The organism is Veillonella tobetsuensis (assembly GCF_002959935.1).
In the GTDB taxonomy this organism is placed as follows: Bacteria; Bacillota; Negativicutes; order Veillonellales; family Veillonellaceae; genus Veillonella; species Veillonella tobetsuensis.
Genome location: NZ_PPDF01000008.1, coordinates 229,361 through 287,031, shown reverse-complemented (window position 1 = coordinate 287,031; position 57,671 = coordinate 229,361). Strand labels below are relative to the sequence as shown.

The following is a 57,671-nucleotide window of genomic DNA, read 5'->3' as shown; positions in this document are numbered from 1 at the left end:
CCTTTAATGAGGCTTTTGGTTGTTCATATATGCCATTCTTATTGAGTGTGCTTGGTGTAGGTGTATCATCTGAAGTTATCGTTGGTAAAGCAATAGCAAATGGAATACGACGTTCTTTGATGATTTGACGAAATAGTGCGTCAAGCATGGAGGTATAGGATAGGCCTTGGGCTTTCAATATGCTAGATACCTCTTGTTTTAGATCTTCGTTGATGCGGACTTGTAGGTTTACGGTTTTCATAATATCTCTCCTATGATTCTTTAAGTTGTGACTGTAATACTTTGGTTATTTTATTGCTCTTATAGAAAAAGGTGTTTAAGCTTCTTGAATTCTAATTGTAATTACATTGTAATTGCAAATATGGATTTTTACAAATACATATAAAACATAGAGAATATAAAAAAGCAGTATTTATCTTAGGGATAAATACTGCTTTTGGTGCTATATCTATGAAGTTAAGATATGAGTTTTAGTTTTATCTAGAAATACAGATGTAAATCTTCTTACAATAAGTTTGCTTCAAAATCTTCTAGGATAGCTGACACTGTTTCTGGTGCATTACGGTTATGTTCTACGATGCATTGAGCGAAGCTTTCATACATTGGTGTACGCGTTGCTTCTAGTTCACGTAAGCGTTCGATGCCACCACTAGAGAGAACACGACCAAAGGTAGATAGGTTTTCTACTGGTTGTGTTAATTGGTAGATACGACCGTTTTGGCGTAAGTGTGCGAAGTTTTTAGGAACTGTTACACAGCCGCCGCCGGTGGAGATAATAAGACCCGTTTGGGTACCGAATTTTGCAATCATTTCCGCTTCTTTTTCACGGAAGGCTGGTTCCCCTTGTTCTGTAATGTATGTGGAAATGTCTCCAATTTCTTTTTCTAACTCATGATCTACATCAACGCAGGTACGGCCCATTTCTTCACCGAGCACTTTACCGACTGTAGTTTTTCCTACGCCAGGCATACCGATGAGGATGATATTTTCCTTTTCACGGCGCATATCTCGTAAAATTTGCTCAATTTCCTTTGTGCCAAAGCTTTCATCTTGGAAATGTTTAGCTGCCTCAACGCCTTGAGCTACGAGGAATGGCAAGCCATCACAATGAGGAATTTCCATCATTTCTGCTTGTAACAACAAAATCGTACGGCGTGGATTGTAGATGAGGTCTACAACGCCTTCTAGCTTGGAGAATTGCGTAATATCGATGAGGTTAGCTGGATTATGAGGATACATACCGATAGGTGTGCAGTTAATAATAATCTGTGCTGTTTCGTAGTAATTAGGCGCATCACCATAGAATGGTGCCGTCTTACGAGAGAGGTGAACTATGTTCTTAGCTCCTAAGTCTTCAAGAGCTACGTGAACGGTAGCGGAGGAAGCGCCATCGCCAAGGATAATACATTCCTTGCCAGATACATCAATGCCAGCATGTTGTAGAGTAAACACGAAACCATTGTAGTCAGTATTATAGCCGTGCCATTTACCATCTTTGCGAACCATCGTATTCACACAACCGATGCGTTCTGCGCGAGGGTCTACTACATCACAAGCTTCAAGGGCATTTACCTTGTAAGGGATAGTGATATTGATACCTTGTAATTCTGGATCAGCGAAGAACTCTTGTAGTTGGCTCGGTTCGCGCTCAAATAATTCGTAATTTGTATTCCCTAGTGCACTGTGAATGCGAGGGGAAAAGCTATGGCCCAACGTACGGCCAAGTAAACCAAATTTCATAGGACCTCCTAGGTCAATATACATAGAATGGCTAATAGGCTGGTACCTATTAGCCATTGGAGTTTTATAACTATATTCATTGTACTATATATGCCCTGATAGGGACTAGTAGGGATGAATATATTAGTTTTCAGGATAATTACCGAGTAAGCGGAACTTATCTTGTGATGTATGAAGCTCTGCTAGAACAGATAATACCTTTGGATCTGCTAAGGATGCTTCTAAATCGAGGTAGAACAAAAACTCAAAGTTATGGCCTACGATAGGGCGAGACTCGAGTTTGGTAAGATTTACGCCGATGTTTGCAAACTTGGTAAGTAATGTACCAAGACCACCTGGAGCATGGCTTGCTGTAGTTACCACAGAGATTTTATTAGCCCCTGGGTACACATGGAAGTCCTTGCTGATGCAGATAAAGCGCGTATAGTTGTTATCGCTATTTTGGATATTGCGCATCAATGGAGACAAATTATACAAGTCTGCACATTGCGGTGCTGCAATAGCTGCTACGCCAGGGTCATCACTAGCCGCTACGAGCTGTGCTGCACGAGCCGTGTTATCGAAGGAGCGCAATTCTACACCATCTAATTTCTCTAGGAAGTGGCTGCATTGGCCCAACGCTTGAGGGTGGGAGATGATAGTGTGAATATCCTCTAGTTTTGTGCCTTTTTTTACGAGTAAATCGTGAGAAATCCATAGGCGAGTACCGCGTACGATATAGCATTTACGATCTTCTAGAAGGTCATACACTTCTTTTACAGAACCATTGGAGCTGTTTTCGATAGGTAATACGCCGAATTGACATTCTCCAGACTCAACAGCGTCGAACACGGCACGGAATCCTGTTACATAGTGAATTTGGCTGAGGGGCAATAATTTATCACATGCCACTTGCGCATTGCTGCCGAATACGCCAGCACAAGCTACGCTGCCACGTTGTGGAGGCAAAGTAGGGGACTGCTCAATGGCTTTTTTCATTTTTACTGTGAACTCATTATCTTGGAATAATTGTTCAGACTGGTACGTACGGCTCAAGCTAAATAATGCTTCGAAGAAACGACGCGCGTATAGGTCGAGGTCTGGGCCTGCATCTCGAGTTACTTTGTCGAGGATATCTCGTTCCCGTTTGGCATCGTAAATAGCCTTGTTCATTTCTTTCTTTGCCGCCGCAACGTCCTTGGAGAGTTCCATGCGCTCTTTGAAGAGGGCGAGCATTTGGTCGTTTATATCGTTAATCTTAACGCGTACTTCATCTAAGTTCATGGTCAATATCTCCTAAGAAATCAAGAATAACGAGGGCTGTTACAGCTTCGATAACAGGTACTGCACGAAGCGCTACACATGGGTCGTGACGACCTTGGATTGTGAGCAATGTGTCCTCTTTTTGTGAAAGTGATACAGAATGTTGTTCTTTATAAATGGATGGTGTTGGCTTGATGCCCACTTGCATAACGAGTGGTAAACCATTGGTAATACCACCTTGAATACCACCGCTATTATTCGTTGTCGTTGTAATCTTGTCGCCGTCCATGGTGAAAGCATCATTCACTTCGGAACCAAGTTGTGCACACATATCAAAGCCACCGCCAAAGGATACGCCTTTAATGGCGGGTACCCCAAAGATTACGCGAACTAATCGGTTTTCGATACCGTCAAAGTTTGGGTTGCCAAGGCCAATTGGTAGACCTGTAGCAACGACTTCAACGATACCACCTGTAGAGTCCCCATCTTTTTTGAGGTTCATAACAAGGGTTTCTACTTCGTTACGTTTTTGTGGATCAACCATAGCAATTGGCTCTGTCGCGATGCTAGCTAATGCTTTCATATCTGGGTGAACCATGTTGATAGGAGCATCTTGAATCGTTCCCACTTGTTTTAAATGGCCGTGGATTTCAATGCCTTTTTCACGTAATAGTTGTAGAGCGATGCCACCAGCTACGCAAAGCGGAGCTGTAAGGCGCGCTGAAAAATGGCCGCCACCACGCATATCTACCTTGTCGCCGTAGCGCATACGGGCTGTAAAATCCGCATGAGAGGGGCGAGGGATATCACGTAAGTTATTATAATCGCTAGAGTGTTGAGATGTGTTGCGGATCATAAATGCCAATGGAGAACCACTGAGCATGCCGTCTACCATACCTGCTAAAAATTCAGGTGTATCGGCTTCCTTACGTTGCGTTTGTAATTGATTTTGACCTGGCGCACGGCGCTTCAAGAAGGCTCTTAGTTCATCGATATCGATGGTGTGTCCACAAGGTAGGCCTTCTACGATACCGCCAATGGCATAGCCGTGAGAGGCGCCAAAGGTAGATACCTGTATGGTTTTACCGAAATTAGATGCCATTATATTAACTCCTACTATATAGTACGTACTATTTCTATTATCTATTAGATTAAACCAGATACGATTAGAAATCTAAACTGGTTGTGCATTACCGCCCAGTAAGTTCCAGTCCTCAAAGAAGTCTGGATAGGATTTTGTAATAGCTTCGCTATCTTTTAACGTAACAGGGTTTTCACTGATGAGGGCCATCAATGTGCCTGCCATGACGAGGCGATGATCATTTACGCAATCGCCTTGTCCACCTTTAAGTATACCACTACCGATGATGTATAGGTCATCGCCTTCTTCACGCACCGTACCGCCTAAGTCTCTTACGAGATTGGCAACAGCTATGAGACGATCGGATTCTTTTAAGCGTAGGCGAGCACCCTTAATAAAGGAGCTTTCACCAGAAATAGAGCAAGCAAGGGCTGCCATAACAGGCAACATATCTGGCATTTGCTCGAGATCTGCATGAATTGGCTTGGAAGCGCGACCTATGACCGTTATATTCATACCATCCCATACAACATCACAACCAGCATCAATCATAACTTGCATGATGCGGCGGTCAGCTTGTACAGAGTTTTTGTTCATGCCTGTAATCGTAATTGGTTTGCCTGTCATAGCGGCAGCGACCATCCAAATCGCTGTATTAGACCAATCGCCTTCGATTTGGTAATGATTTTGACCTTTGAAAGTAGCATTAGCCGCTACCGTAAAGGATTCTCGGACTGTATCAGAAGCAGGTGTATGGTCAACGGTAACACCAAAGTCTGCCATCGTCGTAGTCGTCAGTGTTACGTAGTCGCTAGATTGAAGTGGTGTCGTAGACGTAATAGTAGCACCTTCACATTGTGGAGCCGCTAGTAAGAGCCCAGAGAAGAATTGACTACTTACATCGCCAACCATGGAGAAATTACCACCTTGGAGACGGCCCGTCATCGTAAAGGGTGGTTTATCTTGAGAGAATGTTACGCCATGTGCTTTCATTTCGCTTAGCATAGGTTCTAGAGGACGATCTGGTAAACGACCTTTCGCATCTACGTCTACATCATTACAGATGGATGCAGCTACCGGTAATAAGAGACGTAATGTAGTGCCTGATTCGTGAGGTACTACATTGCCCTTTGCTGGGACAGGACCTGGTGTAACAGTGACAACTTTATTTTCATACACAACGTGTGCACCTAAGCCTCGTAAGGAGTCCATAGTAGCATCGATGTCTTTAGAGGTGCGGCTCAGCAATATCGTAGATGGCGAGCTAGCGAGAGCGGCGCAAATCAATGCGCGGTGTGCATGGGCCTTTGCGGGTATGGATGCGATAGTCCCCGTAGGGATGGCGTTCGTTACAGAATGCATATAAATCTCCTTAATCTAAATAGGTTGCAAGCTCTTCGTGTGTTACCACCTTGAGCTCGCTGTGGCCATAGCTAGTAGGAACTACAATTTTAATGGTAGCCCCTTCGCTTTTTTTATCGTGTTTAGCAGCTGCTAAAATTTCTTCTTTTGTTATAGTCGTTGTGGTTGGCAAATCGTGTGCTTCGATGAGGACCTTTAATTTGTCTAACGCCTCTGCAGCTAATTCACCATGTTTTACAGCACCCTGCGCCATGAGAACCATGCCAATGGCAACGGCGTAGCCATGGTGGACTTCAAAGTGGCTCGCCTTTTCGATGCCATGACCAAAGGTATGACCTAAGTTTAAGAGGGCACGAACACCAGATTCACGTTCGTCTTGCTCTACGATATCTGCTTTAGCTTGTACGCAGCGGGCAATTACGCCACTAACACTACCGCGATGTTTAATTAATGGTCTATTCTCTAGTTGCGTAAGCAAACCTGGTACATCGAGGAATCCGTATTTGATAATTTCTCCACAACCATTTTTCCACTCCATGTCTGGCAAGGTGTTAAGTGTTGAAGGATCACAGAGGACAAGGATAGGTTGTTTGAAAGCACCCCACAGGTTTTTACCTGCATCAAGATTTACGGCTGTTTTGCCACCCACAGAGGAGTCCACAGCGGCTAATAGGGATGTAGGGACCTGTACATAGTCGATACCACGTAGGTATGTAGCTGCTGCAAAGCCTGCCATATCACCTACTACACCGCCCCCAAGGGCAATGAGCATGTCTTTACGAGTTAATGATTGAGCTGCCATGTATTCCACTAAATCGATAAGTTGGTGGGCGTTTTTAGAGCTTTCACCAGCAGTAAAGACATAGTCGCATACGCTATAGCCTGCATTAATCATATTAGTTTTTACTAAGTTTAAATAATGCGGGGCTACATTGCTATCGCTGACGATAATAACAGAACAATTTGGTTTTAGTGGTTTAATATAATCGGCAATGCGTTGTAAAGAGCCAGCCTCGATGACAACATCGTAAGGTGTGGATGCGTTAATGTGGATGCGAGTCATAACGATTCCTTTCTTAAAAGAATAAGCTAGTATCTATTATAACGGATACTAGCTTATTTGTGTGATCTTTAAGATTATTTAGTGCATTCAACCAATGCTTGGCGTAATGCGCGAACTTCTTTCATAAGGCTAGTGAATTGGTCTGGTCGTAATGCTTGAGGGCCGTCGCACAATGCTTTGGATGGATCGTTGTGAACTTCGATCATAAGGCCGTCTGCACCACCGCCTACAGATGCAAGAGAAAGTGGACGAACCATGCGGCTCATACCAGCAGCGTGGCTAGGGTCCATGATGATTGGCAAGTGAGATAATTCGTGCATCATAGGGATTGCTGTTACATCTAAGGTATTGCGAGTTTTAGTTTCGAATGTGCGGATACCGCGTTCGCATAATACAACTTGTTCATTGCCTTCGGACATGATGTATTCAGCAGCCATCAACCATTCTTCGTATGTGGCAGACAAACCACGTTTTAATAATATAGGTTTATTCATCTTGCCCACTTCTTTTAAAAGCGTGAAGTTTTGCATATTACGAGCGCCGATTTGAAGCATATCTACGTTATCGAAGTATTGTAATTGGGAAATATCCATAACTTCAGAAACGATAGGAAGACCTGTTTCTTTTTTTGCAAGCTCTAATAATTCCAAACCTTCTGGGCCCATGCCTTGGAAGGAGTATGGCGAAGTACGAGGTTTGAAAGCACCTCCACGAAGGATAGTAGCACCTGCTTCTTTACAAGCTATAGCTGTTTCGATTACTTGTTCAGGTGTTTCTACGGAGCAAGGACCTGCCATTACTGCGAAGTGACCGCCACCAATCAATGCACCACCTACGTTGATTACAGAATCATCTGGATGGAATTTACGGTTTGCTTTTTTGTATGGTTCTTGGATGCGAGTTACTTTATCTACGAAATCAAGGGATTCGATTTGACGAGCATCAAGAGATGCAGTATCGCCGATAAGACCTAAAATGTTGTAGCGAGTACCTTCTACTGGGTGGATGATGATGCCTTTTGCCTCTAATTCACTGCGTAAACGAGATACCTCTGCTTCTGCTGCGTTTTGTTTTAATGTAATGATCATGATAAATCCTCCTTGTAAACTACAGTGAATAGTAGGGCTCACCATACGGGATAGCAAACAAAAAAGGGCTACCCGTAGCCTAATACGGGTAGCCCTTTTACTATTCTAAGCAACTAATAATGACTAAATCTTAATTAGCGTACCACAAATAGTTCCTTACCCGTACGTTGGATAAAGAACCAATAAAAGTATTGTTTTGTAGCTGAGCTAATTTGGTTAGTCATCTTTGGTTGCTCCTTTCTAAAAATTATGGGTATAGTATAAACCCAAATGATAAAATTATGCAATACCTAAAAATGAATTTAATGGAAGTTTTAAAATATTTTGGCTGTGGGAATTAATAAAATTTAAGATGGTTGTTGGAATTAAGCGTAGTTTTGATATAATAAAAATAAGAAGTTTTCAGTGTTTATAGTATGTTTCGTAATACGCTGAAATCGATTTTTATAAATATGCTTATTCTACGAAAGGGTTACCTATGATTATTCAAATCTTAGATCATATAACTGATGAAATAAAACAAATTCGTATCGATGTGTTTATGAAGGAACAAGGTTTTGAAGACGAGTTCGATGAAATCGATGAGACTGCAAAGTTTGTACTTTTATCCATAGATGGTAAGCCAGCGGGTACTTGCCGATATTTTACTAGTGACGTAGCTGGAGATGCGCATATTGGCCGCATGGCGGTACGCAAGTTATATCGTGGACAACATTTGGGATCAAAAATAATGATGGCTGCAGAGAATGCTATTCGCCGTGATGGATTTAAAACTTGTTCCTTATCAGCACAAGTACAGGCAAAACCATTCTATGAATCCCTTGGCTATAAAGCGGAAGGAGATGTATATCTTGATGAAGGCTGTCCACATATTTTGATGAGGAAGATTTTATAAGCCGTTGTATAATAAGAATAAGCAGATAAGTAGCGTTAAATAATTTGATGTGCATATTTTTTGTTATGAGGTGAGCATCTATGAAATTAGCAGAAGCATTACAAGAACGAGCTGATCTAAACAAGAGAATTAGTGATTTGCAAGGTCGTTTAAATCAAAATAGTTTAGTACAAGAAGGGGAAATACCTAATGAAGACCCTAACGTATTGATGCAAGAACTAGAAGCGGCAATTGCAAGACTTCAACAACTCATTAAAGATATTAATCTTACTAACTGTGCAACTATTATTGAAGGGCGCTCTTTAACGCAAATTATAGCAGAGAAAGAAGGAGCTATTATGCGACTTTCTGCATATCGTGCCTTAGCAGATAGTGCGAGTGCGATTAATTATCGGGCTCGTGGATCGGAAATCAAAATGATAGCAACTGTAAATGTTAGTGAATTACAAAAAACAGCAGATACAATATCTAAGGAGATTCGTACATTAGATAATTTACTACAGTCAACTAATTGGATGGTTGATTTAATAGAGTATTAAGTATAAGTTGGTAATCAAGATAGGGTGGATACAAAGCCACGATTGCTTAATTCGTAAAAAGATGATATTCCATTACATGTACGGGGCGTTGATGATATGTATCGTGTAGGCCCTTATGGCGTATAAATGTATGGTTATTTTTTATAATGTATTACCATGTGTCAACTATTTTGATGAGGGTGGCGTTGGGGACTATAAAAAGGAGTGTTTTCACAGATTTGTTGTGAAAGCACTCCTTTTATTTATATTTAAGTTTTATCTATTCTAAATCATCAAAATCAAATGCTGCTGCTTTTGTATAGTTCGTAACTTTTGCTTCAAAGAAGTCAGTTTTTGTGCTATTCAAATTGGAGAAGCTTTCGATCCATTCCATAGGATTGTCCTTGATTTCAGGGTATAGATGAGGCAAGCCGATTGCTTCTAAGCGGATATTGGCAAGGTATTTGATGTAGCGTTCAATAAGAACGTTGTTAAGGCCGAGGATTTTATCATCAGTGATGTATTGACCCCAAGCGATTTCATTTTCTGCACCTTGGCGAATCATGTCAGTGATTTTCGCTTCCAGTTCAGGCGTGAACAAGTCAGGGCGTTCACGACGTAACTCGCGGATGATGTTTTGGAACAATACAAGATGAGTTACTTCGTCGCGGTTGATGTATTTGAAAATAGTGGATGTAGCTGTCATTTTACCTTGGCGTGCCAATGTGTAGAAGAAGCTAAAGCCAGAGTAGAAGTAAATACCTTCTAAGATATAGTTAGCGATGATTGTGTGGATGAGGTTTGCTTCGCTAGGATCATCACTGAAACGTTGGTATGCATCGGCGATGAATCGATTACGTTCAAGTAATGTTTTATCTGTACGCCATTCGTCATAAATTTTGTCACGTGTAATAGGATTTGTTACAGTGTCCAAAATGTAGGAATAACTTTGAGCGTGAATTTCTTCTTGGAATGCTTGGATATTCAATAAAGATGCCACTTCAGATGCTGTAATATAACGGCTCAAGTTAGGCAAGTTTTCAGATTGAATGGAATCAAGGAAGTTCAAGAATGCAATAATTTTGTCGAATGCACGGCGTTCGTAATCTGTTAAGTATGGGAATTGCTTAACGTCTTCGTTCAAGGAAATCTCTTCAGGAATCCAGAAGTTGTTGAGCATTGTACGGTACATTTGGTTCGCCCAATCGTACTTGATACGGTTCCATTCGCGAAGGTTTGTGGTGTTGCCGCCAATCATAGATTGCGTGCCACGTTCACCATGTTCGTTGAAAATCAGTTTTTTATCCATAGTGGACTCCTTTATATTATCTGTGAAGTAATAATATATTAACTATTTTATCACTATTTTGTACTAGTGGTGGTCAGTAAAACGGAGTGATTTTCAGCTGGCGACTTTGGGTAGGTCGTTAGAAATGACCATTAAACCCGGTGGAGCCAGCTGAAGATTACTCTGTTTCTATGATGAACAGCTAGTGCACTCGTCCATTTCAAGGGATTGGTTACGAATGTAGTAGATTGTTTTAATCCCTTGTTTGTATGCCTCAACGTAAAGGTCTAGAATTTCTTTTGCTTTCATTTGAGGTGTGATATACAAGTTGAAAGATTGTGCTTGGTCAATATGACGTTGACGTACGCCACAAGCTTTGATGGACCATTGTTGGTCGATTGTATGCGCCTCTTTGTAGAGCCAGAAAGTTTTATCGTTCAAATCTGGTGCAGTTTTTGGAGTGAAAGAACCTTTCTTCTCTTCGATGAAGAATTTTTTGAAGATAGGGTCGATACCAGCCGTTGTGTTCGCAATGTTGGACGTAGAACCTGTAGGAGCTACGGCCATCAAGTAACCATTGCGGATGCCGTATTTAGCAACGTCTGCAGCCAATTGTTTCCAACGATCGGATGTGTAGCCACGACGTGTGAAGTATTCACCAGTTTCCCATTCGGAACCTTTGAACTCTGGGTATGCACCTTTTTCTTTCGCTAATTCCATGGAAGCTTTGATAGCATAGTACGCGATGTTTTCGAACAATTTGTCCGCTACTTCGATATGTTCATCAGATTCCCATTGGATATCGTGGTTTACAAGGTAGTGGTGGTACCCAGAAGTACCAAGACCAATAGCGCGGTATTTATCAGAAGTCATGCGAGATTCTGGTACTGGTGCTTGGTTGATGGAAATAACATTGTCTAACATGCGGATTTGAAGGGCAATGTTTTCTTCTAATTCTTCGTCAGTAATACGGCCAAGGCTGATGGAATTCAAGTTACATGTAACCATGTCGCCTGTATTTGTTTTTGTAGTGATAGTACCGTCTTCGTTGATAATTTCTTCAACAAGATTTGTGAAGCCAACGTTTTGTGCGATTTCGTGGCACAAGTTGGATGCGTAAATCATACCTGCATGTTTGTTAGGGTTTGCTGCGTTTACAGTATCGCGGAAGAAGATGAATGGTGTACCAGTTTCAACAGCAGAGCGCATGATTTTTTTCATCATGTCTAGGGCGGGCACTTCGATGCCGTGTAAGTTCGGATCTTGTTCACATTCAAGGTAACGTTTTGTGAACTCTTTGTTATCGTCTGTGTCGTAGAAGTCCTCTAGAGCATAGCCTTTTACAGCCAAGATTTCATGAGGGTCGAAGAGGGTGAAGTTTTCACGGCCGATCATGCGTTCCATGAAGATGTTTGGAACAGAGATAGCAGGGAAGATATCGTGTGCTTTACGGCGGTCGTCACCATTGTTTGTACGAAGCTCTACGAATTCGTAGAAGTCTTTGTGCCAAATATCGAGTGTTACTGTAGCACCGCCTTTGCGTTTACCCAATTGGTCTACTGCAACCGCTGTATCGTTGTATAAACGGATCCAAGGAATAACACCACCAGAGGAGTTTTTGAAACCGCGGATATCGGAGTTCAATGCACGAACTTTACCAAGGTAGATACCAAGAGCACCACCGTGTTTAGATACGCGGGAGAATTTGCTGTTTACGTCGTAAATGGACCATAAGTTATCATCTACACCAGAGATAAAGCAAGAGGACAACTGATGGAATGGTGTACCTGCATTTGCCAATGTAGGTGTAGCTGTTGTCATTTTTAACTGGCTCATCAAATCGTAGAATTTCTTAGCGTATTCTACTTTGTTTTCGCCCTCTACCAATGCCAAGTGCATGGCGATCGCCATGAAACGTTCTTGTGGCAATTCGTAGATTTCTTTGTTGAAGCCTTTTACCAAGTAACGGTCAGCCAATAATTTAAGACCTTCATAGTTGAAGAGATAGTCGCGCTTAGGTTTGATGTAATCGCCTAACTCTTGCAATTCATCAGATGTATATTCTGTAACGAAGAAGTCAGCGTATTTTTTCTCTTCTACAAGCATATGTACAAGATTTGGGAAGTTGCCATAACCGAATGCTTTATAACGACGAGTGATAGCTGCTTCTTTATAGAGATCGAACAAGAAGAGGCGGGCTGCAACAAACTGCCAATCTTGGTTCATTTTATTAACTTGGTTGCCGAAACCGTCGTCTTTTTTAGAGATAACCTTTTCGATAGCTGTTTGTACTAAAGTTTTTTGAATCTCTTTAGTTGTCATACCATCAACGAATTGTAACTTCGCATCCATTTCTAATTCTAGTGGATCACAAGAATCTAACCCCAAACAAGCGAAGGCAATCATACGTTTCGTTTTTTCAACGGACAACGGCTCGAAATGGCCATCCCGCTTCTTGATCATAATCTCCATTATGGTTCCCCTTACATCATAAATTTATCTGAAAATGATATATAAGATTAGCGTGAAGAATATAAAAATTCTTTAAGCTAAATCTAATCAGAAAAACAAGAAAACTACTATATATGGTAGTTTTCTTGTTTGCTAAATACATTATGTTATGATTATAGCGAAAAAAATCTATATATTCAATATTGACTTTTTTAAATTTATCAATGTGGTTAGATTAAATTTATCGATGTAGTTTGTGATTAATTTTATTATAGATAGATACTATATGATTTATAATAAATATAGTTTTACAATAGGAGGTTAGCTATGAAATCTATCGTTATATATTCGTCCCTTACGGGAAATACAAAACAAGTGGCAGAGATCATTGCCAGAGTATTGCCAGCGGACACACCATGTGTATCTATGTCGGAACTACCCTCAGATATGGCATCCTATGATCTGGTGTTTGCAGGATTTTGGGTGGATAAAGGGACAGCTAATAAAGAGGCCCGTGATGTACTAGGCACATTACATAACCCTCACATTGCGCTGTTTGCCACGGCTGGTGTTCCACCGCAAATGGCACATGCTAAGGAGAGCTTAATTAATGCAGCACATTGTTTACCCGATGGCGTAGAGCCTGTAGGAACCTTCATTTGCCAAGGTAAGGTAGATCCTAAGGTTATCGAAATGATGTACAAGATGTTCCCGAAAGGGCATAGCCACGGTCAATCTGCTGATCGCGATGCACGTCATAAACAAGCGGCAGTACACCCAAATGAAGACGATTTTAAAGCGGCCCAAGACTTTGCCCAAGATATTTTAGCCAAGTTAGAGCGATGAATAAAAGCAGTACCCCTGTGGGGTACTGCTTTTGTCATATTATATATGATGTTGTAATTATTACTATATTGTATTATATGCTTAATTATAAAGTACATTAAATTTAAGTTTACGTGTATCGAATTGGTTTATGAAGTACGACGTAATCAATAGCTTATATCCATTACCTTCTATAATGACAGGATCGACAGCTGTTTTATCGACTGTAAGGAACTTATCATAAATATGATGCACCTCTGTTACTCCATTTGGTAGAGACACCTCTAAATCAAGGCCGTTGTTGAGGAACTTGAAGGAGATGGAATCGAAGTTAGCAGATTCTACTTGGTATTCCTTAAGGTCTCTTTCGTAGACTATTAATTCGATGTTTTCAATGTATTTATTGTAGCCTGCAATAGAAATAACCTTTGGTACAGATATGGCATCAAAATTAATATATTCAACTCGTCTGCCGTTTATTGGATTTGTATCTGGCAGTTTTAAATCGTCTACAGGTACATATGGTGTGCCGTAGTCTGTGAAGTTAGGATCAAAAGTGGATGCTATTGGTAGGCTTGCATGCCATTCTCCATCAACTTTAGTATACGTCACAAATTCACGATACGTTGTATAGCCTATGAATGGTGTCAAGAGAACAGCACCTAAGGCTAGAGCCATAACAGTTGTGTGTACAGAAGGTTTTAATCCTTTCACAAGAGAATAAATATTGTGTACTAAGAAGATTAGATTGAATGCACTCACGTAAATTGTATTGAGCCAGAGAATAGGTTCATTAATAACACGCTTACCGATAAGGGCTAAGCACAATGTAGTTAACGTAATGAACAAGAAGCACAGGATTTGCTGAGTTCTGCTACTTTTACTAGATCTAAAGCTAGCCAAGTAGAATAGGTAGAAAATGGCTACATACGGATAGTAGGTGTAGAAGAAACGCGTATCCTCTCGAAGCCCTAACAGGATCAAGACTAAATAGATATTAGCTAGAATACCTGTAACAATGGACGCCTTTGGCAAGATGATGCCGAATACAACAGTAAAAAATGAGTTTGGTGCTGGAGGACCTGCGGGATCTTCTTTGTAAGAACATACCATAGATAGACAAATGAATATATTAATGGATGCGAGTACCTTAAAAATGGTTTCTTCAAAGTTGAATGGCTGGTCCACGATGATGAAGAAGAACCATAAACTCATGATGACAACAATGTTATATAGAGTAGACGTAACAAGGGTGATGCCAATCCGTTTGATGCGGTTAATGATTTCTCCGATGTAGTGTTCACCAGGCGATGTGAAATACAAGGCAATCATGGAGTACAGCCATAGGTATGATATATTTTCCGTAGCCAGCTCAATGCCCCGCACATACCCGTAAGTTTCGTGAATCATATAAAGGCCAACGCTGATTCCGATACTTACCAAGGTATATAGTATGGAAAACTTTCGTGCCCTTGTTATATAGCTCTGTAATATAACGATAAAGAAATACAGTGAGTAAAGCTTAAGATCAATTTCGGAAAACCAATCTTGTTCAATATACAATGGTGTACATGAAAATACGGCAATCAATGCCAGCAATATAGGTGACTGCGTTGCTAGGTCCCGCAGCGATGACCATAAATATTTAATGGCAAATTTCATAGATGTCTCTCCCTATATAAATATAAATATCCCCTCTTATTATTAGTATACCTTTTTTCTAGTGAAAGTCCTATGAGGTTTTACATGCCCTTAAATATACATTACAATAATACTAAGAAGTAGTTTTCAGAGAAACGAGGTTGTCACATGGAATTCTCTTATTTTTTACCTGTAAATATTCAGTTCGGTTGGAATAAAGTAGATAGTGTTGCGGACTTTGTTAAACCATATGGAAAAAAAGTCCTTATTGTAACGGGCCGAACTAGTGCTAAGAAGTCTGGTTTATATGATCGGGTGGTAACAAAACTTGATAATGCACAAATTAATCATGTCTTATTTGATGAGGTAGATGCGAATCCATTGACTACAACGGCTATAAAAGGGTCCGAGTTAGCAAAGGCTAATGGCTGCGAAGCAATTGTTGCTATTGGTGGTGGCTCTATTATGGACTGCGCCAAGGGAATTGCCTTTATGGCCGTGAATGATGGCGATATTAACGACTATATCTTTAATCGTAAAACAAGTGATAACGCGTTACCTCTTATCGTAATTTCTACGACCTGTGGCACAGGATCTGAAGGTAATGGTTTTGGGGTTCTTACCAATCCTGAAACAGGGGATAAAAAATCTTTGCGTTGTAATGCTATTGTGCCTAAGGTTTCCATCGTAGATCCTGCGGTAATGGGCACTATGCCATCTCATGTATTGGCATCTGTTGGATTTGATGCACTATGCCATAATGTTGAGGCCTATACCTCGAAGACCGCACAACCTTTTACTGATGCACTATCGTATTATGCAGTAACATTATTAGCGCAATACCTTGTACCTTTATATAAACATGTGAAAGCCGTTGCGAACGGCAAACCTATAGTGCTCAACGAAAAACAACTCACAAAAGCTTGGGAATCTGTAACCCTTGCCAGCACCATTGGCGGCATGGTAATCAATACGGCAGGTGTAACCTTGGCCCATGGTATGGAACACCCTGCCAGTGGTCTTAAAGACATTACTCACGGCGTAGGTCTTGCCGTTATCGAACCCGTTGTAGTGGAATACACGTGGAGTGCTAATCCTGATAAATTCGGTGCCTTGGCTCGCATCTTCAACCACGGTGATGGTTCAGAACTAGGTGAAGCATTACGTTCAATTGTTCATGACTTAGACCTTACCACAAACCTTACAGAACTGGGCTTTACGAAAAAAGACATTCCTTGGTTAGTGGATAATGTATACGTTGTAGCTACAGGAAATATTGCGAATACAGTGGCTGAAGTGAGCCGTAAAGATATAGAAGTGTTGTATAAGAAAATGTTCTAAGTGTTGTCATAATAGGAGAGAGTTTTGTTCCAAGGATTTTATGGCCTATTAACGGTTATGCTATGCGTGTTGTTTGCAATTGTGGTAGTGCTATTTAATATAGCGCCTATTACATATATTGTTTTTAGTATAGCCATATTGTTGAGTGTATTTTTACAATATAGGCGCTTTAAGAAACAATCTATATCTGAACGTACCCATAGCCGATTGGCTTATGCGTTGTTTATTATCATAACCCTTAGTATATATTGGCTCGTAGCTGATTGGTTTCAATATGATCTTAATACAACTGTTGATCAGTTTGAGGATTTTAAGTACAGTACCACTGATTGGAAACGGGGATGGCCTAATAATAGCGAATTACCAGAAGGGCTTAAATCTCCTGAGCAGCTTTCGGAAGGTATTGATAAGGTATCTATGGTACGAACAGATGTTGCTTGGGCTACTGCGTATCCTTATCGTTATGTAGTTTTAGAGGGAGACCCTAAAGTAATTGCTCAATATGAGGCAATTGCAAAACAACATGCAGCCTATACAGCGGAAATTGATGCGGATGGTGTATTACGTGATTTAGATACTAGGGAGAAAAAGCGCTTTATATCGCATCCTGATAGTTATTACATCATAGATAGCATTGAGGAGGAACATCTAAATTTACCAAAACGGAGTTTCATAGAGTGGTTACGGTTTGCACCTCGAAAAGAAACGAAAAGAGTGGTGAACGACACCTATAATTCTACTAAAAATCATAGACTATATGTCTTTGTAGACGATGGGAATACTAAAAGACCTCATTTTGTGGAACTTTTGATCAGTAATGATGGGACACGAGCTGTGTTTTATCAATCTAAGTAAGGATTATATATTGTGAATCGATTTATTAAACTTTTACAAATGCTAATAGGCCCTCCTTGTGGTAAACATATTATTCTATCAATCGTATTCTTTGCCTTTTTTCTTTGGGGAAATGCACATGTTCAATTGCCAGGACTATGGTTTGTAATTGTAGGTGTAATCTTAGTAGTATCAATAAGAATACAGTTTTATTACTACTTTTATCAATTAACATTACCGAAGAAACACATTTTATATGCTTGGTGCACATTGATTGTAGCCGTACCTTTATTATTAATGTCTATGTTTATATATGAGATTCTTTTTGGAAGTGAAGTTAATGATGTATCACGATGGAAACAAAGATGGCCAGTAAATGCAACAGAGTTACCAGATCATTTTAGAGACCCTGATATAGTGCCGAAAGGATTGCTTCCTATATCTTCAAGGGGAACAATAGAAAGTTTTTATGATTTCACAACCACTATTGTTTTTGAAGGTAACCGAGACGTTGTAAAAGAATTTGAGAAAACTGTTGCCGAATCCTCAGCACCTGGCGTAGTTATTACACCGGAGTTATTTAAGGAGGACACATATAAGTCTGTGACAGACTCTATTTTTTCAAAAGGAGATATACAAAGCACTTATGACCTTTTAATTGAGGATTATACAAAGTGGAACTTATTTGTGTGGCTTCTATATGGTCGTCAATTAGCAGGTGGATATTATCAACTTGAACAAGTTCCTACCTATGGCTATACGGTTTATGTTATGCACCGAGAGAGTGGACTTGATTCGTATGTGATTTATTTTTTTGTTTAGCCCTGATCGTACTCGTGTTGTCTTCTATGATTTTATAGTAACACATTAATTGAATATATTAATCTGTATATCAAATTATTTAGGTTTGACAGTTTTAAAGCATATCTTTATAATGTGAATTAAAGAGAGACTAGGATATAGCAATAATCCCAGCCCTTAGGGCTGGGGTTTCTTTTTATAGTCTCCGTAGTTTAGTTAGTAGAGAGGTGTTTTTATGGCAGATCAAAATAATAAAAAGGTCGATGCCTTAGCGCAAGAGATTACCTTGAAAAGTCGTGGTCAAGGTAAATTACGTCAATTTATATTATGGATGGGTGCGCTCATCATCGGCGCTATCTTAGGATGGCAACATATTCCAGCGTTAAATGAATTATTTAACTTTATTGCAGCCGTGTTTACACGTTTATTCCAATTCATCGCAATTCCAACGGTATCATTAGCAGTAATTACCACATTGTCCATGTTGGGTGCTAAGAAGGACACAGGCCGTATCTTTGGTCATGCTGTCACCTATACATTGTTAACAACAATTTGTGCAGCCGCTGTTGGTCTTGGTTTATTCCTTTGGATTGCGCCAGGTAACTTACCACTTGATGTAATCGGTGCCGGTGCAGCGCAAGTACCTGAAAAATTAGGTCACGTAACATATTATGACCATTTCTTATCCGTTATTCCTAACAATATCTTGAAACCGTATTTAGAAGGTAACGTATTGTCCGTTATGTTCATTTCTGCTTCTGTTGGTTTAGCCTTTGCTTTCATGCCTCGTACAGAGAATCGCGAAGCAGTGTTGAAGGTATTATTCGGACTACAAGAATTACTGTTCACATTGATCAAAGCATTACTCTATGTATTGCCAATTGGTATCCTTGCTTTTGCAGGTCAATTATCTGCTCAAATCGAAGCAGGCGTAATCGTTGGTGCCTTAGGTAAATACACGGCTGTAGTTATTGGTGGTAACTTGATTCAATTCTTTATCGTAATTCCATTGTTCTTGTTATTCCGTGGTTTAAACCCAGTAGACGTATTCCGTAAAATGTCTCCGGCTGTAGCCGTTGCGTTGTTTACTAAATCTTCTGCAGCTACATTGCCTGTAACATTGGCATCTGCTGAGGATAATTTGAAAGCTCACCCTGCAGTGGCACGTTTCGTATTGCCAATTTGTACAACCATCAACATGAATGGTTGCGCTGCTTTCATTCTTGTAACATCTTTATTTGTAATGCAAAATGCAGGTATGGAATTAACGATTGGTACTATGGTAGCTTGGCTATTTATTGCAGTTCTTGCAGCCATTGGTAATGCTGGTGTTCCAATGGGATGTTACTTCTTAACATTGTCCTTGATGAGTTCCATTGGTGCTCCAATCGGCTTGCTTGGTATTATCTTGCCAATTTATACGATTATCGACATGATTGAAACTGCTGAAAACGTATGGTCTGATGCATCTGTTTGTGCAATGGTTGACCATGATTTACAAGGTACATTAAATGATTCTAGTGGCGATGATATGCCTCAATTCCAAGGTGCTTAAGTTGTACCGAGAAATATCATAATATATTTTGATAGGTTATCTCCTAAACCGGAGGTAACCTATTTTTGATTTTCCTATGTAGTAAAGTTTTAGATTTATGTGATTAATACTATTATATTGAAAACGATAGTTGGTATAATTAAGAAAAGGAGGATTGCTATGGACAGAGAACTAATGAAATTTTTAAGTAACCGTGAACCACAAGTAACTACAGATATTGATGTTATTACTGCTGCTGTAGCAGTACCCTTATTAGAAGTTGATGGTGAAGATCATATTGTATTCACTGTGCGTAGCCACCAACTACGGAGACAACCTGGCGAAATTAGTTTTCCCGGTGGGCACTGTGAAAGTACCGATAAGACCGGTGCTGATGCGGCTATTAGAGAGTGCTCGGAAGAACTTGGTATAGCTATTGAACAGATTGAGTTATTAGGTCCTTTAGATTGTTTAGTGTCGGCCATTGGTGTTAAACTACATGCCGTAGTAGTTCGATTACATACATCAGAGTTTAATCCTAATAATGCTGAGGTAGGAGAAATCTTTACAGTACCATTATCGTATTTGCTCAAAATGGAACCTACTGTGGGGCATTTAGATATTGGCACAAAGCCATTGCGAGATTTTCCATTTGACCTTCTAGAAGGATATCAGATTGATTGGAAAATTCGTCAAAATTATTCCGTATATTTTTATCCTTATAAGACATATACGATATGGGGATTAACAGGTCGAGTCCTCAAAAATTTCTTAGATTTATATCGACAAGGTAATACTATATAAAATGAAAGATAACGAAATAACTTCATTCGATAGAGAACTGAATAAATTTCTCCAACCTAAATGCCTCATACCAGGTGGACTTGGTTTATGGGAGACATATTTTCGCAAGATTTGCACAGCTTGGGGCGAGATTAGTGGTGAAATCCGACCACAGCATATTATATTTTCAGCCGATAATGGGTGCAATATGGAAGGTTATGTAGGCTATAACTATGAGGTGACGCAAAAGCAGTCGCGTAATATGCTCTTGGGCCGTTCAGCGGCAACGCAATTTTGTAATTTTAACAACATTCCCTATGAGGTCGTTGATGTAGGTATCGCCTCAGATGATAGCATCGGTGTAGATTGCAAAGTAGCGAAGGGGACAAAGAATATTTTGAATCATCCTGCTATGAATGAGGATGAATTTAATCGTGCCTTTCAAGCTGGCTATGAACGGGTACAACATTATGTAAAGCAAGGGATAAATCTATTTTCCTTTGGCGAAATGGGACTAGGGAATACGACAACCTCTGCTTGTGTGTTATCTGCATTGACGGGTGCAGATCCGACTGAAACGGTAGGACCTGGTTCTTGGCCTGATAAACCAGATTTGATGAAGCGTAAAATTGATTTTGTGCGCGCTGTATTAGATAAGCATAAGGCTAATATTGTTTCTGAAATTGAGCCTGACCGAGTTCGTAAAATTGTAGCCCATGTAGGGGGCTTTGATATTGCTGCTATTCTTGGAGCTATGTTAGCTTGTGTTGATTTTAAAAAGCCCTTTGTTATTGATGGCTTTATTACAGCTGTAGCAGCAGCTTGTGCGGTACATATGAATGATCGTGTTAAGGATTATGCATTGCCATCTCATAACTCTCGAGAAAAAGGTACGGAGCTAGCTTTAGTTGAGGTAGGTATTACACAAGACATGGTTCCTATTCAAGCCCAAATGTCGATGGGCGAAGGGACAGGAGCTATCTTAATGGTTCAAATGTTGAAAACAACACAGCATATGTTTGTAAACGTAGGGACCTTTGCAGATTTGATGAAATTATAAGGAGGACGAATGGAAATAAATAAATACTTTGATATACATTTTGAGCGAGCTGATGATGCAACTATCGCTAAAAGATTGATAGGTGGGGCTAAGATTAAGGGACCTGCTTTGGTTATCCTAATCCTCTCCATGTTTATTGCCTCTATTGGGTTGAATATGAATAGTACGGCAGTTGTTATTGGTGCTATGCTTATATCGCCGTTGATGGGACCTATTCTAGCAACTGGCTTTGGCTTCGCTACGCTTAATTTTACAGTTGTGAAGAGTGGTATTTTAAGATTGTCCTTACAGATTACGATTGCTGTTTTGGCATCTGCTTTATATTTTTATATTTCTCCCGTTCAGGCGGCTACATCTGAACTATTAGCGCGTACAGAACCGAATATTTTTGATGTATTCATTGCTATATTTGGTGGTTTAGCTGGGATTATTGGGCAAACGCGTAAGACCTTAGATAATGTTATACCAGGTGTTGCGATTGCGACTGCACTTATGCCACCACTATGTACGGCAGGATATGGACTTGCTAATGGAAATTGGAACTATTTCTTTGGGGCTGGTTATCTATTCTTTATAAATGCATTCTTCATCTTCTTTGCATCTTTTATTGTTTTAAAGGGTGTATATAGTTTGCCATTCCATAAACAAGCAGAAGAGGTTAATCGTCGTAACCAGCTAATATTTCTCGTGATTGGTCTTATTATGGCTATACCAAGTATTTATGCAGGCTATGATATGACCATCAAGTATTCTGAGTCAAATCATATGGAGCAGTTTATTAAGAATGATATTAATCAAGAGGGACGTCGACAAGTGATTGATTATTCATTGGATCAAACGAATAAGCTAGTAGACATAGTAGTTATAGGAGCTCCTGTGACTTCAGAGGAGCAAGCCCAGTTGGATGACAAGTTACAGAAAGATGAGTACTTGCAACCTTATACATTACGATTTGTTAATAGCGTAGATGAGCAAAAATCTACTATGGATAAGACGAACTTGAATAAATCTTCAGAGAATCTTGAAACATATAAAAACTTGAGTAATCTGTACCAGCCGACTTATCAAATAGTAAGTGAAACTATAAATACTATGAAAACGACAGAAGCTGAAGCAAAGGCGTTATTCCCGTTTGTAAGCAAAGTGGAAGGTATGCCTTTGATAGATAATCTAGAACAGCCTAAAGCGAGTCGCTATATGGTGATTATCCATACCACGTCCACTGTATCTGATGCAGATTCGGAACGAATAAAGGCTTGGTTAGAGGCTAAATTATCAGCACCTGTAACTATTTCTATCGAGCAAACAACATCAACTTTATAATTGAATCTTTTGATTTTGATTAGGTTATTTAGTATATAGAGCGATATGTATAACGGTACTAAGTTTGATTTTAGCTATTAGGTATATTATCTAGTAGTACGGAGAATCGTCTTAGTACCGTTTTTATGTATCTGATAAAAATACCTTTTCAAGACATAACTCTATAGATACGAAAAAGGCGTAACACCAATGGTGTTACGCCTTTTTTTAGTAAATCAAGTATCAATAGGTTTAGCATATTTTTTTCTATACGAATGAGGTGTTTCCGTAGTAGCCATTTTAAATATTTTACAGAAGTAGCTAGTTCTATTATACCCCAATGTTTTACTGATTTGGTTGACTGTTAACTGGGAGTAGACTAATAATTTTTTAGCCTCTTGCATGCGTAGCAACGTAATATATTGCATTACTGAAAGGCCTGTATCATCTTTAAAAATCTTAGAGAAGTATGACTCACTTAAATGAATATGATCCGAAATTCTTCTGAGCGATACTCGTTTGCTTAAGTTTTTTTCTATATACAATATAGCTTTTCTAATTTCTGGACGATTAATAGGTTGTTCAGACTCAATGAAGTCAGGTAACTGTTCATATGGTAGTTCTTCTGCCACTAAATCATTGAATGGAAAGTAATGTTCTACTAAGATTCGTAAAACTTTTGTAGCACTATAAATTTGTTCAGCCGTAAGAGTTGGTAATACCTGGTATAAGGTGCGAAGCTTAGTATCCTCGTGCCAATCTGTTTGTGTAGGTAAAATTGGTTTAATTGTAGTATCCTCTGTTTTTGTTTGACCGGCCATGATAAATCCTAAAATACCACCATCCTTCATTACTGGTACAGAAAAGTCTATAAGCCCCATATGACAACGATAAGGACAAGAGGATAGCTCCTTTGTGGCATCTAGTCCACCATACAAGTCACATTGATTGCATCGCTTCGCATAGATTGGGTTACGACGCACAACCTTACAGAAGGGGGAAAAGTTATATTCTTGAGATAATACTTTTCCACGATTATTGACGAATATTGCTGCGATTTTTGTAATATTAGTGAAATCACGCATGACTTCATTGATAAGTTTTGTATCTTCTTTACTGCAAATCATAATCTAACCTCCAATCACAAATGTGTTAAGAGGTCTAGTAAGTTCACCGCTATAATAGAGTAGCTTGTTCTCTATTTAGTGGACAGACTCTAAACCTGAAAAAGAGAAAAGTGATATATCACCTAAAATTCATATACTTATAACTTTGCGTTATTACTGATACATATTCGGCTGTGCATGTATAAGTATAACAGGATTGTAGTATTTTGATAATAGGAAAATCGCATTTTACAAATATACATAAAAATGTTGTATAGCAAAATTTTTATAATAAGAGTAGATAAAACCTTTGTTTAACAATGATTTAGAAAGGATTGAGTCCGATGGATAGTGACTGAATAGCAAAGCATGCTCTATAAAAATATATGGTGTACAGGAAAATAGTTGTATATATATGAATAGAAAATGAAGCGATAAAAAGTGAATGGAACAATTATGGCGATATAAAGAAATAATACAATATCCCTGTACCAAGATGCTTTCATTACATGTATGGAGGTTATTATGGCGACAACATGTGGATTAACTGAATTTGTAGGGACTAGTAAAACTGGTGATACTATTGGTCTCGTAATTGCTAACGTAGATCAACAAGTATTAGATGCGATGAAACTAAAGAAAAAATATCGTTCCATCGGTATTTTAGGTGCTCGTACTGGTGCAGGCCCACACATTATGGCTGCTGATGAAGCAGTAAAAGCAACCAATACTGAAATTGTTAGCATTGAATTACCTCGTGATACTAAAGGTGGCGCCGGTCACGGTTCTCTTATCATCTTTGGTGGTGACGATGTATCCGATGTAAAACGCGCTATTGAAGTAGCATTAGCTGAAGTGGAACGCACCTTTGGCGATGTATACGCAAACGATGCTGGTCATATTGAACTTCAATATACAGCACGCGCTAGTCATGCAGTAAATGCAGCATTTGGCGCTCCTGAAGGTAAAGCCTTTGGCCTTATCGTAGGTGCTCCAGCAGCGATTGGCGTAGTTATGGCCGATGTAGCTGTTAAATCTGCAAACGTTGATGTAATTGGTTATGCATCTCCTTCTGCAGGCACAAGCAATTCTAACGAAGTTATTTTACAGATTTCTGGCGATTCTGGGGCTGTACGACAAGCAGTTATCTCTGCTCGTGAAGTTGGTAAACAATTGCTCGGTACGATGGGTGACGAACCAGTGAACGGAGCCCCTTCCTATATCTAATCTGAAAGGATGGTATGCCCTATGAAATCAAAACGTTTTGAAGTATTAAGTCAACGTCCTGTCAATCAGGATGGTTATGTAAAGGAATGGGTAGAGGAAGGTTTTATAGCCATGGAATCTCCTCAAGATCCAAAGCCTAGCCTCAAAATCGAAGGCGGTCGCATCATGGAACTCGATGGTAAACGCCGCGAAGACTTTGATCTTATTGATACATTTATTGCTAATTACGGTATTGTTCTCGATGGTGCTGAACAAGCAATGGCAAAGGATTCAAAAGAAATTGCCAATATGATGCTTACACCTTCAGTACCTCGTGAAGAAATCGTTAAAATATGTAAATCCATTACACCAGCGAAAATGCTAGAAGTTGTTTCTTGCATGAACGTTGTTGAAATGATGCAATGTATGCAAAAAATGCGCGCTCGTCGTACAATGGCCAACCAAGCCCACGTAACGAACGTAAACGATAACCCAGTACAAATCGCAGCAGATGCTGCTGAAGGTGCACTTCGTGGTTTCGCTGAAGAAGAAACTACAGTAGCTGTTGCTCGTTATGCACCACTTAATGCGATTAGCTTGCTAGTAGGTTCTCAATGCGGTCGACCAGGTGTATTGACTCAATGCTCCTTGGAAGAAGCAACAGAATTAGAACTTGGTATGCGTGGCTTCACAGCATATGCAGAAACAATTTCCGTATATGGTACAGAAGACGTATTTACCGATGGTGATGATACCCCTTGGTCTAAAGGATTCCTCGCATCTGCTTATGCATCTCGTGGTCTTAAAATGCGCTTCACCTCTGGAACAGGTTCTGAAGTACAAATGGGCCAAGCAGAAGGTAAATCTATGTTGTACCTTGAAATCCGTTGCCTATACATCACAAAAGGCGCTGGCGTACAAGGTATCCAAAATGGTTCTGTAAGCTGTATCGGTATTCCAGCAGCCGTACCTTCTGGTATCCGTGCTGTATTAGCAGAAAACCTTGTAGCAGCTATGCTCGACCTTGAATGTGCATCTAGTAATGACCAAACATTCAGTCACTCCGACTTGCGCAGAACAGCTCGTACATTGATGCAATTTGCGCCTGGTACTGACTTTATCTGTTCCGGTTACAGTTCTACACCAAACTACGACAACATGTTTGCTGGTTCCAACTGGGATGCAGAGGACTATGATGACTGGACAGTTATCCAACGTGACCTTAAGGTAAATGGCGGTCTTATCCCTGCTCGCGAAGAAGAAGTAGTAGCAGTTCGTAATAAAGCGGCTCGTGCACTACAAGCTTTGTTCAAAGCATTAGGTTTGCCTCCGATTACAGATCAAGAGGTAGAGGCTGCTACTTATGCGAACGGTTCTAAAGATATGCCTCCTCGCGATAAGGTTGCAGATATTAAAGCTGCACAAGACTTGTTGAATCGCGGTGTGACAGGTGTTGACTTTGTAAAAGGCTTAGCTAAAGAAGGTCATACTGATGTAGCGCAAAGTATCTTGAACCTATTAAAACAAAAAATTTCCGGCGATTACTTACAAACATCGGCCATCTTTGACCGTGATTTCAATGTTATCTCCGCGATTAACAATAGAAATGACTATCAAGGCGTTGGCACAGGTTATCGTGTGGAAGGTGAAGATTGGGAACGCATTAAAGATATTCCAAACGCCATTGATCCACGGGATATATAAGGAGGTGTCATGATGGCTGAAATTAACAGAGATGTATTACGTTCTATTATCCTAGACGTTTTACAAGAAATGGGTGGTGTTCATGAAGCACCACAATTCAAGGCTAGTGCTGGTAAAAGCACAACACCAAGTGCGGCTCCTAGACATGAAGATCCAACTGGTGACGATAGCTGGCTCCAAACTGGTGGCCCTGCACAACCTGGCACAAGCGCAGATGAAGTGGTTATTGCTGTTGGCCCTGCCTTTGGCCGTAGTCAACGACAAACTATCGTTGGTGTACCGCATCAAGAGGTAATTCGCCAATTAGTAGCTGGTATCGAAGAAGAAGGTTTAAAAGCTCGTGTAATTCGTGTATACCGTTCCTCTGACGTAGCGGCCGTAGCCGTTGAAGGCGATTCTATTTCTGGATCTGGCGTATGTATCGGTATTCAATCTAAAGGTACAACCTTGATTCACCAACGGGACTTACAACCACTTTCAAATTTGGAATTATTCCCTCAAGCACCGTTATTAACAGCTGAAACCTACCGCGCTATCGGTAAAAATGCTGCTAAATATGCGAAGGGCGAATCCCCAACACCAGTACCAACCTTGAACGATCAAATGGCTCGTCCAAAATACCAAGCATTATCTGCATTGCTACACATTAAAGAAACTAAGCATGTAGTAAAAGGTAAGCCGGCTGATGAAGTTCGTGTCACTGTATAAGGAGGTTTACTATGGCTAATGAATTAGAAACCTTAATTCGGCAAATCGTATCTGAATTAGAAGGGGCGAAGGGGAATGCAACACAGTGTTCTGCGCCTTATAAAGCATCTACACCTAATACAACAGTTGTAGATAGCGTGGTTACCATCGAAGATTATCCGATTGCGAAAAAACATCCTGAATGGATTGATCTTGGTCAAGGACGTGACTTGAGTCACATTACAATGGATAACGTAATGGCCGGACATATTACAATGGATGATTTGAAGATTTCTCCATCCATTTTGAAAGCCCAAGGTCAAATCGCTAAGGCCGGCGGTCGTGATCAAATTGAACTTAACTTCTCTAGAGCAGCAGAAATGACGAAGGTTAGCGATAAACGGTTACTTGAAATGTACAATGCACTTCGTCCATATCGTTCTTCGAAACAAGAACTGTTAGATATTGCTAGCGAACTTGATGGTGTAGGGGCTCCAATTTGTGCAAACTTTGTACGAGAAGCTGCAGAAAATTACGAACGTCGTAAAAAACTTAAAGGTGATAATTAACCTATAGGAGATGTCATTATGAAACGAATTGTTGGCATCGATATCGGAAACTCTACAACAGAAGCGGCCTTGGCCGAGGTGCATAGCAATGGTGAAGTTAAGTTCTTATCCTCCGCTATCGCTAGTACGACAGGCATTAAAGGGACTCGCGAGAATATCGTAGGCCTCATGGATGCCCTCAAGTCGCTAATTAGGTCTGCTAATCTTACACTACGAGATATTGACTTAGTACGTATTAATGAGGCTACACCGGTTATTGGCGATGTGGCCATGGAAACGATTACGGAAACCATCATTACAGAATCTACTATGATAGGGCACAATCCTAAAACTCCAGGCGGTTTAGGTCTTGGTGTAGGATATACAGTTCCTATTGAACAGCTTATCGATAAGCCCCAAGGCCAGCCATACATTGTGGTAGCGCCAAAAATCATTGACTTTGAATTGATAGCACAGCTTATCAATGCGTACTGTCAGCGAGGCTATGATGTTCGGGCTGCTATCCTTCAAGCCGATGATGGCGTACTCGTTAATAATCGATTGGATTATAAAATTCCTATCGTAGACGAGGTTGCGTATATCGATAAAATTCCAATGGGTATGCTTTCTGCTGTAGAGGTCGTAGAACCAGGGCAGGTAGTGTCACAATTATCTAATCCTTATGGGATTGCCACTGTTTTTGAGCTTTCACCAGAGGAAACAAAGAACATTGTACCTATCGCTAGAGCCCTCATCGGGAACCGCTCTGCTGTAGTTATTAAAACACCGGCAGGGGATGTAAAGGAACGGGTTATACCAGCTGGCTCCATCATCGTCATAGGAAAGGATCGAACTGTATCCGTCGATGTATCGGCAGGGGCCGAAAAAATCATGGAAACCCTTGAGTCGATTCATCCTATAGAGGATATTAGTGGTGAAGCAGGTACAAATGTAGGGGGCATGCTTGAAAAGGTTCGCCTTACAATGGCGCAGTTGACGAATAAATCACCTCAAGATGTATTCATCCAAGACTTGCTAGCCGTAGATGTAGCTGTTCCTATCAATGTAAAGGGCGGACTTGCAGGTGAGTTCTCCATGGAACAAGCCGTAGGCATTGCATCCATGGTTAAATCAGATCATCTACAAATGGAAATCATTGCGAAGCAGGTAGAAAAAGAGTTAGGTATACCTGTTGAAATCGGTGGTGAAGAGGCTGAGTCGGCAATCTTAGGCGCATTAACAACGCCAGGGACGGCGAAACCAATGGCTATACTCGATCTAGGCGCAGGCTCTACCGATGCATCTATCATCAACCAAGAAGGAAAGATTAAGGCCATTCATCTCGCTGGAGCGGGAAACATGGTAACAATGCTTATCAACTCCGAACTTGGTTTAGAGGATATGCATATTGCTGAGGCCATTAAGAGAGATCCATTAGCTCAGGTACTTAGCGTATATCACATTCGTCATGAAGATGGAACAGTACAGTTCTTTAATGAACCGCTGTCGGCTACATTGTTTGGCCGCGTTGTTATCGTCACTCCTGATGGACTTGTTCCAATAGAACGAGATATTCCTCTAGAAACGATTAAGCGTGTGCGCCAAACGGCAAAGAAACGGGTGTTTGTAACAAATTCACTGCGAGCGTTAGCATCTGTAAGTCCTACTCATAATGTGCGAGATATACCATTCGTAGTTATCGTAGGTGGATCTGCACTAGATTTTGAAATTCCTCAACTTGTAACCGATGCACTTTCACAATATGCATTAGTAGCAGGTCGAGGCAATATTCGAGGCGTGGAAGGGGCCCGAAATGCTGTTGCAACAGGACTTGTACTCTCCTATGCACAGAAGGGAGGCCTATGATGGATCAAAGTATCATCAGTAAGCCGACCATCTTGCTCTATACTACACCGCATATTGGTGAGGATGTGTTAAAACCTGTTTTATACGGTATTGAAGAAGAGGGCTTGCCCGTGGTGATTGAGACTCATAGTGGGACTCATCTGGAGTTGGCTGTTTTAGCATCTCGAAACTCTGCTTTATCTGTAGGAATAGGCGTAGATGAACAAGCGATTGTGTTGACCTATAAAAACATACCGACTCATCAGTTCATCTATCGACTAACAGGCTATGCTCAATATCCAGATAGCTTGCGCACCTTAGGTGTAAATGCAGCTCGCCTTGTAAAAGGCAATCCTTTCGTTTTTGATGAGCGATTGGAAGTGGCCTTTTAAATACAACAAACTTGAGAGGTGGTGCATATGGCTATTTATACGAAAACTGGTGATGCAGGTACTACGGCCCTCTTTGATGGCACCAGAGTACCTAAGAATTCACTTCGTGTGGACACATATGGAACCTTTGATGAATTAAATGCACAGGTTAGTGTTTGTGAGAAATTAGTGGTCTCACCGGACAATAAACATGTGCTTCACACATTACAACATCAGCTCTTTCGCTTATGTGCGGAGGTAGCAACGCCTCATGTGGAATATCTTAGTGAAAGTAGCAATTTAATTTCACAACAAGATATTAGCGATTTGGAACGTATGATTGATGACTATACGAAGCGATTACCACAGCAACATAGCTTTATATTAAGCGGTAACTATTTATCTGCTGCAGAGCTTCATGTGGCGCGCACTATATGTCGTCGCGGTGAACGACTACTCATTAGTTTAGGTGAAGTAGAACCAATTCGCGATGAGGTTCGAAAATTTATAAATCGATTATCCGATGCTCTTTATATCATGGCTCGCATGGAAGACTATGTGCAATTTGTAGAAACGATTGTAGAGCGCGTAGCAGAACGTGTTAAGAATAGTCCTGCTGAGGTACTGGCGGAAACGAATCAGAGCTTACGACATATGGAGCATACTAATGAAAATGGAGTTAGTTATATGGAAACTAGAACAAAGCTAGAACAGATTATGACGAAACTTTCACAAACAGCTATGGACTATGCTCAGTCCATAGGCGTACCTATCGTTGTATCCATCGTGGATGCAAAGGGGGTATTAATGTATTTCCATCGTATGTCAGATGCATTGCTCATCAGCAATGATATCGCACAGGCAAAGGCCTATACAGCAGTGGCTCTCAAAGCGGCAACTCATGAAGTACATCAAAGTGCACAGCCTGATGGCGATCTATTCAACATTGAATCCATGGTAAATCGTAAGATCTGTACCTTTGGTGGAGGTTACCCAATCATCATCGATGGCGAAATTGTCGGTGGGTTTGGTATTAGCGGTGGTACCGTGGCAGAAGATATGGACATTGCATCTCATGCATTACAATCTTTGTTAACTCAATGAGGTGAAGACAATGGACGTAACGCAAATGTATATTAGTGAGTTTGTTGGTACTGCAGTTTTAATCGCATTTGGTAATAGTACAAATGCATCGATTTTGTTAAAGAAAACCATTGTTAGTATCTTTGGTACTAACTGGTTACACATTATCTTTGGATGGGCATTTGCCGTAGCCTTTGGTGTTTATGTAGGGTTTACACTTGGTGGGCCTGGTCATTTGAACCCAGCCGTTACTTTTGCCCTTGCTGTGGCAGGCTTGTTTCCTTGGGAGCAAGTAATTCCCATGTCCATAGCTCAAATTGCAGGTGGTTTTACTGGCGCTGCCATTGCTGCACTGTTCTATTATCCACACTTTAAAGTAACAGGCCCTGATGAAGGAAATTGTGTAGGGATTTTTGCAACAGGTCCAGCAATCGATAATAAACCTTGCAATTTGATGTCTGAAATCATAGCTACATTTATGTTTATGTTAGCAATACTTTGTTTAGGTAAAATGGCTGATGGTTTAGCACCAATGGTTATAGGTATTCTTGTGGCATCTATTGGTATGTCCTTTGGTGCAACTACAGGTTATGCTTTAAATCCAGCTCGTGACTTCGGTCCGCGTTTGGCCTATACTATTTTGCCAATTCCTAATAAGGGAACGGCAAATTGGCAGTATGCATGGGTTCCATTCGTTGGGCCTTTGATTGGGGCTGGCTTAGCTGTAGTATTCTTCAAGTTAGTGGCGCCTTAAGAAGAATCTTTACAGAGCGACTGGTATTTACAGTCCTGTGCCACTATATGAAATACATAATTTGTATTAGGAGGAGATTATATGGCCTTTCAAGAGGTAATTGATGCAAAACAACGCATCATTCAAGAATTTGTACCCGGAAAACAGGTTACTATAGCTCATGTTATTGCTAATCCTAAGCCTGATTTATTTAGAAAAATGGGGCTTGAAGAAAAGGGGCGTAATGCTATTGGGATTCTTACCATAACACCTGGCGAAGGGACCATTATTGCAGCTGATATTGCAAGCAAGTCTGGTGATATCGAAATCGGTTTCATCGACAGATTTTCGGGAGCACTTCTCATAACTGGTGATGTATCTGCTGTTGAATCAGCATTGCGCAGTGTTATCGAAGGATTGCAACGCATATTAGGATTCTTTCCAACGGATTTAACAAGATCCTAATGAAAGGGTAATTATGAGTACCGAACAAAAACAAAAGCGCATCCTTCTCGTAGGGCGCAGTGGATGTGGTAAGACCACATTAGCAGATACGATTACCCATGGCTCTGCTACGTATCATAAGACACAAGCTATAACGCGCGTAGGTAACTTCATTGATACCCCTGGAGAATACATGGAAAATCCTAATTACTATCGAGGCATTATCTTGCATGCCTATGATGCGGATCTGGTGATTTTCATGATTCCTGCAGGTGATACGACAACGATATTCCCGCCAAGTTTTGGGAATTCCCTAAATCGCGAGGTTATAGGTATTGTATCAAAGGTGGATACGGGCAAAGATGTAGAGGCGCCTCGCCGTAATCTTAAACTGGCGGGGGCTACTAAGATTTTTGAAATATCCGTTCACGATCAAGAATCGTTGAACAGTTTATGTGACTACATATACAGTTAGTTGAAAGAAGGTTTTTCCATGGACAGAGGTTTTGAAGAACAACTCAACCAATTTATTTTAAATAAGGCGATTATTCCAAAAAGCTTAGGTCTATGGGAGCGATATTTCAAAAAAATGTGTCTTGCTTGGCAAGAGATTCGGCCTGAGATTCACGTACAACATATTATCTTTTCTGCAGATAACGGAATCTCCGTAGACGGACTAATCGGTTATAACTACGAAATTACTCGTAAACAATCTCAGAATATGATTGATGGTAAAAGCGCAGTTGCTAATTACTGTATCTTTAACCATATTCCTTACGAAGTGGTAGACGTAGGCATTGCGTGTCCTAAAGGAATAGGGATAGACCGAAAAGTTAGTCAAGGTACGAAAAATATTTTACATGGTGCCGCTATGAGCGGTGAAGAATTTGATTTAGCATACCAAGCTGGTTATAACCGCGTTGTGTACTATGCGGAATCGGGAATCAACCTGTTTTCCTTCGGTGAAATGGGCGTTGGTAATACTACCACATCAGCAGCTGTGTTAAGCGGGCTTACAAAATTAGACCCACGAATAACCGTAGGACCTGGATCTGGTCCCGATGACGAAGCGTATATGAATCAAAAACGTGAGTTTGTACGGACTGCATTAGCCCATCATAAGGGGTATCTTAATACACCAAAGGATGTAATTAGTCGCGTTGGTGGATTTGATATAGCCGCAATTACAGGTGCGATGGTAGCCTGTACAGATTTGCATATTCCATTCGTTATCGATGGGTATATTACGGCGGTGGCGATGGCTTGTGCCACTCAAATGAATGGTGAAGCGCCATTGTATGGCATTCCATCTCACTATTCTCGTGAAGTGGGCATGGCCGCAGCACTAGCGTATGCAAATATTCGTCTTGATGAAGTTCCAATCCATGGACAAATGGCATTAGGTGAAGGTACAGGAGCTGTGCTGATGGTACAACTTCTTAAAACCGCACATTTTGCCTTTATGAACATAGGCACTATGGTGGAACTTTTAGAAAAATAAATTTGTGATCTTTGTACTATGTTTTGTAAAAGGAGAGAAAACAGATGACACAAGAAGCATTAGGTATGGTGGAAACTAAGGGTCTAGTAGGCGCTATCGAAGCAGCAGATGCAATGCTTAAAGCAGCTAATGTGGAGCTCGTAGGCAATGAAAAAATTGGCTCTGGTCTCGTTACTGTTATGGTTCGCGGTGATGTAGGTGCTGTAAAAGCTGCCGTAGATGCAGGTGCAGCCGCTGCGGAACGCGTAGGTGTTGTTATCTCTACTCATGTAATTCCAAGACCACATAGAGATGTGGAAGGTATTTTACCAACAAAGGGTGAATAATTATGACCGATACTAAAGGTATGGTAGATGAGATTTTAAGACGCGTATTGATGCGTATTGATGACGCTGGTTTAGGTGATGTTACAACTGGCGTAACAACTACTGCATCTTGTGCATGTGGCTCGTCAGCAGTAATTACGCCTAGTATAAGTCAACTACAAACATCAATCATTACTGAACACGTAGGTAGCACTATAACAGGCGATACAATTGGTCTCGTAATTGCAAATGTAGATAGTCAAGTATTGGAAGCTATGAAGCTAACTAAGTCATATCGATCAATCGGTATCTTAGGTTCACGTACAGGTGCAGGGCCGCAAATCATGGCTGCTGATGAAGCTGTAAAAGCAACGAATACAGAGATTGTTAGCATTGAATTTGCTAGAGATATGAAAGGCGGTGCCGGAGCTGGTTCCCTTATCATATTTGGTGGCGATGATGTATCTGATGTAAGACGTTCAGTGGAAGTAGCATTACGTGAATTAGAACGTACTTTTAGCGAAGTATATATGAATGAGGCAGGTCATGTGGAAGTTCAATATACAGCTCGCGCTGGAGAAGCCTTAGTCACTGCCTTCGGCACTCCAGAAGGTAAAGCTTTTGGTTTGATTGTTGGTGCTCCAGCGGCTATAGGTGTAGTTATGGCAGATACAGCAGTTAAGTCAGCTAATGTAGATGTGGTAGGCTATCGTTCACCATCGAGCTCCGCTATGAGTAACGAAGTTATTTTACAAATTTGTGGTGATTCGGGTGCTGTTAAACAAGCTGTAAAAACGGCACGTGATGTAGGACTAGCTTTACTAGAAACTATGGGAGAACAACCTAAGAATAAAGGTAATGCTTACATTATCTAATGAATGATGTTTCAAAGAATCATACTAATGGATGAAGTAGGCATGCAATGTAGCTAATGTTATAGGACTGCATGAATCGTACGTGCGAATCATCAAAAGAAATAGACGTCGGGAGGTGGCATGGTGAAAGATTCACTAGGGTTACTAGAAGTAGCTGGTTTGCTGGGGGCTATCACCGCATCAGATGCAATGGTTAAAGCTGCAAATGTACGGCTGATCGGCATAGAAAAGGCGAGAGGCCTTGGCTGGATGACTGTAAAGGTTGCTGGTGATGTAGCCGCTGTTGAAGCAGCTGTCCAAACTGGTGTAGCGCTTACAAAAGGTATGAACCTTTATGTGGCTCATAAAGTAATTCCTCGACCTGCAGAAGGCTTAGTAGAATCCTTTAATGATGATTTTACAGATAAGCCAGCTAAGGTATCTGATGATACAAAAGCATCTCAGGAAGCGGTAGTTAATGAACCAGTAAAAGCAGAAGATAATACATCTGAAGAAGAGAAATCTTCATTAGATGAAAAGGTTGCTGAAGTGTTAGATGAAATCGTATCTACGATTATAGAACCAAAAAGTTCTAAGTCGACTGGTACAAAGAAAGTAGCACCGAAGAAAAGCTCAAAAAAGAAATAATGTAGTAAATAATAAAGGAGATTATCATGAATAACGCATTAGGCATGGTAGAAACAAAAGGTTTAGTAGGCGCAATTGAAGCGGCAGACGCAATGGTAAAAGCAGCTAACGTTACATTAGAAGGTACTGAAAAAATCGGTTCAGGTCTTGTAACAGTAATGGTTCGCGGTGATGTAGGCGCTGTAAAAGCAGCTGTTGATGCGGGCTGTGCAGCAGCACAAAAAGTAGGTGAAGTAGTATCTACTCATGTAATTCCACGCCCTCATAGCGATGTAGAATTGATCTTACCTAAGAAAGGATAATAGCTTATGGATCGGGAACAGATTCGTGCTATCGTACGAGAAGTGATCGAAGCCATGTTCGAATCGTCCATTCCCGTAGGTGTGAGCAATAGACATGTCCATCTATGTCAGGAGGACTGGGATATATTATTCCCTAACCAGGCTATTACTAAAAAAAGTGACTTAAAACAAACTGGAGAGTTTGCTTCAGAACAAACAGTTACCCTAGTGGGACCCAAGGGAGTTATCCAGAATGTCCGCGTTTTGGGACCGCTCAGAAAACAATCACAAGTGGAGGTATCATTGACTGATGCACGTACATTAGGTGTTAAGCCTCCAATTGTGCTATCTGGTCATTTAGAATCGGCCGTAGAGATTACTCTATGCACCGAAAATGGTGAAGTTACTAAACCTATTTGCATTGTTGCAAAGCGCCATATTCATATGTCGCCAGAAGATGCAAAAAGGCTTCATGTAATCGATGGCGAGAGTGTGAGCGTAGAATTGCAAACACCTGAGCGCACTACTGTATTCAGTGATGTCATCGTTCGAGCTGTACCTGGTTTTGTTCTAGAGCTCCATATTGATACAGATGAGGCAAATGCTGCCAATGTACAAGGTACAGTGATGGCGAGAATTGTACAGTAAAGTAGGTGATATGATGAAAGGTTTGAAAAAGGCAAATAATACCTTGCAAGAGTTCTCTGATCTTGTAGAGTCTAAACAAGTGAGCTCTCATAATCAAAAGAATTTGCGTGTAGGCATTGACCTTGGTACATCATCTATTGTCTTATCCGTAGTTAATGATAAAGGCAAACCTATATATGGTGCCTTTGAATACAACGAGTCCATCCGTGATGGCCTTGTAGTAGACTATGTAGGCGCTGTTACAATTACGCGAGCTTTAAAGGCTAAGGCAGAAGCAGCTTTGGGCACAGAACTTGTATATGCTGCGGCAGCTGTACCACCTGGGACGATAGGAAAGAATAAAGATGTAGTCGGTCATGTGCTAGAAAGTGCTGGTTTTGAAGTAACTTGTATTCTAGACGAACCTACCGCTGCTGCTAATGTGCTAGGCATCACTGATGGCGCTGTTATTGACGTCGGTGGTGGCACTACGGGCATAAGCATTTTAAAGGATGGCCAAGTTGTATATACCGTAGATGAGCCTACAGGAGGTACCCATATGAACCTCGTGATTAGCGGGGCCTATGGCATCTCTATCTCCGAAGCTGAGGCTTATAAGCGCAATGAAGCTAATAAACGCGATGTATATGCAACGATACGGCCTGTTGTTGAAAAGATGGCAGCTATTTCTAAGCGTGCGTTGCAAGAGGGGGGCTATGAAAAGGGGACTCCTATTGTTGTTGTAGGTGGTGCTTCTAATTTTGAAGAATTCACAAAAACCTTCAGTCAATATATAGGATTGCCTGTGCATAAGCCATTATATCCAGAATTTGTAACACCCTTAGGGATTGCCATAGGAAGTGAGCATTAATATGGATGCATTAGTTAAACTGGTGCTAGAACGCCTAGAAAAGCGCATGACATCCACTGCAACTTTTATGGTCACAGATTGCAATAGCTATGATGAGCATATATTGTTGCAGAACCAGCTCATTTCTTTCACTGGTATAGATTATGGTCATATACGAGAGCTGATGAGCCATACATTGGTGCCTTGGGTAGCTTGCCTGCACCGTGCATTAGCTTATGACTGTGAGGTGACGATACGCCTAGCAGTTCCTGTAACCTCGTTGATGAATCCATCAGTCATTCTAGATTGGCCTATCAAATTTCTAGATAAATTTGGTCGTCCTATATATGCTAGTCATCAAGCGTGGATAACGGCCTCTTTTGTTAAATCTTGTAAAAGTCAGTCTATTATCGTCGTATATAGGGGACAACGGTTCACCATGGCTGCTCGAGATGAAATCGAGAGCTTAGGTATCACAATAATTGAAGGGAACGAGAAGTATGCAAGTCGGTAAAGTTGTGGGTAGTATCGTATCTACTCAAAAGCATGAATCTCTAAAGGGAATGAAACTGATGATGGTAGATATTCTCGATGGAGAACAAGAGTTGACGGGGCGCATAGAAATCGCCGTCGATACAGTATGTGCTGGTGAAGGTGAATATGTGCTTTTAACTCGAGGTTCATCGGCACGGCATATTTTCGAAAATGATAAAGGCACCGCAGTAGATTGTGCTATTGTGGGTATTATTGATAGTTTTGAAAAATAATTGTATAGGAATTAGCTGGTGCCAGAATTAAACCTAGTTATTGTGTCACATCATGAATGTAACCTTGATTGTGTACACCGTAAGTTGATATGGTCATTGCATCAGCAATGCAACCTATATGGAGGTTCATGATGGAAAACAATACACAGTTGAAAGAAATGATCCGCTCCATGGTTATAGATATATTACAGGGGCAAAAGCAAGAAAATGCCTCATCAGAATCTATTAAACAAGCACCTAGGGGTCAAGTCGAACCAGGGGTATTTGATACAGTTGATGACGCAATTCGAGCAGCAAAAGCAGCGCAAGCTCGCTTTGAAGATTGTACCTTGGCAACCCGTGAAAAGGTAATTGCAGATATCCGTGCTGCTATGCGACCACGAGTACAAGAGTTGGCTCAAAAAACTGTTGAAGAAACGGGAATGGGTCGTATTGCGGATAAAGTACTAAAATTAAATCTTACACTTGATAAAACACCGGGCGTAGAAGATCTTGTGACAGAGTGTGAAACAGGCGATAATGGTATGACATTATATGAATTATCTGCGTACGGTGTCATTGGTGCCATAACGCCCAGTACGAATCCAGCAGAGACATTGATATGTAACTCTATTGGCATGTTGGCTGCAGGGAATGCTATATTCTTTAGCGTTCATCCTGGTGCCAAACATCTGAGCAGATTACTTGTTAGCGAATTAAACCAAATTATTGCTAAATCGATTGGTATTGAAAACCTTATCGTTACACTTCGTGAGCCATCTATTGAGTCCGCTCAAGAGATGATGCTACATCCAGATGTGAGCTTATTAGTTGTTACTGGTGGGCCTGGTGTAGTAAAACAAGCACTTCAAAGTGGTAAAAAGGTTATCGGTGCTGGTGCTGGTAATCCACCAGCCTTTGTAGATGAAACGGCAGATATTAAAAAGGCCGCTCAAGATATTGTTCTCGGTGCAAGCCTAGATAATAATATTTTATGTATTGCTGAAAAGAGCGTTGTAGCTATGCGCCAAATTGAACCACAGCTGGTTCAAGAAATGGTAAAAGTTGGTTGTGTCCTTATTGAAAACCAACAAGATATTCAACGCTTGGTAGACTTAACAGTTTTACCAAATGGGACACCAAATAAACAGTTCGTCGGTAAAAATGCAAGCGTCATTCTTGATGCGGCACATATTCCGTATAATGGTGACCCTCGCTTAATTATCTTGCGTACACCAAAAGAACACCCATTTGCAGTTATTGAAATGTTAATGCCTATTCTACCTGTTGTGACCGTAGATAGCTTTGACGAAGGTCTCGAAGTATGCTTGATGCTAGAAGCTGGATTACACCACACGGCAACAATGCATTCTTTGAATATGGAACGCCTCAATTGTATGGCTCGCAAGATGAAAACATCTATATTTGTTAAAAATGGTCCATCTTATGCAGGTCTTGGCTTCAGTGGAGAAGGAACAACAACCTTTACGATTGCCACTCCAACTGGGGAATCTACAACATCTGCTCGATGTTTTGCACGTCGTCGTAGATGCTGCTTAACAACGGGCTTTAACATTAGATAGGTGGTGAGCATATGAATAAATGGACATTTCCGACCCAAATCTATGTGGGGCCAGATTCTTTAAATCGTCTTACAGAATTTAATAATGAGTCTATCCTTATCATATGTGATCCATTTTTAAAAGACTCCTCAAACCTTACGTATGTGATAAGTCTTATGGAAGGTAAAAATAAGGTAAGTACTTATACAGAAGTGGTTCCGGAGCCTCCGATTACCCATGTAGTAAAAGGTATCCAGTATATGGAAGGTATTAAACCGACTATCATCATTGCAATTGGTGGCGGCTCTTGCATTGATATGAGTAAGGGAATTGCCTATTTTGGACGTAAGTTAAAGCATATGGATATTAAATCCTTTATTGCTATTCCTACTACTAGTGGAACAGGATCAGAGGTAACATCCTTTGCCGTTCTTACGGATAGTGAAACACAAGTTAAATATCCTCTTCTTGATGATGCAGTACTACCTGATGAAGCTTTATTGACTCCGTTGTTTGTTAAAACATCACCGCCAAATGTTACTGCTTATAGCGGTATGGATGTGCTTGTTCATGCTCTAGAAGCCTATGTAGCTACAGAGGCAAATAATTTTACTGATGCGTTGGCACAGCAAGCAATTGAGCTTGTCTTTGAATACCTACCAAAATGTTATAAGCCAACAGCCACAGACCAAGATCGCATGTCAATGCACGAAGCATCATGCCTTGCAGGACTTTCCTTTAACAAGGCCGGCGTGGGTCTTGTTCATGCCATGGCACATCAGTTGGGTGGGCAATTTCATGTACCTCATGGTCTAGCTAATAGTATGCTCTTACCATATGTGATTGCTTTTAATTGTTCTCATAATCCTGATGTGGCAAAAAAATATGCTCATTTAGCCGCTAAATTAGGTTTTGTATCTCATAATGCCTCAGAGGAAGATAAATTAGGGTCTCTTTTAAAAGCAATCATTAAGTTACAACATACTTTAAAATGCCCAATGACACTTACTGATTTTGGTGTGGATAAAGCTACATCTGAGATAAAACTAAATCTTATGACTGATAGAGCGTTGGAGGATATGTGTTATCGATTTAATCCATATCCAGCCAATCATGATGATATTATTGGCTTATATAAGAACGTACTATAATATATCAAGAATTCATATCAATATTTTCTTGGGAAAAAGAGATTTTAATGATATTCATTAAAGTCTCTTTTTATTTTTTATGGTATATAAAATGTCATTACGCACAAACATTTTTATCGTAAAGTGATATAATAAAAGTTACGGCACACAATAAATTGTAGCGTGCTGGATTATAAATAATCATATTTTATATACTACATTGGAATACGTTAAAATATAGATTTTATCTATGTTTATTGTATAATGTGTATGTAATATTTACATTTTAGATGTGTAGTTAAAGCTAAATGTTTTAGTATTTAACTTATACTTATGAAGGCATATGGTGCGAGGGTACCAAATCTTCACACTTTCAAGAGAGGTATATATGCAAAAATCCTTACGTATGGGGATCGATGTTGGTTCAACAACAGTCAAGGTCGTTTTGTTGGACCAACAAGATAATTATTTGTATAAAAAATATATCCGACATTACGCTAATATTTTGGATACTGTTTATACATTGCTACAAGAAGCTCAAGTGGGTTATGAAAATGAGAGTGTACATGTAGCAATTACAGGCTCTGGCGGTATGGCGATGGCTGATAAGGTACGTATACCTTTTGTTCAAGAAGTAATTGCTGAAACTAAGGCGATTAAAGCGTTATATCCTCAAACTGACGTTATTATCGAGCTCGGTGGGGAAGATGCGAAGGTTACCTATTTGGGGCGTACTGCAGAACATCGTATGAATGGTTCTTGTGCTGGTGGAACAGGGGCCTTTATAGACCAAATGGCAACCTTGTTACAAACAGATGCGTCCGGTCTTAATACATTGGCTATGAATGCGGATACAATGTATCCGATTGCAGCGCGTTGTGGTGTATTTGCTAAAACTGATGTACAAGCCTTGTTAAATCAAGGGGCGTCTCATGAAAATATTGCTAAATCCGTATTTCAAGCTATTGTAAATCAAACGATTGCTGGTCTTGCATGCGGTCATAAAATTGAAGGTAATGTAGCATTCCTCGGTGGTCCTCTGACATTCTTGTCCGAATTGCGTCAATGCTTCTGTGATACATTGGCACTTGATGAGGAGCATCGTATCATTCCTGAAAATGGCGAACTCTTTATCGCCTTGGGCGCAGCTTTAATGAATGATGAATGCCGTCAGATTACGGTTGGTGAATTAACAAATGAAATTGGTGCACTCATCGGTATTCCGATGGAAGCTACTGACCGCGTTGATCCACTATTTAAAAATGAAGACGAGTTAAATGAGTTTAGAAATCGTCATGCGAAGGCCGTGACTCCGAAGGCAGACATTAAGGAGGCCGTAGGTCCTTGTTATCTTGGAATTGATGCGGGTTCTACTACGCTAAAAGTTGTTTTAATTAATGCTAACAATGAAATTATCTTCTCACATTATGGTCCCAATCATGGTAAACCATTAGAAAAATCACAAGAGTTGATTGAACAAATTTATGGTTTGCTACCGAAGGGGGCTTATATTGCGCATTCTGGTGTCACTGGTTATGGGGAAGCCTTTTTGAAGCGAGCCCTGGGTATCGATATTGGTGAAGTAGAAACGATTGCTCATTATCGGGCAGCACAATTCTTCTGTCCAGATGTATCCTTTATTTTGGATATTGGTGGTCAGGATATGAAGTGTACCAAGGTACGTAATGGTTATATTGAAGATATAGTTTTAAATGAAGCTTGCTCCTCAGGGTGTGGTTCCTTTATTGATACCTTTGCTACATCCTTGCGTTTGCCGATTGAGCAATTTGCCAAGGAAGGTTTATTGGCACCTATGCCAATCGACTTGGGGTCTCGTTGTACCGTATTTATGAACTCTAAGGTAAAACAAGCGCAGAAAGAAGGGGCAACAGTTCCTGATATTGCAGCTGGTTTGGCTTATTCTGTTATAAAAAATGCTTTGTATAAGGTTCTTAAGGTGAAAGACCCTAAAGACCTTGGTGATCACATTGTTGTACAAGGTGGTACATTCTATAATGAAGCGGTACTTCGGGCCTTTGAAAAATTGATGGGCGTTGAAGTGATTCGTCCTGATGTATCCGGTCTGATGGGTGCCTATGGGATGGCTCTACTCGCATCAGAAGCTGCAGAGGAGTTACAAAATCAACACAGTACATTACTAGATATGGCAGGCTTGAAATCCTTACAAGTTTCTACATCTATGCGCAACTGTGGATTATGTTCTAATAATTGTATGCTCACCATCAATGCATTCTCCGATGGGCGTACCTATGTAACGGGTAATCGTTGTGATCGTGGTGCTGGCGATATGATTCAAGAGAAACATAAGCCCGTTCCTAATATGGTAGATGCAAAATTACGCCGTTATTTTGATTATTTCCTTAAGAAAAATATTCCAGAGTTCGAAGGTAAGTTACGTATTGGTATACCGCGCGTCCTCAATATATACGAAGATTTTCCGTTCTGGTTTACATTCTTCCATCAATTAGGCTGTGAAGTGGTGTTGTCCAATTATACGACGAAGGATCAATACAACAAGGCTATTGATACGATTCCATCCGATACAGCTTGTTATCCCGCTAAGGCTGTGCATGGTCATATTCGTGATCTTGCAGAGGCACAGGTTGATTTGATTTGGTACCCATGTATTCAACATGGTCCTAAGGAATTTAGCCGCGATAATAATTACCATTGTCCTATGGTTATCTCCTATCCAGAGTTAATTCGGAACAATATGCAGGATGTTATGGGGGAAACACCATTTTATGCCCCATTCTTGCCATTAGCAGATAAAAAATCTTTAGTGCCTGCGTTGGTGAAAGCCTTAAAAGACTTGCCTTTCAGTAAAAGTGAAATTTCTGATGCTGTAGAGGTTGCGTGGGCAGAGCAGGAAAAATGTAAAGCTGATTATCGAGAGATGACAAAGAAAACGGTATCTCGTCTTGTAGCAGAGCAAGTTCCTACAATCGTGTTGGCGGGGCGGCCATATCATTTAGATTCAGGTATTAATCATGGTATTCCTGAACTCATTACATCCCTTGGTATGGCGGTCCTTACTGAAGATGGTGTGGCGCCACTAGGGTATGAAATTAAGCATTTGCGCGTTGTAGATCAATGGTCGTATCACAGTCGTTTGTATCGTGCCGCTGAATTTGTAAGCCGCACAGAGGGGTTCCAAATTGTAGAGTTGAATTCCTTCGGTTGTGGTCTTGACTCAATCGTTGCGGACCAAGTGAAAGATATCTTGTCTGCAAAGCATAAGATTCACACCTTACTAAAAATTGATGAAGGTACAAACTTAGGTGCTGTTACTATTCGTTTGCGCTCGTTGCAATCTGTAATGGAGCGCAGTATGCGTAAGCATCATAATCCGGAAGCACCAGTAGAAACAACTATCGATGATATTCCTTCCTATGATTATGACCGTGTTGTATTCACGGAGGAAATGAGTAAGACTTATAAAATCTTAGTACCTCAAATGTCACCACTTCATTTCCAATTATTGGATCCAGTGCTTAATTCTGAAGGCTACGATTTTGAGATGCTGCCAGCTCCAACGAGAGAAGATGTTGAGATAGGTCTAAAATATATCAACAATGATGCTTGTTATCCGGCTATTATCGTCGTTGGTCAATTGATGAGTGCTTTGTTATCTGGTAAGTATGATGTTGATAAAACGGCGGTAATCATTTCTCAAACCGGTGGTGGTTGTCGTGCAACGAACTATATTGGCTATTTGCGTAAAGCCCTTATTGATGCGGGAATGGAACAAGTGCCAATTTTGTCACTTAATGCTAGTGATATGGAGCGTCAACCGGGCTTTAAATTGACAAAATCTTTCTTGCATCGGATGATTCAAGCCGTAGTTTATGGCGATGCATTGATGCAATGTGTATTGGCTACCCGTCCATATGAAATTAATCCAGGATCTGCAGATGCATTGTGTGATTATTGGATAAAAAAATTACGGGAACGCATCACAAAAGCCAATATCTTCCAATATAGCAAATATATTAAGAATATCATTGATGACTTTGATAATTTGCCTGTAGATAAATCAAAACCAAGACCTCGTGTAGGCGTAGTAGGTGAAATTTATGTTAAGTTCCATCCTAGTGCGAATAACAATATCAATGAACTCATAGAAAAAGAGGGGGGCGAGGTTGTAACCTCTGGCTTACTAGATTTCTTCTTGTACTGTGCAATGGATAGCACGTATCGTGCAAAACATTTAGATGGTACCTGGTTATCTGGTTTCTTCGGCTCCTTGGCTCGAGAGGCCTTAGAACTATATCGCTTGCCATATGCAAAGGCTGTGGCAGCGTCAAAGAACTTTGATCCATTACAACGAATGACAAAGGTCGCAAAAGAGGCGGCCCACTTTATTGATCTTGGTAACCAATGCGGTGAAGGTTGGTTCCTTACAGGGGATATGATTGATCTCATTGAAAAAGGTGCAAAACAAGTTGTATGTTTACAACCCTTTGGTTGTTTGCCTAACCATGTAAGTGGTAAAGGTATGGTAAAAACTTTATCGGAAGCATATCCTGATGTACGCATTGCAGCTATTGACTATGATCCGGGTTCAAGTGCAGTAAACCAAGCAAACCGATTGAAGTTGTTGTTAGCGACTATGTTTGAATGATAACTTAATAGTTAATTAAATAATTACTAATATATAGAAAAAAGCGTCCTAGGACGCTTTTTTCTATGAAGTTGATATTAATTTTCTTTAATCATTGTATAGAAGCACACTAATGCTAATGCGGCACATGAAACCATAACAATCCCCATAGGAATACCGGTGTGACTGCCACCGATACCTACTAATGGTGATACAAAACTCGCTGAAAACATGCCTGCAAAGCCTAGAATAGCAGAGGCGCTACCTGCTTGGTGTCCGTATTTAGCCATAGCCATAGAGAAACCGGCTGAACCGAATACAGATACAGTACAAATCGTAAAGAAAAGAATAATACTAGTTACTATAAAGGACCAATTAAAGTACATCGCACAAAGGAACAGCGTTGAGCCGATAGTTAACTGCCATAAACTAGTGTTTAAGATAGTTTTCATTGTTACAACATTACTTGCTTTTGCACTAAGCACACTAGCGAGGATAATTCCACAACTATTGATACCAAACATATAACTAAACTCTTGTGCAGATAGGTTGAAGATGTTTTGGTATACAAAGGATGAACCAGAAATATAGGCAAAGAAACCTCCAAAAGCAAACAGCTGCACTAGAGATTGTCCTAAGAAACTTTTATCCTTAAGTAGAGTACCATAGTTTTTAAAAGCTATGGAAATGCCACCAGAAATACGCTTTTCTGGTGGCAGGCTTTCAGTAAAGATAAAAGATCCTATAAGCAATACGGCAGAGAATCCCGCAAGGATGATGAAAATAAATCGCCATGTAGAAAATAATAAAAGCTGACCACCTATGAGTGGTGCAATAACAGGAGCCAACCCATTGACGAGCATGAGAAGCGACATAAGACGCATTAATTCCTTACCCGATGCAAAGTCTCGTGAAATCGCCTTAGCAATAACAACGCCAATAGAACCTGTTAAACCTTGCAAAAAACGTGCAACTAGTAAAACTTCAATATTAGGTGCAATAGAACAGAGAATGCTAGCGATTACACATAAGATATTGCCAATGATGAGCGGTTTTTTTCGCCCGAATGAGTCGCTAAGTGGACCGCCAATTAATTGACCAATAGCGATACCAAATGTCATAATACCAATTGTCATCTGAATGAGGGATGCATTTGTATTAAGCTCATGAGGCATAATTGGTAAAGCCGGTAAATATAAATCAGTCCCCAGTGGTGTGATAGCTGTTAGAAGCCCAAGAAATACGACAATGAATAAAGAAATTTTCTTTGTAGACTCCATAAAATCTCCTTGATTAAAAATGGGAATAATAAAAGTCTGCGAATCGCACTTCGCAGACTGCATTTAATTGTGTTTTTTTGTAGGTCTATTGTAACATGATTTTAGATGAAGTTCTATAAATTTTTGCATACAAATATGTGTATAATATAACAAAAAAGAACAGCTCATTTCTGAGCTGTTCTTTTGGTTTACCTTATTTGCAATATCTTAGAAGAAGATACTGTGAATTTGGTGGATGAAATGTTGACCGAAGAAGGAAATGCAACCATGCATTACGATGAATACGATGAAGTATTTGAATGCAGTGTTCATAATAACACTCGCTTCGATTTCATGCTCTAATTTATGAGCTTCATCAGCGCTGACTTCTTTGTGGTTTTCAAGGTATGCTTTCAAAGCAGGACCTACGGCACCAATGGAAATCGCGATGGATTGTGGAGACAACATTTTACCGATACCAGCTGCACCGGAGTTAACAGCTGCTAACCAGAAGCCAAGGTCTTCCCAGTTTGTAGGATCTAAGCCTTGTGCTGCTGCAATTTGAAGTGGGCCAAACAATACGTTGGAGTTTGTACCAGAACCAGTTAAGAATGCACCTAACGCACCTACGATAGGAGCGAATAGTGGGTACAAGGAACCTGTACCAGCAACCATTGCTTTCGCAATATCTGCAGTCATACCAGAGTATGTCATCAATTTAGCAGTCATAACAACTGTGATGATTGTAAGGTATGTAAATTTCAAGTTTTTAACTGTAGAACCCAATGTACCGAAGATTTCGCCAGCTTTTGCTTTTTGAATGAAACCACCAACAATACCAGCGATGAAAATCATGATACCAGGAGTTGCAATCCAAACGAATGTGTAAGGTTTTGCACCAGGACCTTGGTAAATAGGTACAGATGTTTTAATGGACGCTAGAGGACCATTGATTGCAGGGAACAATTTAGAGGTTAATAACAACAATACGAAGATCAAGATAAATGGCATAGCCGCTACAAGACCTTCACCGCCGGAAACTTTAGGAGTTTCGCCAGTTTGTTTAACTGCGTATTCAGGGTCATTAGGAGGCATAACTTTTGCACAGATAATGATAACTGCCATGATTACGATGGATGCAGAAATTACGGATAATTCAGGACCCATTACAGCATTGATTACGGTTTCAGGAACAGCTAATGCTAAACCGGAAAGTAATGTCACAAGGAATACGCCTTTTAACGCTTTAACGCCGCCACCGATAATCATAACAACGAAGAATGGAGCGATAAGGTTAAGTAAGAATAATTGAACAGAAATAAATGTACCTAAGTGGCTTGGATCAAGGCTTGTCAAGGATGCCAATGTAGTAGTTGGGATACCAATGGAGCCAAATGTTGTTGGTACGGAGTTTGCAACGAGACATGCAATGATAGATTTAAGTGGGTCAAAACCTACGGCAACCATCATAGCTGCAGGGATTGCAACGGCAGTACCGAAACCAGCCATACCTTCCATGAAGGCCCCAAAGCCCCATGCAAGTAACAATGCAAGCACACGAGTATCAGATGTTACAGAAGAAAGCATTGTTTTAATAGTTTCCATTGCTTTCGTGTATACTACCAAGTTATAAACGAAGATAGCAGCTGTAATAACTAATAGGATTGGCCAAATTGCCAATGCGGCACCTTCAAGGGCACCAGTGACCATAATAAATGGGTCAGAGGAGAATGCTGTAATAGCGATAATGAAAGAACCAATTGCAGCAACACTTGTTGCTTGCCATGCTGGTAATTTCAAGATGGATAACGCTACGATCAACCAAATGATTGGAGATAGCGCTAATAGAACGGTGAGAGCACTCATTTCTAAGTTCATCCTTTCATAAAAATAAAATATTTATATGCTTAACAGGAGGATGTAGCATTAATCAATTTAATTGATAAGTAAATCGCTATTATATTAAGTTGTAAAATTTCAGTAATAAAAATAAGTTACAATAGAATAAAAGATGTACTTATCATAAAAATTGATATTTATCTCAAAAAATTCAACCTCATTTCAGTGAGGTTGAAAATATAAGAGAGGGGACATAAACAGTGTTTATGTCCCCTTCTATACTAACTACAAGTCCTTGTTAGGGCCGTCACTAAGTTCAGGTATTAGTAGTTACCTTTGAACATTGTAGCAGGTGCTTCTGGTACATAATCGCCGAAGTAGGATTTGAAGTCAAGGCCTAATTCGTTGCAAAGGTCTTGAACTTCAAGCATTGTACCGTTAAGTACAGGGATGCCTTCAGCTTTAACTTTTTCAACGGATTCGTGTTCTTTTTCACCATGAGTGTAGATACGTTCTTGACCTGCAGCTTTAGGAGCTTCACGTAATTCTTGTAAGAATTGAGAGAAGTGTTTTTTGATTTCAGCAGGATCGCCGAAGAATTCAGGGTTGATAGCCATGAAGCCGTGGCAGATATTGGATTTACCGCCAACCATACATTTGTTGGAAGTACCACCTTGGGAAAGGATGGAGGAGAACAATTCAGCAATCATGCCGTTACCATAACCTTTGTGGCCGCCAAGAACTTCTGTAGCACCACCTAAAGGAAGGATACCGCCGCCTTCATGACGGGAAATGTTGCCCAATACTTCAGCTGCGTCAGTGGAAGGAACGCCGTCTTTATTAACAGCCCAGCCATCTGGAGTAGCTTTGCCCATTTTGTTGTACATTTCAAGTTTACCACGAGTTACAACTGTAGTGGAGCAATCGAAGAAGAAGTCAACAGGATCAGCTGGTACAGTCCAAGCGATAGGGTTGGAACCAAGCATAGCTTTACGAGCATATACAGGAACCATGATTGCTTCGGAGTTTGTACAAGAGAAACCGATTAAGCCTTGGTCGGATGCCATTTTAGCATAGTAACCAGCGATACCATAGTGATTAGAGTTACGTACGGATACGATACCAACACCAGATTTTTTAGCTTTTTCGATAGCCATTTCCATAGCCATATGACCCAATACTTGGCCCATGCCGTCATGACCGTCGATAACTGCGGAGATTGGAGTTTCTTTTACGATTTCAGGTTTTGCGTCGATTTTGATCAAGCCGTTAGTGATACCTTTGTGGTAACGAACCATACGTTGCATACCATGGCTTTGAATACCGAATAAGTCGGAAGTCAAAAGTACGTCTTGGATGATGTCCGCTTCTTTTTCGGAGAAACCGAATTTTTGGAAAGCATCCATGCTCAATTTTTTCAATGTTTCATAAGGGAAAAGAACAGTGTTTTTTGCGTCTGCCATTGTTAAAACCTCTTTTCAGAAAATATGTACCTGATATAGTTACTCCACTCTGTAACAATTATGAACATTACATGATTGTCCGGTGAGTTCTATATCCTCTCAAATGACAATGTCAGTATAGCATACAATATTCAGATATTGAATAGTTTTACATAACTAAATACATTACATAATTTGCATAGCGTTCGTGAAATTTATCACAGGTTTTAGTATAAAATGCTGAAATAACAGAGTATACCTTGAAATAATTGATTATGACTTTTAGTAATTGATACATTCCTTTACGTAAAAAATAGGTGTTTTGGATAAGGGTTATCTATTTGTATTGTAGGGGCTAAACTATAAATAAATAGCAGAAAGTATTGATATTTATTGTACATCTATCGGGTATACATTGATAAAATTTATAACTGATTGTATTTATTTTGATGAGTTAATTGGGGGAGTGCATTGATATACAATGTATGCAGTACAAAAGTTTCCATATGATGTTGATAGTCGTTAATTTTGTTACAGATATAGAGCTATTTTTGTGATACTATAAATATACAGATAATAATATATACATATGACGAAAATGTAGTGATAAGTGAGGTACTTATATGCGTGAATATACTAATATATGTCCATACGATTGTCCTGATGCGTGTGGTCTTGTTGTTACGGTAGATAATAATAAAGTAATAAAGGTTCGAGGACATAAAGAGCATGCTTTTACAAGAGGTACCTTGTGCCCTAAGATGGTACATTATGAGCAAATTATTCATTCTCCTAAACGGTTGACCACTCCATTAAGGCGTGTTGGTAAAAAAGGTATTGGTATTGATCAGTTCGAACGGATTTCATGGGATGATGCGTTACATACTATTGTAAATAACTTTAAACATACTATTGATACATATGGTAGTGAAAGTATACTACGGTATTCCTATGCTGGAACGATGGGGGCCGTAAATAGTCCGGCAGGTGATTATTTTTTTCGCCGTATAGGTGCAACTAATCAAGATAGAGGAATTTGCTCTCCTGCTAAGCAAGCTGCTTTTAGGTCTGTTTATGGCGATACCATTGCCATTAAACCACAAGAAGCACAACATAGTGATTTGATTATATTATGGAGTATTAATGCAATTGCTACGGATTTACATTTTCTACACGATGTCAATGTAGCTAAACAAAGGGGGGCCACTGTATGGGTTATTGATACACATAAAACGTATACCTATGACCAGGCTACGCATCATGTATATGTAAAACCTGGATCTGATGGGGCCTTAGCTCTTGGGTTGATGCATATCATACATCGTGATGATCTTGCAGATATAGATTTTATTCAACGCTATGTACAAGGTTATGAAGAACTTGTAAGAGATGTGTTACCTACCTTTACACCAGACTATGTATCTTCTATTTGTGGTGTGCCGGCTGAAGTAATAGAAGCGTTGGCACATGCTTATGCAAAGGCGAAAGCCCCATTTATTCGCCTTGGTAGTGGCGTATCCCGTTATGGTAATGGCTCCATGAGTTGTCGTTGTATCAACGCATTGCCAGCTGTTGTAGGCGCATGGCAACATTTAGGTGGCGGGTTGCTGTCGAGCGCTAGTAGTAGTCAATACTTAAATAAATCATTTATGCAACAACCACAAGTCGTAACACCAGCTAAGCGTTTGATGCCTATGATTCTACTGGGAGACTTATTGACGAACCCTAAGGCGCTCCTTGAGCATGGCTTAGAAGATACTAGCGGAGGCGTGCCGGTTCATAGTTTATATGTATTTTCTTCTAATCCAGCTATTACTGCACCAAACCAAAATTTTGTTAGGCAGGGGCTCATGAGAGACGATTTGTTCACCGTTGTACATGAACGCTTTTTTACAGACACCTGTGCTTATGCAGATATCATATTGCCTGCTACTAGCTCAGTAGAGTCAGACGATATATTTAATTCTTATGGTCACTATACCATTGGGGCTAACTATCAAGCTATACCTCCAGTGGGAGAATCGCGTTCTAATTGGCAGGTTATTTCTGAACTGGCTCGTCGCATGAGATTGGATGATCCGTTTTTTAAGATGACAGAATTGGAATTGATTGAACAGATGGTTCGCAGTTCATCTAAACTTTCACAAGAGGAACAAGACAGAATTTTACAAGGTGATTTGGTGGAGGTTGAGCTACCGGAGAACTATAAACTGGATTTTAAAACTCCGTCTGGGAAAATAGAAATTTTAAATCCTCAAGAAAATATTCCCTTGATTACCTATAGAGAACCTTATGGCGATGGTGAACCGTTTTGGTTAATTGTAGGCAATGATATTCGCATATTAGATTCAAGTTTCTGTGAAATGGAATTTGATGATCTTGAGTTAATGAAATTGCGTATGAATCCAGATGACGCTAGATTATATAATATCAATGATGGCGATGTTGTAGAAATCTATAATATTCGTGGTACCGTACGTATTAAAGTATATTTCGATGCTATGGTACAAAGGGGTACTTTGGTAACCCTTGGCGTATGGTGGCAATCTCAATCTAGTGATGATGCGGTAGGAATTAATGCCCTTACTGCATCTCGTCCTACAGATGCGGGCTGGGGAAGTACATTTTATGATGTGCAAGTGAATATTCGTAAAATTTAATCATTATTCGTGTAATTTTATTTAGTTGTTGAAGAAAAGGCCCCATATCATATATAATATAATCTATTACTATAGTGTATTATGAAGGGAGATAACCTTATGGATGGAAAAGAAAATCTATCACTGCGCGCCTATTTAGCGATAGGCATGATGTTATTTGCCCTATTCTTTGGCGCGGGAAATCTTATTTTCCCGGCCGCATTAGGCCAACAAGCAGGCTCTAATGTAGGATGGGCATTGGCTGGTTTTGTATTAACTGGCGTGGGGCTACCATTGTTGGGCGTTATGGCTATGGGCTATTCTGGCTGTAAAGACGTAGAAGAATTAGCTGGTCGTGTTCACCCTGTTTATGGTCTTATTTATACTGTGGCATTATATTTGAGCATTGGACCAATGTTCGCTATACCTAGAACGGGTACTGTTGCTTATGAGATTGCAATCAAACCGTTTACAGAAGGCATGGCTATGGACATGCAACCGCTAGCATTGGCTATATTCTTTGGTATTTCTTTGTGGCTATCTATTAGCCCACAAAAGCTTGTAAATCGTATTGGTAATATTTTAACACCTGCATTATTACTCGTTATTTTGTTGCTTATCGTTAAATCCTTTATTACGCCACTTGGTTCTTACATGGAGCCGCAAGCAGCTTATGCAACAACTGGTACAGCTGTGTTACAAGGTTTCCTAGATGGTTATAATACGATGGATGCATTGGCATCAGTAGTATTCGCTATTCTTGTGGTAGACTTTGTACGTCTTACAGGTGCTACATCTCGCGATATCATTACGAAAACAGTTGTGGAAGTAGGTGCTATTGCGGTAGCATTGCTCGGTATTGTGTACGTATTCATTGCTAACATTGGTGCTACAAGCGTAGAACGATTTGGTTTGTTCGATACAGGTGCTCCGGTGTTAACTGCTAGTGCGGACTTTTTGTTTGGTGCTACAGGTCAAGTTATTTTGGCAGTCATTGTATTGTTAGCTTGCTTGAGTACAAGTATTGGTCTTATTACATCTTGTAGTACATATTTCCATAAACTATATAGCAAAATCAGTTATAAAGCATTTGTTGTTTTATTCTCTGTAGCTGCATTTGCATTAGGTCTATTTGGCTTAAAAACAATTATCAGTGCAGCTATTCCTGTATTAATGCTCTTGTATCCATTGACTATCGTTATTATATTCTTAGCCTTAGGTGATGGTCTTTTCGGTGGTCGCCGTTGCGTATATGCATGGACTATGGCTTTAACTATGATCTCTGCATTGATGAGCGGTCTTGAAACTGCAGGCTGGGCACCAGATGCTTTACAAGCGTTGTTTAGCGAATATATTCCATTCCAAGGTATTGGTATGGGTTGGGTGAGCTTTGCGGTACTTGGTTTTATCATCGGTCTTATCCATAAAGGACTTGCGTCTGATACAACTAAATAATACTAATGGTGAAAGCCATTTAGGATAGTATAAAGAAAACGACTTTTACTTTCTTGCTTCCCTGACTATTAAGTCTAGTCAAAGTTGCAGTGAAGGTAAGAGTCGTTTTTTTATGATTTTTATTTTAGTATATATAATAACTTTCATTATATGATTGTGGTAAAGCTAATAAAATATAATTGCTTTTATGAGAAGGACTTTTTATAATAAAAGTAATGTTTTTAGTAACGGAGTAAAGGCGTTTATGAGTGAAGTTGTGAAGGGTGGTTTATACCGCCATTTTAAAGGAATGTATTATTACGTATTAGATGTAGCTACCCATTCTGAAACCGGTGAAAAGTTAGTGGTCTATCAAAAGTTATATGATAGTCGAGATCTATATGTGCGCCCTTTAGAAATGTTTTGTAGTGACGTAAATAAAGTGAAATACCCAGATGTGAAACAAGAAAAACGGTTTCAATTGATGTCTGGACGAGATGAATAGTGTTTGTAATATAGTTTGGATGTGAAGCTATTATAGCTGATAGATAGGAGGGCCTGTGGAACGAAAGTTTTTCTTTTTCGATATTGATAACACATTAGCGGTGTGGCCAGAAGGAAAAATCCCAGAGAGTGCTCAATATTGTATAGATGAATTGCAACGTCGAGGCCATTTAGTATCCCTTGCAACAGGTCGTATTCAAGTGGATGCGATGCGTTTTGCTGAGCAAGCGGGGATTAGAAATGTAGTTGCCGACGGAGGGCATAGTATTACCATTGATGGCAAACTAGTGTCCATGATTGGTATGAATCGTGATATGTGTATTCAATACCTTGAATATTTAGAGTCTAAGCATATACCATGGGCCGTAACAGATCGTAACAAATTGGGACGTATTACGCCTTATAAGGAAATATTGGACTGGCATCCAGGATGGGATGTATTTAAAACTATAGTAGAACCTGAATTTGACTTTCACAGTGTGGACGATTTCTATAAAATCTATGTATTCTTCAAAGATGGTGAAGAAGAGGAAAAAGATATTGAACACATGACGCATAAACTCATTCGTTATGGTGATGGTTGTGTATTATATGAGCCTATGGAAAAAGCATTAGGCATTAAAAATATGATAAGTCATTTTGATGTGAATTCAAATCAGGTTGTCGTGTTTGGTGATGGCTATAATGACTTGTCTATGTTTAGACCGGAATGGTTAAATATTGCTATGGGGAATGCTCGTGATGAACTGAAATTAGAGGCTGATTATATTACTACTGATTGCGATAAAGATGGTATTTATAATGCATGTAAGCACTTTAAATGGATTGATTAAAGGATGATATCCTATTTAAATTCTATGAGGAAAATGGTAAATTTAATATTTATTTAAACCAAAATTTCTTTGAAACATGATATACTAAAAAAGAGCCGCTCACGGGTTGAGCGGCTTTTCTATGTAAAATTTATGAAACCTACTGAGTGGGTTTTGACTCATATATGTTAGTAAAAATATAGTACAATTAATATTTCAGTTACTTAGTACAAATCTGTGGGGGAATTATGAACTGGAAACGTTTAGCGCTATGTGCAATGTTGGGGATTTCTATGCTTGCTACAACGGCGTGTGGAACAAATAGTGGTGAACAACCACAAGGCAATACGGTAAAGGCAGAAACTGTGGCAATGCCTAACTTTACAAATTCACCAATTGCTGATCAATATGCCATATTCAATACAAATTATGGTCAATTCAAGGTTCGTTTGTTGGGGTCCAAATCTCCGATTACTGTGAAAAATTTTGAATACCTTGTAAAAAAAGGTTTCTATAATGGGGTTACATTCCATCGCGTTATTGAAGGCTTTATGATTCAAGGCGGAGATCCAGATGGTACAGGTGCTGGTGGTCCTGGTTATACGATCCCTGATGAGTTTGCCAATGACTTGCATTTTAATAAAATGGGGGTTCTTGCCATGGCAAACCGCGGTCCTAATACAGGTGGGTCTCAATTCTTTATCACATTAGGCCCTACATCTTGGCTTGATAATAAACACACTATATTTGGTACCGTAGTACAAGGTATGGATGTAGTTGAAAAAATTGGCAAAGTAAAGACTGGAAAAAATGATAAACCAATCGAACCGGTTGTTATTAATTCTATTTCTATAGAAGCAATTACGGATGATGCAAGTAAATAAAATGGATCATGAACGATATTTTACGTATATCCTGAGATGTGCTGATGAAAGTTTATATTGTGGGTGGACTACAAATCTTGAAAAGCGAGTGGATGCTCATAATGGTCTTGTTACTGGTGGTGCTAAGTATACGAAAGGTCGTCGGCCTGTAACCTTGGTTTACTATGAAAGCTTTCGCCAAAAACAAGAAGCACAATCTAGAGAATATGCTATAAAACGTCTAAATAAGGCTCAGAAATTACGCCTTATTGCGTCTGCTACTATGGATACATTGGAGAATATAAATCTCACAGAATAGGTGCACAAAACATTCAAAACAAGCTGCTTTTGTGCTATAATATATTGATATGTTATGACCATGGAGGAGAACGACATGAAACGGGTTTTAGTATCCGTAAAAAGTGTACAACGAGACATAGATGGACAGGATACCGTGGTGGAATTGATTTCTCCCGGTACTTCGCAAGAAAAGAATGGAATTCAATATATTCGTTACGAGGAATCTAGTGTAACAGGTCTTGAAGGTGTTAAAACAACAATCAAGATTTATGAGGATTCTATTGTGCTCTTGCGTACTGGTGCCGTTAATATGAGACACCAATATATTCGTGGGGAAGAACGCGAGTCAACCTATGAAACGCCACTAGGGGATCTTCACATGGCCGTAAAGACACATGAATTAACAGTAGATTTTCACGATGGAACAGGCCGTGTCCATTTAGGATACGATATTTCCATTGAAGGTGAATGGCAATTTTATAATCAGTTAGAAATAGACGTGCGGGAGGATACAGAGCATGGAAATGAAGGAAATCCTGAAATCGGGGATTGAACAGGCATTACAAGATACGATTAACAGCGGTGGTTTACCAGCTGGGGAATATCCAGAAATCGTTCTCGAAGTGCCACCTCAAAAAGAATTCGGTGATTTTTCTACAAATATCGCTATGCAATCCGCTCGTGTAGCTCGTCAAAACCCTCGTGCTATTGCAGAGGCTTTGATTAGCCATATGAATTTTGATTGGCTCGAACGTGCTGAGGTTGCTGGTGCTGGTTTCATCAACTTCTTCTTGAAATCTGATATGGTATACGATACGTTGAAAGCCATTTTGAATGCTGGCGAAGAGTATGGTGTGCAACCATTGCGCGCGCGC

54 protein-coding genes (2 of these 54 running past the window's edge) are annotated in these 57,671 nt (G+C 40.1%); 40 read left to right on the top strand and 14 right to left on the bottom strand.

Annotated features, from left to right (window positions below; genetic code table 11):
- From VTHSUH11_RS04515 to aroF, 7 genes are all read right to left on the bottom strand, one after another.
- On the bottom strand, window positions 1-241 hold the beginning of the coding sequence (locus VTHSUH11_RS04515) for a type II toxin-antitoxin system RelB/DinJ family antitoxin (protein ID WP_105092773.1). Its footprint begins 371 nt before the window's first position; only the first 241 of its 612 coding nucleotides appear in the window; it begins with the start codon at window positions 239-241; the stop codon falls past the left edge of the window.
- 263 nt (window positions 242-504) lie between these two features.
- Window positions 505-1,740 carry a shikimate kinase gene (locus tag VTHSUH11_RS04510; RefSeq protein ID WP_105092772.1) on the bottom strand — a complete coding sequence of 412 codons (1,236 nt, stop codon included), beginning with the start codon at window positions 1,738-1,740 and terminating at the stop codon, window positions 505-507.
- 123 nt (window positions 1,741-1,863) lie between these two features.
- Complete coding sequence (locus tag VTHSUH11_RS04505; RefSeq protein WP_059364726.1) at window positions 1,864-3,003, bottom strand: bifunctional chorismate mutase/prephenate dehydratase; 1,140 nt, start codon at window positions 3,001-3,003, stop codon at window positions 1,864-1,866.
- Window positions 2,990-4,084, bottom strand: a complete 1,095-nt coding sequence (aroC, locus tag VTHSUH11_RS04500; RefSeq protein ID WP_105092771.1) for a chorismate synthase — start codon at window positions 4,082-4,084, stop codon at window positions 2,990-2,992. Before aroC ends, VTHSUH11_RS04505 begins: the two co-directional genes overlap by 14 nt.
- Window positions 4,085-4,156: 72 nt before the next feature.
- Window positions 4,157-5,425, bottom strand: coding sequence for a 3-phosphoshikimate 1-carboxyvinyltransferase (gene aroA, locus VTHSUH11_RS04495; RefSeq protein ID WP_105092770.1), 1,269 nt, complete (start codon window positions 5,423-5,425; stop codon window positions 4,157-4,159).
- A 10-nt stretch (window positions 5,426-5,435) separates the two neighbouring features.
- Window positions 5,436-6,488 carry a 3-dehydroquinate synthase gene (gene aroB, locus VTHSUH11_RS04490; RefSeq protein WP_105092769.1) on the bottom strand — a complete coding sequence of 351 codons (1,053 nt, stop codon included), beginning with the start codon at window positions 6,486-6,488 and terminating at the stop codon, window positions 5,436-5,438.
- A gap of 74 nt (window positions 6,489-6,562) precedes the next feature.
- A complete protein-coding gene (aroF, locus tag VTHSUH11_RS04485) occupies window positions 6,563-7,576 on the bottom strand; it encodes a 3-deoxy-7-phosphoheptulonate synthase (RefSeq protein ID WP_059364741.1) in 1,014 nt (337 codons plus the stop codon).
- A gap of 478 nt (window positions 7,577-8,054) precedes the next feature.
- On the opposite strand from aroF, the gene VTHSUH11_RS04480 reads away from it, so the two are divergent.
- Window positions 8,055-8,471 (top strand): GNAT family N-acetyltransferase, encoded by a 417-nt coding sequence (locus VTHSUH11_RS04480; RefSeq protein WP_105092768.1) that lies wholly within the window; start codon window positions 8,055-8,057, stop codon window positions 8,469-8,471.
- A gap of 80 nt (window positions 8,472-8,551) precedes the next feature.
- The gene (locus VTHSUH11_RS04475; protein ID WP_105092767.1) at window positions 8,552-9,010 is read left to right on the top strand and encodes a DIP1984 family protein; all 459 of its coding nucleotides are present in this window, start codon (window positions 8,552-8,554) and stop codon (window positions 9,008-9,010) included.
- Window positions 9,011-9,269: 259 nt separating this feature from the next.
- On the opposite strand, the gene VTHSUH11_RS04470 is transcribed toward VTHSUH11_RS04475, so the two are convergent.
- Window positions 9,270-10,298 (bottom strand): ribonucleotide-diphosphate reductase subunit beta, encoded by a 1,029-nt coding sequence (locus VTHSUH11_RS04470; protein WP_005375612.1) that lies wholly within the window; start codon window positions 10,296-10,298, stop codon window positions 9,270-9,272.
- Between the two features lie 168 nt (window positions 10,299-10,466).
- Window positions 10,467-12,749: a ribonucleoside-diphosphate reductase subunit alpha gene (locus VTHSUH11_RS04465; protein WP_105092766.1), complete on the bottom strand. Its 2,283-nt coding sequence runs from the start codon at window positions 12,747-12,749 to the stop codon at window positions 10,467-10,469.
- Window positions 12,750-13,055: 306 nt separating this feature from the next.
- Here VTHSUH11_RS04465 and VTHSUH11_RS04460 point away from each other — a divergent pair, with 306 nt between their 5' ends.
- Entirely contained in the window at window positions 13,056-13,574 is a 519-nt protein-coding gene (locus VTHSUH11_RS04460; RefSeq protein WP_105092765.1) for a flavodoxin family protein, read from the top strand.
- 81 nt (window positions 13,575-13,655) lie between these two features.
- On the opposite strand, the gene VTHSUH11_RS04455 is transcribed toward VTHSUH11_RS04460, so the two are convergent.
- On the bottom strand, window positions 13,656-15,215 hold the full coding sequence (locus VTHSUH11_RS04455; protein ID WP_105092764.1) for a hypothetical protein: 1,560 nt from the start codon (window positions 15,213-15,215) through the stop codon (window positions 13,656-13,658).
- 147 nt (window positions 15,216-15,362) lie between these two features.
- On the opposite strand from VTHSUH11_RS04455, the gene VTHSUH11_RS04450 reads away from it, so the two are divergent.
- From VTHSUH11_RS04450 to VTHSUH11_RS04420, 7 genes are all read left to right on the top strand, one after another.
- On the top strand, window positions 15,363-16,535 hold the full coding sequence (locus tag VTHSUH11_RS04450) for an iron-containing alcohol dehydrogenase (protein WP_105092763.1): 1,173 nt from the start codon (window positions 15,363-15,365) through the stop codon (window positions 16,533-16,535).
- A 24-nt stretch (window positions 16,536-16,559) separates the two neighbouring features.
- Window positions 16,560-17,390, top strand: coding sequence for a hypothetical protein (locus VTHSUH11_RS04445; protein WP_105092762.1), 831 nt, complete (start codon window positions 16,560-16,562; stop codon window positions 17,388-17,390).
- A 12-nt stretch (window positions 17,391-17,402) separates the two neighbouring features.
- Window positions 17,403-18,191, top strand: a complete 789-nt coding sequence (locus VTHSUH11_RS04440; RefSeq protein WP_244899982.1) for a hypothetical protein — start codon at window positions 17,403-17,405, stop codon at window positions 18,189-18,191.
- A gap of 214 nt (window positions 18,192-18,405) precedes the next feature.
- Window positions 18,406-19,725, top strand: coding sequence for a dicarboxylate/amino acid:cation symporter (locus VTHSUH11_RS04435; protein WP_105092761.1), 1,320 nt, complete (start codon window positions 18,406-18,408; stop codon window positions 19,723-19,725).
- A gap of 159 nt (window positions 19,726-19,884) precedes the next feature.
- The gene (locus tag VTHSUH11_RS04430; protein ID WP_105092760.1) at window positions 19,885-20,508 is read left to right on the top strand and encodes an NUDIX hydrolase; all 624 of its coding nucleotides are present in this window, start codon (window positions 19,885-19,887) and stop codon (window positions 20,506-20,508) included.
- A gap of 1 nt (window position 20,509) precedes the next feature.
- A complete protein-coding gene (locus tag VTHSUH11_RS04425; RefSeq protein ID WP_105092759.1) occupies window positions 20,510-21,547 on the top strand; it encodes a nicotinate-nucleotide--dimethylbenzimidazole phosphoribosyltransferase in 1,038 nt (345 codons plus the stop codon).
- Between the two features lie 9 nt (window positions 21,548-21,556).
- Window positions 21,557-22,870, top strand: a complete 1,314-nt coding sequence (locus VTHSUH11_RS04420) for a DUF389 domain-containing protein (protein WP_105092758.1) — start codon at window positions 21,557-21,559, stop codon at window positions 22,868-22,870.
- Between the two features lie 215 nt (window positions 22,871-23,085).
- Here the strand turns inward: VTHSUH11_RS04420 and VTHSUH11_RS04415 are convergent, their stop codons facing one another.
- Window positions 23,086-23,976, bottom strand: a complete 891-nt coding sequence (locus tag VTHSUH11_RS04415; protein WP_105092757.1) for a PocR ligand-binding domain-containing protein — start codon at window positions 23,974-23,976, stop codon at window positions 23,086-23,088.
- 504 nt (window positions 23,977-24,480) lie between these two features.
- Here VTHSUH11_RS04415 and pduB (VTHSUH11_RS04410) point away from each other — a divergent pair.
- From pduB (VTHSUH11_RS04410) to VTHSUH11_RS04305, 22 genes are all read left to right on the top strand, one after another.
- On the top strand, window positions 24,481-25,182 hold the full coding sequence (pduB, locus tag VTHSUH11_RS04410) for a propanediol utilization microcompartment protein PduB (RefSeq protein ID WP_038124004.1): 702 nt from the start codon (window positions 24,481-24,483) through the stop codon (window positions 25,180-25,182).
- A 21-nt stretch (window positions 25,183-25,203) separates the two neighbouring features.
- Window positions 25,204-26,865, top strand: a complete 1,662-nt coding sequence (locus VTHSUH11_RS04405) for a propanediol/glycerol family dehydratase large subunit (protein ID WP_059364781.1) — start codon at window positions 25,204-25,206, stop codon at window positions 26,863-26,865.
- Between the two features lie 9 nt (window positions 26,866-26,874).
- Window positions 26,875-27,573, top strand: a complete 699-nt coding sequence (locus VTHSUH11_RS04400) for a propanediol/glycerol family dehydratase medium subunit (protein ID WP_009352508.1) — start codon at window positions 26,875-26,877, stop codon at window positions 27,571-27,573.
- An 11-nt stretch (window positions 27,574-27,584) separates the two neighbouring features.
- The gene (locus tag VTHSUH11_RS04395; protein ID WP_105092756.1) at window positions 27,585-28,121 is read left to right on the top strand and encodes a diol dehydratase small subunit; all 537 of its coding nucleotides are present in this window, start codon (window positions 27,585-27,587) and stop codon (window positions 28,119-28,121) included.
- An 18-nt stretch (window positions 28,122-28,139) separates the two neighbouring features.
- Window positions 28,140-29,966, top strand: a complete 1,827-nt coding sequence (locus tag VTHSUH11_RS04390; protein WP_105092755.1) for a diol dehydratase reactivase subunit alpha — start codon at window positions 28,140-28,142, stop codon at window positions 29,964-29,966.
- Window positions 29,963-30,337 (top strand): glycerol dehydratase reactivase beta/small subunit family protein, encoded by a 375-nt coding sequence (locus VTHSUH11_RS04385; RefSeq protein ID WP_059364792.1) that lies wholly within the window; start codon window positions 29,963-29,965, stop codon window positions 30,335-30,337. Before VTHSUH11_RS04390 ends, VTHSUH11_RS04385 begins: the two co-directional genes overlap by 4 nt.
- A 27-nt stretch (window positions 30,338-30,364) precedes the next feature.
- A complete protein-coding gene (locus VTHSUH11_RS04380) occupies window positions 30,365-31,420 on the top strand; it encodes a cob(I)yrinic acid a,c-diamide adenosyltransferase (RefSeq protein WP_059364795.1) in 1,056 nt (351 codons plus the stop codon).
- A 10-nt stretch (window positions 31,421-31,430) separates the two neighbouring features.
- A complete protein-coding gene (locus tag VTHSUH11_RS04375; RefSeq protein WP_105092754.1) occupies window positions 31,431-32,153 on the top strand; it encodes an MIP/aquaporin family protein in 723 nt (240 codons plus the stop codon).
- 81 nt (window positions 32,154-32,234) lie between these two features.
- Window positions 32,235-32,597, top strand: coding sequence for an ethanolamine utilization microcompartment protein EutS (gene eutS, locus VTHSUH11_RS04370; protein WP_038117203.1), 363 nt, complete (start codon window positions 32,235-32,237; stop codon window positions 32,595-32,597).
- A gap of 13 nt (window positions 32,598-32,610) precedes the next feature.
- Window positions 32,611-33,051 carry a EutP/PduV family microcompartment system protein gene (locus VTHSUH11_RS04365; RefSeq protein WP_059364802.1) on the top strand — a complete coding sequence of 147 codons (441 nt, stop codon included), beginning with the start codon at window positions 32,611-32,613 and terminating at the stop codon, window positions 33,049-33,051.
- Between the two features lie 18 nt (window positions 33,052-33,069).
- Window positions 33,070-34,077: a nicotinate-nucleotide--dimethylbenzimidazole phosphoribosyltransferase gene (locus tag VTHSUH11_RS04360; protein ID WP_059364805.1), complete on the top strand. Its 1,008-nt coding sequence runs from the start codon at window positions 33,070-33,072 to the stop codon at window positions 34,075-34,077.
- Window positions 34,078-34,121: 44 nt separating this feature from the next.
- Window positions 34,122-34,403 (top strand): propanediol utilization microcompartment protein PduA, encoded by a 282-nt coding sequence (gene pduA, locus VTHSUH11_RS04355; RefSeq protein ID WP_059364808.1) that lies wholly within the window; start codon window positions 34,122-34,124, stop codon window positions 34,401-34,403.
- Between the two features lie 2 nt (window positions 34,404-34,405).
- Window positions 34,406-35,257: a propanediol utilization microcompartment protein PduB gene (gene pduB, locus VTHSUH11_RS04350; protein ID WP_105092753.1), complete on the top strand. Its 852-nt coding sequence runs from the start codon at window positions 34,406-34,408 to the stop codon at window positions 35,255-35,257.
- Window positions 35,258-35,377: 120 nt separating this feature from the next.
- Complete coding sequence (locus VTHSUH11_RS09650) at window positions 35,378-35,884, top strand: BMC domain-containing protein (RefSeq protein ID WP_105092752.1); 507 nt, start codon at window positions 35,378-35,380, stop codon at window positions 35,882-35,884.
- Window positions 35,885-35,910: 26 nt separating this feature from the next.
- Complete coding sequence (pduA, locus tag VTHSUH11_RS04340; RefSeq protein ID WP_005385294.1) at window positions 35,911-36,186, top strand: propanediol utilization microcompartment protein PduA; 276 nt, start codon at window positions 35,911-35,913, stop codon at window positions 36,184-36,186.
- 6 nt (window positions 36,187-36,192) lie between these two features.
- Window positions 36,193-36,813 carry a phosphate propanoyltransferase gene (gene pduL / locus VTHSUH11_RS04335; RefSeq protein WP_059364815.1) on the top strand — a complete coding sequence of 207 codons (621 nt, stop codon included), beginning with the start codon at window positions 36,193-36,195 and terminating at the stop codon, window positions 36,811-36,813.
- 10 nt (window positions 36,814-36,823) lie between these two features.
- Window positions 36,824-37,663 carry an ethanolamine utilization protein EutJ gene (gene eutJ / locus VTHSUH11_RS04330; RefSeq protein ID WP_082161480.1) on the top strand — a complete coding sequence of 280 codons (840 nt, stop codon included), beginning with the start codon at window positions 36,824-36,826 and terminating at the stop codon, window positions 37,661-37,663.
- Between the two features lies 1 nt (window position 37,664).
- Complete coding sequence (pduM, locus tag VTHSUH11_RS04325; protein WP_059364821.1) at window positions 37,665-38,156, top strand: PduM family microcompartment protein; 492 nt, start codon at window positions 37,665-37,667, stop codon at window positions 38,154-38,156.
- On the top strand, window positions 38,143-38,409 hold the full coding sequence (locus VTHSUH11_RS04320) for a EutN/CcmL family microcompartment protein (protein WP_059364824.1): 267 nt from the start codon (window positions 38,143-38,145) through the stop codon (window positions 38,407-38,409). The genes pduM and VTHSUH11_RS04320 overlap by 14 nt, the downstream gene beginning before the upstream one ends.
- 128 nt (window positions 38,410-38,537) lie before the next feature.
- Window positions 38,538-39,971: an aldehyde dehydrogenase family protein gene (locus tag VTHSUH11_RS04315; RefSeq protein ID WP_244899981.1), complete on the top strand. Its 1,434-nt coding sequence runs from the start codon at window positions 38,538-38,540 to the stop codon at window positions 39,969-39,971.
- Between the two features lie 11 nt (window positions 39,972-39,982).
- A complete protein-coding gene (locus tag VTHSUH11_RS04310) occupies window positions 39,983-41,101 on the top strand; it encodes a 1-propanol dehydrogenase PduQ (RefSeq protein ID WP_105092750.1) in 1,119 nt (372 codons plus the stop codon).
- Window positions 41,102-41,468: 367 nt separating this feature from the next.
- Entirely contained in the window at window positions 41,469-45,725 is a 4,257-nt protein-coding gene (locus VTHSUH11_RS04305; RefSeq protein ID WP_105092749.1) for a 2-hydroxyacyl-CoA dehydratase, read from the top strand.
- A gap of 77 nt (window positions 45,726-45,802) precedes the next feature.
- Here VTHSUH11_RS04305 and VTHSUH11_RS04300 read toward each other — a convergent pair whose 3' ends face one another.
- From VTHSUH11_RS04300 to VTHSUH11_RS04290, 3 genes are all read right to left on the bottom strand, one after another.
- Window positions 45,803-46,984, bottom strand: coding sequence for a multidrug effflux MFS transporter (locus tag VTHSUH11_RS04300; protein ID WP_105092748.1), 1,182 nt, complete (start codon window positions 46,982-46,984; stop codon window positions 45,803-45,805).
- Window positions 46,985-47,191: 207 nt separating this feature from the next.
- On the bottom strand, window positions 47,192-48,829 hold the full coding sequence (locus VTHSUH11_RS04295; protein WP_059364841.1) for an L-lactate permease: 1,638 nt from the start codon (window positions 48,827-48,829) through the stop codon (window positions 47,192-47,194).
- A 296-nt stretch (window positions 48,830-49,125) separates the two neighbouring features.
- Window positions 49,126-50,265 carry an Ldh family oxidoreductase gene (locus tag VTHSUH11_RS04290; protein ID WP_105092747.1) on the bottom strand — a complete coding sequence of 380 codons (1,140 nt, stop codon included), beginning with the start codon at window positions 50,263-50,265 and terminating at the stop codon, window positions 49,126-49,128.
- A 602-nt stretch (window positions 50,266-50,867) separates the two neighbouring features.
- Between VTHSUH11_RS04290 and VTHSUH11_RS04285 the strand changes: the two genes are divergently transcribed.
- From VTHSUH11_RS04285 to argS, 8 genes are all read left to right on the top strand, one after another.
- A complete protein-coding gene (locus VTHSUH11_RS04285; RefSeq protein WP_105092746.1) occupies window positions 50,868-52,904 on the top strand; it encodes a molybdopterin-dependent oxidoreductase in 2,037 nt (678 codons plus the stop codon).
- Window positions 52,905-53,003: 99 nt separating this feature from the next.
- Window positions 53,004-54,338: a branched-chain amino acid transport system II carrier protein gene (brnQ, locus tag VTHSUH11_RS04280; protein ID WP_105092745.1), complete on the top strand. Its 1,335-nt coding sequence runs from the start codon at window positions 53,004-53,006 to the stop codon at window positions 54,336-54,338.
- Window positions 54,339-54,582: 244 nt separating this feature from the next.
- The gene (locus VTHSUH11_RS04275; protein ID WP_105092744.1) at window positions 54,583-54,822 is read left to right on the top strand and encodes a DUF1653 domain-containing protein; all 240 of its coding nucleotides are present in this window, start codon (window positions 54,583-54,585) and stop codon (window positions 54,820-54,822) included.
- A 55-nt stretch (window positions 54,823-54,877) separates the two neighbouring features.
- Window positions 54,878-55,654: an HAD-IIB family hydrolase gene (locus VTHSUH11_RS04270; RefSeq protein WP_059364854.1), complete on the top strand. Its 777-nt coding sequence runs from the start codon at window positions 54,878-54,880 to the stop codon at window positions 55,652-55,654.
- Between the two features lie 227 nt (window positions 55,655-55,881).
- Window positions 55,882-56,517: a peptidylprolyl isomerase gene (locus VTHSUH11_RS04265; protein WP_059364856.1), complete on the top strand. Its 636-nt coding sequence runs from the start codon at window positions 55,882-55,884 to the stop codon at window positions 56,515-56,517.
- A complete protein-coding gene (locus VTHSUH11_RS04260) occupies window positions 56,501-56,815 on the top strand; it encodes a GIY-YIG nuclease family protein (RefSeq protein ID WP_059364861.1) in 315 nt (104 codons plus the stop codon). The genes VTHSUH11_RS04265 and VTHSUH11_RS04260 overlap by 17 nt, the downstream gene beginning before the upstream one ends.
- 75 nt (window positions 56,816-56,890) lie before the next feature.
- Window positions 56,891-57,349 carry a YwiB family protein gene (locus tag VTHSUH11_RS04255; protein WP_059364866.1) on the top strand — a complete coding sequence of 153 codons (459 nt, stop codon included), beginning with the start codon at window positions 56,891-56,893 and terminating at the stop codon, window positions 57,347-57,349.
- On the top strand, window positions 57,315-57,671 hold the 5' end (the start) of the coding sequence (gene argS / locus VTHSUH11_RS04250; protein WP_059364869.1) for an arginine--tRNA ligase. 1,377 nt of this gene lie beyond the right edge of the window; 357 of the gene's 1,734 nt are visible here — the first part of the coding sequence; it begins with the start codon at window positions 57,315-57,317; its stop codon lies beyond the right edge, outside the window. Before VTHSUH11_RS04255 ends, argS begins: the two co-directional genes overlap by 35 nt.

Excerpts from the sequence above, each read along its gene's own strand:
- VTHSUH11_RS04430 (WP_105092760.1), top strand. The coding sequence starts at position 19,885 with ATGGACAGAGAACTAATGAAATTTTTAAGTAACCGTGAACCACAAGTA.
- VTHSUH11_RS04400 (WP_009352508.1), top strand. The coding sequence starts at position 26,875 with ATGATGGCTGAAATTAACAGAGATGTATTACGTTCTATTATCCTAGAC.
- aroC (WP_105092771.1), bottom strand. The coding sequence starts at position 4,084 with ATGGCATCTAATTTCGGTAAAACCATACAGGTATCTACCTTTGGCGCC.
- VTHSUH11_RS04275 (WP_105092744.1), top strand. The coding sequence starts at position 54,583 with ATGAGTGAAGTTGTGAAGGGTGGTTTATACCGCCATTTTAAAGGAATG.
- pduA (WP_059364808.1), top strand. The coding sequence starts at position 34,122 with ATGACACAAGAAGCATTAGGTATGGTGGAAACTAAGGGTCTAGTAGGC.
- VTHSUH11_RS04290 (WP_105092747.1), bottom strand. The coding sequence starts at position 50,265 with ATGGCAGACGCAAAAAACACTGTTCTTTTCCCTTATGAAACATTGAAA.
- aroF (WP_059364741.1), bottom strand. The coding sequence starts at position 7,576 with ATGATCATTACATTAAAACAAAACGCAGCAGAAGCAGAGGTATCTCGT.
- VTHSUH11_RS04295 (WP_059364841.1), bottom strand. The coding sequence starts at position 48,829 with ATGAGTGCTCTCACCGTTCTATTAGCGCTATCTCCAATCATTTGGTTG.
- VTHSUH11_RS04465 (WP_105092766.1), bottom strand. The coding sequence starts at position 12,749 with ATGGAGATTATGATCAAGAAGCGGGATGGCCATTTCGAGCCGTTGTCC.
- pduA (WP_005385294.1), top strand. The coding sequence starts at position 35,911 with ATGAATAACGCATTAGGCATGGTAGAAACAAAAGGTTTAGTAGGCGCA.
- VTHSUH11_RS04470 (WP_005375612.1), bottom strand. The coding sequence starts at position 10,298 with ATGGATAAAAAACTGATTTTCAACGAACATGGTGAACGTGGCACGCAA.
- VTHSUH11_RS04460 (WP_105092765.1), top strand. The coding sequence starts at position 13,056 with ATGAAATCTATCGTTATATATTCGTCCCTTACGGGAAATACAAAACAA.
- VTHSUH11_RS04510 (WP_105092772.1), bottom strand. The coding sequence starts at position 1,740 with ATGAAATTTGGTTTACTTGGCCGTACGTTGGGCCATAGCTTTTCCCCT.
- VTHSUH11_RS04305 (WP_105092749.1), top strand. The coding sequence starts at position 41,469 with ATGCAAAAATCCTTACGTATGGGGATCGATGTTGGTTCAACAACAGTC.
- VTHSUH11_RS04405 (WP_059364781.1), top strand. The coding sequence starts at position 25,204 with ATGAAATCAAAACGTTTTGAAGTATTAAGTCAACGTCCTGTCAATCAG.
- VTHSUH11_RS04265 (WP_059364856.1), top strand. The coding sequence starts at position 55,882 with ATGAACTGGAAACGTTTAGCGCTATGTGCAATGTTGGGGATTTCTATG.
- VTHSUH11_RS04380 (WP_059364795.1), top strand. The coding sequence starts at position 30,365 with ATGGCTATTTATACGAAAACTGGTGATGCAGGTACTACGGCCCTCTTT.
- VTHSUH11_RS04455 (WP_105092764.1), bottom strand. The coding sequence starts at position 15,215 with ATGAAATTTGCCATTAAATATTTATGGTCATCGCTGCGGGACCTAGCA.
- VTHSUH11_RS04310 (WP_105092750.1), top strand. The coding sequence starts at position 39,983 with ATGAATAAATGGACATTTCCGACCCAAATCTATGTGGGGCCAGATTCT.
- VTHSUH11_RS04435 (WP_105092761.1), top strand. The coding sequence starts at position 18,406 with ATGGCAGATCAAAATAATAAAAAGGTCGATGCCTTAGCGCAAGAGATT.
- aroA (WP_105092770.1), bottom strand. The coding sequence starts at position 5,425 with ATGCATTCTGTAACGAACGCCATCCCTACGGGGACTATCGCATCCATA.
- VTHSUH11_RS04425 (WP_105092759.1), top strand. The coding sequence starts at position 20,510 with ATGAAAGATAACGAAATAACTTCATTCGATAGAGAACTGAATAAATTT.
- pduL (WP_059364815.1), top strand. The coding sequence starts at position 36,193 with ATGGATCGGGAACAGATTCGTGCTATCGTACGAGAAGTGATCGAAGCC.
- eutJ (WP_082161480.1), top strand. The coding sequence starts at position 36,824 with ATGATGAAAGGTTTGAAAAAGGCAAATAATACCTTGCAAGAGTTCTCT.
- brnQ (WP_105092745.1), top strand. The coding sequence starts at position 53,004 with ATGGATGGAAAAGAAAATCTATCACTGCGCGCCTATTTAGCGATAGGC.
- VTHSUH11_RS04255 (WP_059364866.1), top strand. The coding sequence starts at position 56,891 with ATGAAACGGGTTTTAGTATCCGTAAAAAGTGTACAACGAGACATAGAT.
- VTHSUH11_RS04505 (WP_059364726.1), bottom strand. The coding sequence starts at position 3,003 with ATGAACTTAGATGAAGTACGCGTTAAGATTAACGATATAAACGACCAA.
- pduM (WP_059364821.1), top strand. The coding sequence starts at position 37,665 with ATGGATGCATTAGTTAAACTGGTGCTAGAACGCCTAGAAAAGCGCATG.
- VTHSUH11_RS04395 (WP_105092756.1), top strand. The coding sequence starts at position 27,585 with ATGGCTAATGAATTAGAAACCTTAATTCGGCAAATCGTATCTGAATTA.
- VTHSUH11_RS04300 (WP_105092748.1), bottom strand. The coding sequence starts at position 46,984 with ATGGAGTCTACAAAGAAAATTTCTTTATTCATTGTCGTATTTCTTGGG.
- VTHSUH11_RS04420 (WP_105092758.1), top strand. The coding sequence starts at position 21,557 with ATGGAAATAAATAAATACTTTGATATACATTTTGAGCGAGCTGATGAT.
- VTHSUH11_RS04475 (WP_105092767.1), top strand. The coding sequence starts at position 8,552 with ATGAAATTAGCAGAAGCATTACAAGAACGAGCTGATCTAAACAAGAGA.
- VTHSUH11_RS04320 (WP_059364824.1), top strand. The coding sequence starts at position 38,143 with ATGCAAGTCGGTAAAGTTGTGGGTAGTATCGTATCTACTCAAAAGCAT.
- VTHSUH11_RS04415 (WP_105092757.1), bottom strand. The coding sequence starts at position 23,976 with ATGATTTGCAGTAAAGAAGATACAAAACTTATCAATGAAGTCATGCGT.
- VTHSUH11_RS04385 (WP_059364792.1), top strand. The coding sequence starts at position 29,963 with ATGATGGATCAAAGTATCATCAGTAAGCCGACCATCTTGCTCTATACT.
- VTHSUH11_RS04375 (WP_105092754.1), top strand. The coding sequence starts at position 31,431 with ATGGACGTAACGCAAATGTATATTAGTGAGTTTGTTGGTACTGCAGTT.
- VTHSUH11_RS04285 (WP_105092746.1), top strand. The coding sequence starts at position 50,868 with ATGCGTGAATATACTAATATATGTCCATACGATTGTCCTGATGCGTGT.
- VTHSUH11_RS04360 (WP_059364805.1), top strand. The coding sequence starts at position 33,070 with ATGGACAGAGGTTTTGAAGAACAACTCAACCAATTTATTTTAAATAAG.
- pduB (WP_105092753.1), top strand. The coding sequence starts at position 34,406 with ATGACCGATACTAAAGGTATGGTAGATGAGATTTTAAGACGCGTATTG.
- VTHSUH11_RS04480 (WP_105092768.1), top strand. The coding sequence starts at position 8,055 with ATGATTATTCAAATCTTAGATCATATAACTGATGAAATAAAACAAATT.
- aroB (WP_105092769.1), bottom strand. The coding sequence starts at position 6,488 with ATGACTCGCATCCACATTAACGCATCCACACCTTACGATGTTGTCATC.
- VTHSUH11_RS09650 (WP_105092752.1), top strand. The coding sequence starts at position 35,378 with ATGGTGAAAGATTCACTAGGGTTACTAGAAGTAGCTGGTTTGCTGGGG.
- pduB (WP_038124004.1), top strand. The coding sequence starts at position 24,481 with ATGGCGACAACATGTGGATTAACTGAATTTGTAGGGACTAGTAAAACT.
- VTHSUH11_RS04365 (WP_059364802.1), top strand. The coding sequence starts at position 32,611 with ATGAGTACCGAACAAAAACAAAAGCGCATCCTTCTCGTAGGGCGCAGT.
- VTHSUH11_RS04450 (WP_105092763.1), top strand. The coding sequence starts at position 15,363 with ATGGAATTCTCTTATTTTTTACCTGTAAATATTCAGTTCGGTTGGAAT.
- VTHSUH11_RS04315 (WP_244899981.1), top strand. The coding sequence starts at position 38,538 with ATGATGGAAAACAATACACAGTTGAAAGAAATGATCCGCTCCATGGTT.
- VTHSUH11_RS04260 (WP_059364861.1), top strand. The coding sequence starts at position 56,501 with ATGATGCAAGTAAATAAAATGGATCATGAACGATATTTTACGTATATC.
- eutS (WP_038117203.1), top strand. The coding sequence starts at position 32,235 with ATGGCCTTTCAAGAGGTAATTGATGCAAAACAACGCATCATTCAAGAA.
- VTHSUH11_RS04390 (WP_105092755.1), top strand. The coding sequence starts at position 28,140 with ATGAAACGAATTGTTGGCATCGATATCGGAAACTCTACAACAGAAGCG.